Source organism: Bacillus sp. FJAT-27245 (assembly GCF_001273955.1).
Taxonomy (GTDB): Bacteria; Bacillota; Bacilli; order Bacillales; family Cytobacillaceae; genus Bacillus_D.
This window is the reverse complement of record NZ_LIGI01000001.1, coordinates 1,829,747-1,887,417: the sequence shown is the minus strand read 5'-3', so window position 1 is coordinate 1,887,417 and position 57,671 is coordinate 1,829,747. Positions and strand designations below refer to the sequence as shown.

At 39.1% G+C, this 57,671-nt stretch carries 52 protein-coding genes, 2 tRNA genes and 1 riboswitch (2 of these 55 running past the window's edge); of the genes, 13 read left to right on the top strand and 41 right to left on the bottom strand.

Annotation, left to right across the window (positions count from 1 at the left end; translation table 11 throughout):
• Window positions 1-91: the start of a conserved phage C-terminal domain-containing protein gene (locus ADU24_RS09040; RefSeq protein ID WP_053366318.1), read on the bottom strand. It extends 620 nt beyond the left edge of the window; the window shows 91 of its 711 coding nt (coding positions 1-91); the start codon lies at window positions 89-91; its stop codon lies beyond the left edge, outside the window.
• A gap of 456 nt (window positions 92-547) precedes the next feature.
• Window positions 548-654: riboswitch (SAM riboswitch) on the top strand.
• A 93-nt stretch (window positions 655-747) separates the two neighbouring features.
• Here ADU24_RS09040 and ADU24_RS09035 point away from each other — a divergent pair.
• The 4 genes from ADU24_RS09035 (at window position 748) to ADU24_RS09020 (ending at window position 4,484) form a co-directional block, all read left to right on the top strand.
• On the top strand, window positions 748-1,758 hold the full coding sequence (locus ADU24_RS09035; RefSeq protein WP_053366317.1) for a methionine ABC transporter ATP-binding protein: 1,011 nt from the start codon (window positions 748-750) through the stop codon (window positions 1,756-1,758).
• Window positions 1,751-2,413: a methionine ABC transporter permease gene (locus tag ADU24_RS09030; protein WP_053366316.1), complete on the top strand. Its 663-nt coding sequence runs from the start codon at window positions 1,751-1,753 to the stop codon at window positions 2,411-2,413. The genes ADU24_RS09035 and ADU24_RS09030 overlap by 8 nt, the downstream gene beginning before the upstream one ends.
• Window positions 2,414-2,476: 63 nt before the next feature.
• Complete coding sequence (locus ADU24_RS09025; RefSeq protein ID WP_053366315.1) at window positions 2,477-3,316, top strand: MetQ/NlpA family ABC transporter substrate-binding protein; 840 nt, start codon at window positions 2,477-2,479, stop codon at window positions 3,314-3,316.
• A 94-nt stretch (window positions 3,317-3,410) separates the two neighbouring features.
• Complete coding sequence (locus ADU24_RS09020) at window positions 3,411-4,484, top strand: iron-containing alcohol dehydrogenase family protein (RefSeq protein WP_053366314.1); 1,074 nt, start codon at window positions 3,411-3,413, stop codon at window positions 4,482-4,484.
• 139 nt (window positions 4,485-4,623) lie between these two features.
• Here the strand turns inward: ADU24_RS09020 and ADU24_RS09015 are convergent, their stop codons facing one another.
• From ADU24_RS09015 to cydD, 11 genes are all read right to left on the bottom strand, one after another.
• The gene (locus ADU24_RS09015) at window positions 4,624-5,385 is read right to left on the bottom strand and encodes a ParB N-terminal domain-containing protein (RefSeq protein ID WP_053366313.1); all 762 of its coding nucleotides are present in this window, start codon (window positions 5,383-5,385) and stop codon (window positions 4,624-4,626) included.
• 14 nt (window positions 5,386-5,399) lie between these two features.
• On the bottom strand, window positions 5,400-6,608 hold the full coding sequence (locus tag ADU24_RS09010) for a type III PLP-dependent enzyme (protein WP_053366312.1): 1,209 nt from the start codon (window positions 6,606-6,608) through the stop codon (window positions 5,400-5,402).
• Window positions 6,605-7,384, bottom strand: a complete 780-nt coding sequence (locus ADU24_RS09005; protein ID WP_053366311.1) for an HpcH/HpaI aldolase family protein — start codon at window positions 7,382-7,384, stop codon at window positions 6,605-6,607. The genes ADU24_RS09010 and ADU24_RS09005 overlap by 4 nt, the downstream gene beginning before the upstream one ends.
• Window positions 7,378-9,189 (bottom strand): IucA/IucC family protein, encoded by a 1,812-nt coding sequence (locus ADU24_RS09000; protein ID WP_053366310.1) that lies wholly within the window; start codon window positions 9,187-9,189, stop codon window positions 7,378-7,380. The genes ADU24_RS09005 and ADU24_RS09000 overlap by 7 nt, the downstream gene beginning before the upstream one ends.
• A 3-nt stretch (window positions 9,190-9,192) precedes the next feature.
• Complete coding sequence (locus ADU24_RS08995; protein WP_053366309.1) at window positions 9,193-10,950, bottom strand: IucA/IucC family protein; 1,758 nt, start codon at window positions 10,948-10,950, stop codon at window positions 9,193-9,195.
• Window positions 10,951-10,968: 18 nt separating this feature from the next.
• Window positions 10,969-12,204 carry an MFS transporter gene (locus ADU24_RS08990; protein WP_053366308.1) on the bottom strand — a complete coding sequence of 412 codons (1,236 nt, stop codon included), beginning with the start codon at window positions 12,202-12,204 and terminating at the stop codon, window positions 10,969-10,971.
• Window positions 12,201-14,057, bottom strand: coding sequence for an IucA/IucC family protein (locus ADU24_RS08985; RefSeq protein WP_053366307.1), 1,857 nt, complete (start codon window positions 14,055-14,057; stop codon window positions 12,201-12,203). Before ADU24_RS08985 ends, ADU24_RS08990 begins: the two co-directional genes overlap by 4 nt.
• Window positions 14,058-14,075: 18 nt before the next feature.
• Entirely contained in the window at window positions 14,076-15,074 is a 999-nt protein-coding gene (sbnB, locus tag ADU24_RS08980) for a 2,3-diaminopropionate biosynthesis protein SbnB (RefSeq protein ID WP_053368857.1), read from the bottom strand.
• A gap of 70 nt (window positions 15,075-15,144) precedes the next feature.
• A complete protein-coding gene (sbnA, locus tag ADU24_RS08975; protein WP_053366306.1) occupies window positions 15,145-16,140 on the bottom strand; it encodes a 2,3-diaminopropionate biosynthesis protein SbnA in 996 nt (331 codons plus the stop codon).
• Window positions 16,141-16,501: 361 nt separating this feature from the next.
• Entirely contained in the window at window positions 16,502-18,220 is a 1,719-nt protein-coding gene (gene cydC / locus ADU24_RS08970; protein ID WP_053366305.1) for a thiol reductant ABC exporter subunit CydC, read from the bottom strand.
• Entirely contained in the window at window positions 18,217-19,953 is a 1,737-nt protein-coding gene (gene cydD / locus ADU24_RS08965; protein ID WP_053366304.1) for a thiol reductant ABC exporter subunit CydD, read from the bottom strand. Before cydD ends, cydC begins: the two co-directional genes overlap by 4 nt.
• Window positions 19,954-20,615: 662 nt before the next feature.
• On the opposite strand from cydD, the gene ADU24_RS08960 reads away from it, so the two are divergent.
• Window positions 20,616-21,560: an LCP family protein gene (locus ADU24_RS08960; RefSeq protein ID WP_053366303.1), complete on the top strand. Its 945-nt coding sequence runs from the start codon at window positions 20,616-20,618 to the stop codon at window positions 21,558-21,560.
• A 313-nt stretch (window positions 21,561-21,873) separates the two neighbouring features.
• On the opposite strand, the gene ADU24_RS08955 is transcribed toward ADU24_RS08960, so the two are convergent.
• From ADU24_RS08955 to ADU24_RS08940, 4 genes are all read right to left on the bottom strand, one after another.
• Window positions 21,874-22,203: a hypothetical protein gene (locus ADU24_RS08955; RefSeq protein WP_053366302.1), complete on the bottom strand. Its 330-nt coding sequence runs from the start codon at window positions 22,201-22,203 to the stop codon at window positions 21,874-21,876.
• A 198-nt stretch (window positions 22,204-22,401) separates the two neighbouring features.
• Entirely contained in the window at window positions 22,402-22,899 is a 498-nt protein-coding gene (locus ADU24_RS08950) for a kinase (RefSeq protein WP_053366301.1), read from the bottom strand.
• A 188-nt stretch (window positions 22,900-23,087) separates the two neighbouring features.
• On the bottom strand, window positions 23,088-24,515 hold the full coding sequence (locus tag ADU24_RS08945; RefSeq protein ID WP_053366300.1) for a HEPN domain-containing protein: 1,428 nt from the start codon (window positions 24,513-24,515) through the stop codon (window positions 23,088-23,090).
• A gap of 210 nt (window positions 24,516-24,725) precedes the next feature.
• On the bottom strand, window positions 24,726-24,926 hold the full coding sequence (locus ADU24_RS08940; RefSeq protein WP_053366299.1) for a hypothetical protein: 201 nt from the start codon (window positions 24,924-24,926) through the stop codon (window positions 24,726-24,728).
• 145 nt (window positions 24,927-25,071) lie between these two features.
• Between ADU24_RS08940 and ADU24_RS08935 the strand changes: the two genes are divergently transcribed.
• Window positions 25,072-25,911 (top strand): tyrosine-type recombinase/integrase, encoded by an 840-nt coding sequence (locus tag ADU24_RS08935; RefSeq protein ID WP_053366298.1) that lies wholly within the window; start codon window positions 25,072-25,074, stop codon window positions 25,909-25,911.
• A 174-nt stretch (window positions 25,912-26,085) separates the two neighbouring features.
• On the opposite strand, the gene ADU24_RS08930 is transcribed toward ADU24_RS08935, so the two are convergent.
• From ADU24_RS08930 to ADU24_RS08900, 7 genes are all read right to left on the bottom strand, one after another.
• Complete coding sequence (locus tag ADU24_RS08930) at window positions 26,086-26,625, bottom strand: hypothetical protein (RefSeq protein WP_053366297.1); 540 nt, start codon at window positions 26,623-26,625, stop codon at window positions 26,086-26,088.
• Window positions 26,626-26,742: 117 nt separating this feature from the next.
• Window positions 26,743-27,117 (bottom strand): Imm8 family immunity protein, encoded by a 375-nt coding sequence (locus tag ADU24_RS08925; RefSeq protein WP_231689684.1) that lies wholly within the window; start codon window positions 27,115-27,117, stop codon window positions 26,743-26,745.
• A 163-nt stretch (window positions 27,118-27,280) separates the two neighbouring features.
• Entirely contained in the window at window positions 27,281-27,625 is a 345-nt protein-coding gene (locus ADU24_RS08920) for a cupin domain-containing protein (RefSeq protein ID WP_053366295.1), read from the bottom strand.
• Window positions 27,626-27,774: 149 nt separating this feature from the next.
• Window positions 27,775-28,233, bottom strand: coding sequence for a DUF4944 domain-containing protein (locus tag ADU24_RS08915; RefSeq protein ID WP_053366294.1), 459 nt, complete (start codon window positions 28,231-28,233; stop codon window positions 27,775-27,777).
• Window positions 28,234-28,369: 136 nt separating this feature from the next.
• Window positions 28,370-28,768 carry a hypothetical protein gene (locus ADU24_RS08910; protein ID WP_053366293.1) on the bottom strand — a complete coding sequence of 133 codons (399 nt, stop codon included), beginning with the start codon at window positions 28,766-28,768 and terminating at the stop codon, window positions 28,370-28,372.
• Between the two features lie 74 nt (window positions 28,769-28,842).
• Window positions 28,843-29,334, bottom strand: coding sequence for a DinB family protein (locus ADU24_RS08905; RefSeq protein ID WP_053366292.1), 492 nt, complete (start codon window positions 29,332-29,334; stop codon window positions 28,843-28,845).
• A 520-nt stretch (window positions 29,335-29,854) separates the two neighbouring features.
• Window positions 29,855-31,087 carry a putative glycoside hydrolase gene (locus ADU24_RS08900; RefSeq protein ID WP_082306859.1) on the bottom strand — a complete coding sequence of 411 codons (1,233 nt, stop codon included), beginning with the start codon at window positions 31,085-31,087 and terminating at the stop codon, window positions 29,855-29,857.
• A 152-nt stretch (window positions 31,088-31,239) separates the two neighbouring features.
• On the opposite strand from ADU24_RS08900, the gene ADU24_RS08895 reads away from it, so the two are divergent.
• Window positions 31,240-32,076, top strand: a complete 837-nt coding sequence (locus tag ADU24_RS08895; protein WP_442853739.1) for a polysaccharide deacetylase family protein — start codon at window positions 31,240-31,242, stop codon at window positions 32,074-32,076.
• 73 nt (window positions 32,077-32,149) lie between these two features.
• On the opposite strand, the gene ADU24_RS08890 is transcribed toward ADU24_RS08895, so the two are convergent.
• The 5 genes from ADU24_RS08890 to ADU24_RS08870 all read right to left on the bottom strand — a co-directional run bounded on the left by ADU24_RS08890 (window position 32,150) and on the right by ADU24_RS08870 (window position 38,507).
• Window positions 32,150-33,319, bottom strand: coding sequence for a saccharopine dehydrogenase C-terminal domain-containing protein (locus ADU24_RS08890; protein ID WP_053366291.1), 1,170 nt, complete (start codon window positions 33,317-33,319; stop codon window positions 32,150-32,152).
• Between the two features lie 618 nt (window positions 33,320-33,937).
• Entirely contained in the window at window positions 33,938-35,218 is a 1,281-nt protein-coding gene (ftsZ, locus tag ADU24_RS08885; protein WP_053366290.1) for a cell division protein FtsZ, read from the bottom strand.
• A 387-nt stretch (window positions 35,219-35,605) separates the two neighbouring features.
• Window positions 35,606-36,343, bottom strand: coding sequence for an esterase family protein (locus ADU24_RS08880; protein ID WP_053366289.1), 738 nt, complete (start codon window positions 36,341-36,343; stop codon window positions 35,606-35,608).
• Window positions 36,344-36,360: 17 nt separating this feature from the next.
• Complete coding sequence (locus ADU24_RS08875; RefSeq protein ID WP_053366288.1) at window positions 36,361-37,530, bottom strand: ATP-grasp domain-containing protein; 1,170 nt, start codon at window positions 37,528-37,530, stop codon at window positions 36,361-36,363.
• 146 nt (window positions 37,531-37,676) lie between these two features.
• A complete protein-coding gene (locus ADU24_RS08870) occupies window positions 37,677-38,507 on the bottom strand; it encodes an alpha/beta hydrolase (RefSeq protein ID WP_053366287.1) in 831 nt (276 codons plus the stop codon).
• Between the two features lie 281 nt (window positions 38,508-38,788).
• Between ADU24_RS08870 and ADU24_RS08865 the strand changes: the two genes are divergently transcribed.
• On the top strand, window positions 38,789-39,610 hold the full coding sequence (locus ADU24_RS08865) for a hypothetical protein (RefSeq protein WP_053366286.1): 822 nt from the start codon (window positions 38,789-38,791) through the stop codon (window positions 39,608-39,610).
• A gap of 121 nt (window positions 39,611-39,731) precedes the next feature.
• Here the strand turns inward: ADU24_RS08865 and ADU24_RS22985 are convergent.
• The 6 genes from ADU24_RS22985 to ADU24_RS08840 all read right to left on the bottom strand — a co-directional run bounded on the left by ADU24_RS22985 (window position 39,732) and on the right by ADU24_RS08840 (window position 46,503).
• Window positions 39,732-39,827 (bottom strand) — tRNA-Sec (locus tag ADU24_RS22985).
• Window positions 39,828-40,082: 255 nt separating this feature from the next.
• The gene (locus ADU24_RS08860; protein ID WP_053366285.1) at window positions 40,083-41,333 is read right to left on the bottom strand and encodes a hypothetical protein; all 1,251 of its coding nucleotides are present in this window, start codon (window positions 41,331-41,333) and stop codon (window positions 40,083-40,085) included.
• A 92-nt stretch (window positions 41,334-41,425) separates the two neighbouring features.
• Entirely contained in the window at window positions 41,426-42,325 is a 900-nt protein-coding gene (locus tag ADU24_RS08855) for a restriction endonuclease (RefSeq protein WP_053366284.1), read from the bottom strand.
• 658 nt (window positions 42,326-42,983) lie between these two features.
• Window positions 42,984-44,903, bottom strand: coding sequence for a DUF3732 domain-containing protein (locus ADU24_RS08850; RefSeq protein WP_053366283.1), 1,920 nt, complete (start codon window positions 44,901-44,903; stop codon window positions 42,984-42,986).
• On the bottom strand, window positions 44,900-45,370 hold the full coding sequence (locus tag ADU24_RS08845) for a three component ABC system middle component (RefSeq protein WP_053366282.1): 471 nt from the start codon (window positions 45,368-45,370) through the stop codon (window positions 44,900-44,902). The genes ADU24_RS08850 and ADU24_RS08845 overlap by 4 nt, the downstream gene beginning before the upstream one ends.
• Entirely contained in the window at window positions 45,367-46,503 is a 1,137-nt protein-coding gene (locus ADU24_RS08840; protein WP_053366281.1) for an ABC-three component system protein, read from the bottom strand. The genes ADU24_RS08845 and ADU24_RS08840 overlap by 4 nt, the downstream gene beginning before the upstream one ends.
• Before the next feature lie 393 nt (window positions 46,504-46,896).
• Here ADU24_RS08840 and ADU24_RS08835 point away from each other — a divergent pair, with 393 nt between their 5' ends.
• The gene (locus tag ADU24_RS08835) at window positions 46,897-47,100 is read left to right on the top strand and encodes a hypothetical protein (RefSeq protein ID WP_053366280.1); all 204 of its coding nucleotides are present in this window, start codon (window positions 46,897-46,899) and stop codon (window positions 47,098-47,100) included.
• 39 nt (window positions 47,101-47,139) lie between these two features.
• On the top strand, window positions 47,140-47,829 hold the full coding sequence (locus tag ADU24_RS08830) for a transposase (RefSeq protein ID WP_053366279.1): 690 nt from the start codon (window positions 47,140-47,142) through the stop codon (window positions 47,827-47,829).
• A 306-nt stretch (window positions 47,830-48,135) separates the two neighbouring features.
• Here ADU24_RS08830 and ADU24_RS08825 read toward each other — a convergent pair whose 3' ends face one another.
• Entirely contained in the window at window positions 48,136-51,708 is a 3,573-nt protein-coding gene (locus ADU24_RS08825; RefSeq protein ID WP_053366278.1) for an SIR2 family protein, read from the bottom strand.
• Between the two features lie 489 nt (window positions 51,709-52,197).
• A complete protein-coding gene (locus ADU24_RS08820) occupies window positions 52,198-52,473 on the bottom strand; it encodes a transposase (RefSeq protein ID WP_053366277.1) in 276 nt (91 codons plus the stop codon).
• A gap of 242 nt (window positions 52,474-52,715) precedes the next feature.
• On the opposite strand from ADU24_RS08820, the gene ADU24_RS23520 reads away from it, so the two are divergent.
• Entirely contained in the window at window positions 52,716-52,886 is a 171-nt protein-coding gene (locus tag ADU24_RS23520; protein ID WP_231689591.1) for a hypothetical protein, read from the top strand.
• Between the two features lie 291 nt (window positions 52,887-53,177).
• Here ADU24_RS23520 and ADU24_RS22975 read toward each other — a convergent pair.
• Window positions 53,178-53,274: transfer RNA gene (locus ADU24_RS22975), tRNA-Sec, on the bottom strand.
• 136 nt (window positions 53,275-53,410) lie between these two features.
• On the opposite strand from ADU24_RS22975, the gene ADU24_RS08815 reads away from it, so the two are divergent.
• Window positions 53,411-53,836, top strand: coding sequence for a DUF2621 domain-containing protein (locus ADU24_RS08815; RefSeq protein WP_053366276.1), 426 nt, complete (start codon window positions 53,411-53,413; stop codon window positions 53,834-53,836).
• A 77-nt stretch (window positions 53,837-53,913) separates the two neighbouring features.
• Here the strand turns inward: ADU24_RS08815 and ADU24_RS08810 are convergent, their stop codons facing one another.
• On the bottom strand, window positions 53,914-54,396 hold the full coding sequence (locus ADU24_RS08810; protein WP_053366275.1) for a CcdC family protein: 483 nt from the start codon (window positions 54,394-54,396) through the stop codon (window positions 53,914-53,916).
• Window positions 54,397-54,520: 124 nt separating this feature from the next.
• Window positions 54,521-55,231 (bottom strand): cytochrome c biogenesis CcdA family protein, encoded by a 711-nt coding sequence (locus ADU24_RS08805; protein ID WP_053366274.1) that lies wholly within the window; start codon window positions 55,229-55,231, stop codon window positions 54,521-54,523.
• 262 nt (window positions 55,232-55,493) lie between these two features.
• Between ADU24_RS08805 and ADU24_RS22530 the strand changes: the two genes are divergently transcribed.
• Complete coding sequence (locus ADU24_RS22530) at window positions 55,494-55,667, top strand: aspartyl-phosphate phosphatase Spo0E family protein (RefSeq protein ID WP_082306858.1); 174 nt, start codon at window positions 55,494-55,496, stop codon at window positions 55,665-55,667.
• 57 nt (window positions 55,668-55,724) lie between these two features.
• Here the strand turns inward: ADU24_RS22530 and ADU24_RS08800 are convergent, their stop codons facing one another.
• Window positions 55,725-57,536, bottom strand: a complete 1,812-nt coding sequence (locus ADU24_RS08800) for an ABC transporter ATP-binding protein (RefSeq protein WP_053366273.1) — start codon at window positions 57,534-57,536, stop codon at window positions 55,725-55,727.
• A protein-coding gene (locus ADU24_RS08795; protein WP_053366272.1) for an ABC transporter transmembrane domain-containing protein crosses the window boundary here: on the bottom strand, window positions 57,523-57,671 show its end. It continues 1,603 nt past the right edge of the window; only the last 149 of its 1,752 coding nucleotides appear in the window; its start codon lies off the right edge, out of view — the gene reads right to left on this strand; it ends in the stop codon at window positions 57,523-57,525. The genes ADU24_RS08800 and ADU24_RS08795 overlap by 14 nt, the downstream gene beginning before the upstream one ends.

The window sequence follows — 57,671 nt, the reverse complement described above, 5'->3', positions numbered from 1 at the left end:
GCCGGAGTACAATCGCTTCATTCAAACCTATCTTTGCTGCCAAACTTGGACTTACCATCATTGCACAATCATTTATCAATAAACTGCTCATCTCCATACCTCCATGTATCGTTTTGATTCCACTGAATCAATGAATTTTCAAAAACACGGTTCCACCCTCTATATACAGGCAAAATGGAATAAAGGACATACGATGTTGAAATTTTTAGCAAAAAAGAAGCAGGCAGTTTGTCAGCCGGATATGTAATATAATTCTTTGAACTTTTCTTTGAAGTACTCTATGGTAACAGCAGGCCAATCTGGCCAAACATAAAGTGCCAAACTGACACCCGGACTCTGTCAATTCTTCCCCACGCAATATGCCAAATTTTCCGGAAATCATATCTCAATGTAAGTTAGCTTCAAGCAATTCTTTTAAAAAAATATTTTTCGATAATTCCCTTAATTAGCAACATTGTAAGCGGTAACAAGAAAATTCTGTCGAAAATGGCTGTTGACAGCAATTTTTCCAGGGACTATGATAGGTATTGTTAATTTCATACATAAACACTTATCAAGAGCGACCGAGGGATCAGGCCCTATGACGTCCGGCAACCCCCAATTCTGGGTACGGTGCCACTTCCTGCAGAATGGATTCATTCTGGAAGATAAGTCGATAAACAATTTGTTTACGATGCCTCTTTCTGAATGAAAGAGGCTTTTTATTATGGCGAAAAAATGTTTTTGAACGAACCAGGGGGGATTTCCATGATCGCAATCGATAAAGTGGTCAAAGTGTACAAAACGAGAAAGGGAACCGTTACAGGCGTCGACAATGTTTCCCTTAAGATAAAAAAAGGCGAAATCTTCGGGATAGTCGGTTACAGCGGGGCGGGAAAAAGCTCGTTAATCCGCTGCCTGAACCTGCTTGAAAAACCGACCTCGGGAGAAATTACAATCGATGGGGTCAAGCTTACCTCCCTTCCGGATAAACAGCTGCGAGAAGCAAGGCAGAAGATCGGGATGATTTTTCAGCACTTTTATCTCGTTTCCTCAAAGACGGTTTTCGAGAATATTGCATTCGCGCTTAAAGCTGCCGGAAAGAACAAATCCGAGATTGAAAAACGCGTAACCGAGCTGCTCGAGCTTGTCGGGCTCACTGACAAGCGGGATGTATACCCTGCCCAGCTGAGCGGCGGGCAAAAGCAGCGGGTCGGGATTGCAAGAGCCCTTGCCAACGACCCGAATGTCCTTCTGTGCGATGAAGCGACGTCCGCGCTGGACCCTAGCACGACAAAATCCATCCTTTCTCTTTTGAAAAAAATCAACCGTGAGCTTGGACTCACCATCGTCCTGATCACCCACGAAATGGATGTCGTTAAAGAAATCTGTGACCGGATTGCGGTCATGCAGGACGGAAAAATCATCGAAGAAGGCCCGGTATACGAAGTGTTCGCGAATCCAAGGCAGCCGCTGACAAAGGCTTTCATCAACAGCGTCCTTCACTTTGAGCTGCCGGAACACCTATTAGCCAGGCGTGAAGGCACTGTTATTAAAATCACCTTTAAGGGCAATGCGGCCGAGGAAGCCATCGTATCGGATGTCCTCCAGCAATTCAAGGTGAAAGGCAATATCCTTCATGGAAAAATTGAGTATATTCAATCGATTCCACTAGGGATTTTCATTATGGAAATGACAGGCGAACAAACAGAAATCGATAAAGCTATCTCCTATCTCATCGACAGGACCAATAACGTGGAGGTGATTGTACATGCTTGAGACAATCCAACTAATGCTCCCTGATTTGAATAAGGCATTTTTCCAGACAATCCAAATGGTCCTCATCTCACTTGGCGTGGCCCTTGTCGCAGGCCTGCCACTTGGTGTACTGCTGTTTGTTTCGGACAGAGGATTATTTCTTGAAAACAGGCCCGTGAAATCGATTCTTGGCTTTCTGGTCAATATGGTCCGCTCCATTCCGTTCATCATTTTGCTAGTCGGCCTTTTGCCGCTGACAAAATTGATTACCGGCACGACCATTGGCCCGATCGCCGCCAGTGTCTCCCTTTCGGTTGCTGCCATTCCGTTTTTTGCGAGATTGGTAGAAACCTCCCTCAGGGAAATTGATAAGGGAATTATCGAGGCTGCTGTTGCGGTTGGCGCGACTCCGTGGATGATTATCAAGGATGTCCTCCTGCCAGAGGCTCGCCCCGGGATTATTCAGGGGGTCACACTTACAACCATTTCATTGATCGGCTTTTCGGCAATGGCCGGAATTGTCGGCGGCGGCGGTATCGGGGACCTTGCCATCCGCTTTGGCTATTACCGCTACGACAACACCGTCATGCTTGTGACGGTCGTAGTCCTCATTTGCCTAGTCCAAATTATCCAGCTATCCGGCGACGCAATCAGCCGGAAAGTCGACAAGCGTTAACCCGCTTTTGCAAAAGCACACCGCTTTTCAAAATACATAAAAACATCAAAGGAGAAATGAGAAATGAAAAAAGTTTTGCTTGCTCTTATTCTAGTTTTAAGCCTCGGTGTCCTGGCTGCTTGTGGCAGTTCTGACCAATCTTCCTCCAAAGGCGACGAAAAAGCGGAAAAGAAAGACATTAAAATCGGCGCCACCGCTGGCCCTTACAGCGATATGGTGACAAAAGCGATCAAGCCTGTCCTTGAGAAGAATGGCTACAAAGTTGAAGTGGTTGAATTCAGCGACTACGTCCAGCCAAACCTTGCCCTTGGCAATGGGGATATCGACGCTAACCTGTTCCAGCACAAAATTTACATGGAAAACTTCGCGAAGCAAAACAATCTGGACCTTTCTGAACTTGTCATCGTCCCGACCGCTCCAATGGGGATTTTCTCTACTAAATTTAAATCAGTTGATGAAGTCGCGGACGGCAGCACGGTTTCCCTGCCAAACGACCCGACAAACCTTGCACGCGCACTCGGAGTCCTTGAAGATGCCAATCTGATCACAATTGACTCTTCCATTGATCCGCTGAAAGCGTCTGAAAAGGATGTAAAGGATAACCCAAAGAAGCTTAAGTTTACTCCAATCGAGGCAGCTCAGCTTCCACGCTCTGTTGAAAGCGTAGACCTTGCCCTTGTGCCAGGCAACTTCGCACTTGCCGCAAAAATGAACCTGCTCGACGCGCTTCAGCTGGAGAATATGCCGGATGACTACCGCAACCGCGTTGTCGTCAATAAGAAGGACCTTGATTCCCAACTGGCAAAAGACCTTCAGGCTGCGGTTGAGTCAGAAGAATTCGAAAAGACCATCGACAGCGACTTCCAAGGTTTCGGCAAGCCAGAATGGATGAAAAACCGCTAAGAAACTAGTGGGAAGTTTTACAATAATCATTTTTAAAATAACAAGAAGCCAGCACCGTTAACGGGCTGGCTTCATTTATAAGGAGATGATCAGGATGAAGCTTGAAGTTCGCGGAGCGCCAAATTATTATGCGTGTAAGTCCGGGATTCTCGAAACCCTCCCAAATATTCTTGCCAACCATGGATTACGAAAGCCCCTTTTGCTGACAGGAAAAAACTCATGGAACGCGTCAAAAGCTTTTTTCCCAAAAGGAATCGTTACGCGGCATGAAACCTATTCCGGCGAATGTTCAAATGAAGAAATAGAACGGATTGGCACGCTTATAAAGAATGATGGCCATGACGCAATCATCGCAATTGGCGGCGGGAAAGTACTTGACCTGGCAAAAGCCGCCGGAGACCTTGTTTCGGTTCCATTTATTTTGGTTCCAACTCTCGCGGCAACGTGTGCAGCCTGGACACCGCTCAGCGTGATTTATGACAATGACGGCCGATTCCTATACTATTCGATTTTTAAAGGAAGCGCCCTGGCCGTACTTGTCGAGCCGGCTATCCTGGCAGCCTCCCCTCACGCTTATCTTCGTGCCGGAATCGGGGATACGCTCGCAAAATGGTATGAAGCCGATGCATTACTCAGGCAAGTTGAAAATTGGACCGTACCTATGCAAATTTCGAGAGAATCAGCCCTCTTATGCAAAACGAATTTACTTGCCTTCGGTCAGCAGGCACTTGAAGCCGCGGCAACAGCAACCATTACCCCGGAACTAATAAAGGTCTGTGAAACGGTTATAATGGCAGGCGGAATGGTTGGAGGATACGGCGATCGGTTCGGGAGGATTGCCGGAGCCCATTCAATTCATAACGCCCTCACCCATTTACCCGAAACCCATCAGCACCTTCATGGGGATAAAGTCGCTTACGGCATCCTCGTCCAGCTAATGCTCGAGTGCCGGAAAGAAGAAGTTCTGGACTTACTTCCCTTTTATAAAAAAACCGGACTGCCATTCAGCCTTAGGAGCCTTGGCATCCTTTCCACCGAAAGCGCCGCCAAAGTCATTGCGGCCAATGCCCTTGCCCCAAACGAATCGATTCATTTCTTGGACATTCCATTGTCATCAGACATCGTGGTGGAATCAATACTGGAGCTTGAGATGATGGTAGGAGAATAGACGTCGGGTACCCTTCTGATAAGGGGTACTCTTTTACTGAAAAATCAAATCCGGCCCTCTTAAAAAGGGCCGGAGAGGCGGAATCCCGCCCTTTAATTGAAAAATCGTGTAACAATGATTCTCTTTTCGTTTACGATTCTTACATCTCACATAAATACACTTTTTCTGCATAACATCTTAACGACTGTGCAGATCTAAAAAGCAGTTCATCCCACTCTTCTTCAAATCGGTTGCATTTTTTTAACAATGCAAGCGGCACCTTTAAGTTTAAAAGCCGGCCACTCACCAGAAATCTCGTTACCCCCGCGGGCAGTTTCTCCCCATTAACCACATATTGTGCGATTGAATCATAATCTAATTTTCCATATGTAATGAGCACATCTTCATTTTGTGGCATGAATTCTGATTCTTGCGAAACCCTGATAACCCTATGCTGTTTTGTATAGCTTGATACGATAGTGTGCCAGCATTCTAAAAAGTGAGATGCGATATCATTTTGATATAAATAATGTCGTTCACCATTGTTTGTTACCATTTCTACAAAGATACTTCCTTCTTTTCTCTCTTTTACCCAAGGGAGCTTTGGGTTTTGAAGCAATTCTTTATACCAGTTTCCTCTTTTGACAAGATGATTCCATGCTGTAAAGGTAAACTCATCTTTCCCTACTTCCTGAACAGGAACATTTGTGCATCCAAGTTTTTTTAAACTAGTGAAACGGTGAACACCGTCAAGTACCAAATAGCGGTTATTTGATAGCCGCGTTACAATGATCGGATGCCGTAAAAATTGATCATTTTCAATACTCGAAATTATTTTTCCAAGCCGTGATGGTTCATAATCTTCATGAAGATCGACTAAATCTATAGGTAATAGTTTCAGTGAAGAAACAATGGTATCCATTAGAAATCCCCCTTCTAAGCGTTGAGTATACTTTCTGTCTCTAAAAACGTATGCTGTGGATGAGGATGGCTTAAGAAGTCATGATGTGAGATGGACCAGCCATATGCACCTGCATAGAGAAATACAATTACATCTCCAATTCGGAGTTGATCGATTGATACATCTTTTGCAAAAACATCTTTTGGCGTACAGAGCTGGCCAACGATAGTAACTTCCTGATTAACAACTGCTGTTAGTTCAAACGGATAATGCCACTTTTCAAAAGGAATCAATCCAAATGGATGATTGTGCTGCCATGATACTGGAAGGCGAAAATGCTGGGTGCCACCGCAAACAACAACAAATGTTTTACCATGGTTTTCTTTTATGTCAATGACTTCAACAGCATAATAACCGCAGGATGATGTTAAAAAACGGCCACATTCAAAAATAAGGGCAACATTCGACATGTTTTCCTGATCTATTAATTGCTTTAGTTCACCTGTAAAGTGTTCCCAATTGAATTGCTGGTCAAGATCGGAAAAGTTCACCCCAATCCCCCCACCAACATTAATGTATACAAGGGTAAACTCATATTTTTCTGACCAGTGTCTTGCTTTTTGAAAATAGATTCTTATAAGCTCAATATGCCGCTTATTGTCTAAGTTGTTTGAAATTGAGTGGAAATGAAAGCCTTCAAGCTGAATTGATTCGTATGACAAAGCTAACTGAATTGCTTCCTCTATTTGTGCTTCATCAATTCCAAATTGTGTAGGTCTGCCTGCCATGTGAAGCGTTGCTGAAGGAAATGGTCCGCGTAAGTTAACGCGAAGTAAAATGGATACTTTCTTATTATGTTGTTCAGCAATCATTGTTAGACGCTTTAATTCATTGATACTTTCAACGTGAAAAAGCTGAACATTTTCCAAAATCGCACTTTTTAATTCATTATCCGTTTTTCCGGGTCCACCAAAAATAACAGGTACATTCGAGTTTATTGCACGCGCTTTTTTCACTTCACCGATTGAAGCGACTTCAAATCCTTTCACAAAAGGATAAATTGTTCTTAAAATTCGTTCTTCTGAATTAGCTTTCATCGCATAATACATATGGCAGTTTTCCGGAAGAGTACGAGTGACAGATTCAACATGTTCCTTTAGATGATCAAGATCATAAATATAACTGCATACCGGCTCATCCATTTCTTCTTTTAAGAGCTGAATCGCTTCAATTACCTTTTTCATATACGGCTCTCCTCATTTTCAGTTTTCGGGACAAGTAAACTCCTTACGGATCGGAAGAAAACACCACGATCGTCACCCATAATAAGAGCTGCTGCACGTTTCTCGAACCATGCTTGTACATCCTGGGAACTTCTTGGAATTGCACAAAAGGGTATAGAATGGTGCATTGTTTTTTGATAGATTGTTTCAATCCCGGCTTTTACTAATTCAGAGCTTGTTTGCCAAGGCATTCCATAGGATTGTGATAAATCAGCTGCGCCTTCAAGCACCATGTCAATACCTGTTACAGACAAAATATCATCCAGATTTTCAATTCCCTCGTAATCTTCAATCATAAGGATTACCATAATTTCTTGATTTGCCTGCCCGATATAGTTTGTTAAGTTATCTTTACCGAATGCTGCCGGTCTTCCGCCGTTTAAACTCCGCATTCCAAGTGGATAATACCGGCTTGCGCGGACAGCCTTTTCAGCATCTTTCTTTGTACGAATATGAGGAACAACGACCCCTTTTGCTCCTGCATCAAGCGCCCGTAAGATCGCCCCTTCACTATTTTCACTTACACGGACAAACGGCGTTAACCCAACAACTTCAGCTGCCCGTATCATGTTTTCAACAGTTTCCGGGTTAATGGCTGCATGCTCGGTATCAATAATGACAAAGTTAAACCCTGCATGGCCGATCATTTCAACAATGAGCGGGTTTGGAATTGAACAAAAGATCCCAAACACCCTCTCATCGCTTTGAATCATGGCTTTGACTTTATTCTTCAGCATGTTGTTACCTCCCGAATTGTATAAAGCGGGTTTTTCGCATGTTGGATTCTAAGTTCAGTTTCAGGAAAAATTCTTCGCTTTGTAAGTTGCTCCACTTGAATGGTTTCTGCAAACAAATCAAACATCGAAAAACGTTCTTTTAAATGCGGAAAAAGGGATTGATAAGATTCGATTACATCACGCGCATTTTTCCAAAACTCCGTTTCCTGTACACCATAGTAATCTTCAAAAAAGAAAGCTATTTCCGACAGATTAATGAAAAAGAATGCATCATGAACAAAGTCACGAACAAGCTGAATATCATCCGTTTCAATGAATGAATTGCGGTTAACTTTTTTATGGACTTTCGGCGTCGGAATCAAATCAGGACACAATGACGGATTGGTAAGGGCGGTTTTTTTAAAGCGTATCCCATCATGGAAGTCCTTTAAGGCAAGGCGTACCGGCCATCCATTCTCGTGAATTAGCACCATATTTTGTGCGTGGGATTCCATTGCGACACCATGTGCATATAAAAGGTGAATAAGCGGTGTAATGGACACTTGAAGAAGCTGTTTTATCCATCTTTCTATTCCGTATCGCTTTACCCACTCATTGATAAGCGGTGTTCCATCTTTTTTGAAATGATAAAGCGCATTAAACGGGATTGCCTCCTCCTCTTCCTTCAGATACGAATGAATGCTTTCACGCCAAATACTGCCTAAAACTCCATATGTAGCTTCCTTTTCAAAAGATGGGCGATTTGGTTTATCGTAGACGACTCCCATCACCTCACGTAAAAGAACAAGCTTAAGCTCTTCTTTTAAAAAGTGATCACTTTCTTTAATCGTATTGAGCCAATCTGATATTTTCGCAGCGTTCCTGACGGTGTGTGGAGCTAAAACACGGTTTGTGGATGTGTTGGTAATACTCAATGGCAGCTTTACATAACATTTTGTCCGCTTTGTTTGATTAGAAAGGGTGCGAATGGACTGTTGGGGAACGTACTGGTCAGATCCCTCCCCCAATAAAATGATAGAAACTTTTTCCATTTCTCTGAAAAACTGAGGAATGATGACATTCTCCCACTGCCACGGATGAACAGGGATAAATATAAAGTCCGATGCATGCCGGTTTTTTTCATTTATTTTTTTTACAAACCGTTCAAAGTTACGCAGGCCTAGCTCTTGCTGGATAAACTCCTTATAGCTTATAGATTGCGAGATTGATAGGGCTGATTCGTTTTTATGCACGGCTACCCAAAACAACGATAGGCTTGGCTTAAAATCCGGTCCAAAGTTCATATGATCTTCTATTGAAAAACCAATTCTTGATTTATAAGAAGGATGATAAGGATGGCCTTCCATTGCCTCATTTTCTACTTCGTCATAGGTTACGGCCTTCAGATCATTAGATCGCTTCCAAAGATACTGGGCAACTGCATCCTTTATATGTGTCTCATTTAATTCTGTTATAAACATGGCGAGTCGATTTCTATCTGCATCAATTAGTGGTGCAATTTCTTCAAAAAAATGCGCAAATGATTCTGCTTCCATCTTTTCGTTATTTTTTTGGCGTAATATCGGATCCTTTGTTAACCTAAATCGATTAAAGCTTACTTTTTGTTTGCCATGACATATATATGTAACAGAGTCTCCAAATTTATCTTTACCATGAATGGTCAACTTCTCCATTCCGTTTTGTAAGGTCGTTCTCGTTGGCGTTACAATTTTTTCAAAAATTAATGATTCTATTAACTGACGAAAAATCCGTCTTATAACATCGAGATATTCTGCTGACTCAATAATTTTTTCTAAGTCTTTCATTAATTACGCTCCCTCACATTCATAAATCGGGTTTGGTATTTCAACAAATAATGGGCTTTCACCACATTCCTGAAAACGGCTTATTAAATTTGCTTTTGCAGGCAGAGTTTTACTTTGCAGCAGCTTATGGGCGTATGTTCGTAATGCAGGTGAAGTAGCCGTTCCCTCTATTTCCAGTAAAACGGAATGGACCACCCGCCATAGCTTGCGCTCATCATAATGATGGACCTTCCCTAGGCTTGAGATAAGATGGCCGAGATGATTCACAACAACATAATAGTTAAATCGAAACCATGCTTCTTCTTCACTGTATAAAACAGGGCTATCTTCAGCCAATAGCCCGCGAAGCCAACTGGAGGCTTCGGCCCTGTTACGCGATATGCTGACTCCTTCAAGGTCGCGGACATAGCATGTTTTAGGCCAGCCTTTAACAAATTGGATCACCGAATTTTGAACATGTGCTTCCAGGCTTACTCCTGTTTCAGCAAACAGCTTTAGCATCGGCGTTAATGTTATGGATAGATACTGCTTCAGCCAATCTTCTTCATTGTACTGATGCATTTTTAACAATCTTGCTAGCTCGCTCTCTTTCCATCCCGAGAGCTCTTCCAGAAGTGAGGCTGTTACATGAAGTTCTTCATCTTCCTTCTTCTTGAGTACATCAATTCCTTCACGAAAAAGGACTGCAGTATTTTGAATGAGTCGTTCATTTACTTCTTCAGAACTCTCTGGAATCGATAATGCACGGTAGCCACGTTCAATTAATATCTGAAAGGAATCCGTTTCATAGTTCTGACGAATATGTGCAATAACTTTCCCAGCATCCATCGTACGTTTTATCTGTTCTGAAGAATTCGTACGAATAAAGTTCGTAATTCTGACATGTAACGGCAATTTATAAAATGTATTTTGCGTTTTATCCCATACTGTTCTTATTGAAGAAGTCGGATATGTAGGCGCACCAAGCTTACCAATGTTTACAACCGCCCCTTTTGCAATGGCTGCCTGCAGCTCCCTAAAGCCTAACAAATAACGTGCCTGCCATGGATGTAGGGGAAGAAGCTTATACTTGTTATATTGTTCGCCTAATTTCTGCTTTACTTCTAGCAGTTCATGATTAGAAAGCGCATCTTCGAAATGAAGAGTCTCCCCCATTACCACGTCCTCAAGCAGGCATGTTTTTGAAACAGCAAAGTAATAAAGAGGAAACGAAGCACCAAGCTCAGGTCCAAACTCCACTAAATCATCTTCTGAAAAGCCTTCGGAACTTTTAGGTGTCGGATGAAACGGGTGTCCCAATAATAGGGATTGCTCAGAGTTTAAATAGACAAATCGTTTCTCTTGAGCATTCGTAATCGCATGTTCGAGATACTTCGCTGTTTTTTCCATACTGTTTTCTATGTGCCTTCGAAGCGTCTCCACTTTTTTCATCCTAAGCTGTCGATCATTCTCAAAATGTGAAATCTCTTCTATTATGATATCAATTACTTCTTGTGCAGTTATTTCTATAAAACTGGATTCTTCGGTTGCGTATACCCAGAATACTTTTCCAAATGTATGATGGCCAATTGGTGACCAATATTTAAACGAACCGGTAATCTTTTTTCCGCTATGTTTTAGCGAAATCATAAATTGTTCATTAGATATTCTCGGATCAAAGATACGATTTTCTCTCAAATAAGCGTTTAACAATCGTTCAACCGCAGCCCGTTCAGCTAGCTTCCTGCTGTGTGATTTTTTTTCAAGAACCTTTTGTTTCAATGAAACACCGCTTCCTCTCTATCGTTTATTAACTTGAGATAGCAATCCGTGGGAGATTGCAAAACCTTGCAACAGACATAATGCACTTCCAATAAAAACCGTACCCATAATGATAAATGAGACTTTAGGATCGAACATCCCGGTAGTCAAAGCCCCCATTATAGAGCCAACAACTTGCCCGCATACTAATAGGCTATTGGTTGCCCCAATTCGAACACCATGATTAGCATCAGTAGACGATTGAACAATAACCAACATTACGGATTGAACAAGCGCACTGAAGGTTAAGCCTTGTAACACACGGAAAGCAAACAATGCTGGCATACTTACAGCAACCGCTTGTAAAATCACACTAATTCCACAAACAACGGTTGCAATCATATAATTTCGTTCCACTTTAAAACGATCATTTTGTTTTCCCCACCATGGTGAACTCAATAGTGTTGCTGACCATAATGCTGTTTGCAAAAAACCAATCCACGTTGCTGCATGATCCGGCTTTTTTGCAACACTTTCTACTAACGGCGCAAGTGGTGTCACAAGACCAAACACTGCTAAATTAGCGGCAAAGCCTGCTATAATAAACCCTCTTGTTCTCGGATGGGAGAACATCGAGGCAAATACATGAGGAACACTGCTGTCCACTTCATCGGAACGAATATCTTTATCTCTATACCTATTTCTCTCTATTAATAGAAACCAAGCAGCACACGCACCGATTCCTGTTAATGCTCCCATCACAAATAAAAGTGGACGAAATCCATATAAATCAACGAATACCCCGCCTAAAAGCGGACCAGCCAATGAACCGGCTGCCACGGCGCTTTGAAGGCTTCCGAGCGCTTTCCCGCGCTGTTCCTCAGGTGCCTCTGAACCCGCAAATGCACTAGAAGCTTCGACAACGCCCCCAAGCGCCCCTTGTAAAAGGCGTACCCATAAAAACTGCAGTGGGCTTGTGACAACAGCCATTAGGAAAAGACAAGCACTTAATCCAAAGAGGGCACGCACCACCATTAACTTACGGCCAAAGCGGTCGCCAACTTTCCCCCAAAATGGGGAAGCGATGGCAGATGTAACGGCAGGTGCAGCAAGGACAATTCCACTCCAAAGCTGCTTCGATTGCATTGTTTTAACTCCAAGCTCCCCCATATAAATTGGCAGGAAAGGGATTAGCAATGTAAGCCCTGCAATCGCTAAAAATTTCCCACTCCAAAGAATGGCGAAGTTCCGCTTCCATTGAACGGCGTGATTCATTTCATCATCTTCTCCGACTGATAAAAGGGGTTATTAATTTCCCCAATACTGGAAGGCATGCTTCCGCCTCCTGAACCATTCCTTCTTAATAAAGGATCAAGCAGTCGCTTCATGGGCCATGTTTCCTTTAAAAAAAGAATGTTATAGATCACGTTCCGTTGTTTCACATCAAAATCTTGATCATGGATTGCCCTCCAAATGCTTTCTTTGACCATTTTCCAAAGAACGGCTTCTTCGAGGTGATAAACCGCACACAAGCTATCGATAATCGCATAAAGATTCACTTCAACAGCCAGCGTCTGAAAATAAGATAAAAAATCTTCGGGAGTTCGATTGATTAACGTATTAGGTGTATCTTTTCGAATGATATAATCGGGGTCTTCCAGGTTTGCTCTTTCCATCCACTCCGGATAAATCCGTACTGTGTCATGATCGCGAAGCAAGAATCCTATTAAACTACCGTCCTTTATCACTGCCACAACGTTTTGCCCATGCAATTCCGGCATAATACCGTATAGTAAGAAACGGGATGCAAACCTGGTGAATTCACTGCATAAAACGTCAAAAAGATTTGTTACGTTTTCCTGTGTAACTTCTTTGTCCTGCATGCCCAACCACTGTGAAAAGAGATGCTCCTCTTTTCCAACTGCCAATGCTGCCATTGAGACAAGCGTATACTCACAACCACTTACAAATTCACTCGGATAGCTCCGAATTTGACATGTTAAATGGCCAGGCTTATCTGCAAACAAATCTTGATCCTCCCCCTGAAAAGCCCACCAGTTTCGTTCATCACATATAAAAAGGCGATTCTTCAAATATCGGTCCTTATCTTTGGCTTGCTCTAGAAGACTTTGTCCTTTCTCACCATTCAATAAGTAACGTGTCGGCATAAGCCTTAGTGCGCCTAACGAAGATATACCGATCGGAAGTTTTAAATGGTAAGCCCCGGCATATTCATTTACAGGTACTAACGATCGAAGTGATGATGTTGCTGTAAACGAACCTGTCTGGACATCAATGGGTATACATATTTTTTGATTTATTTCTTCTTGATAAAGTTCCGCAATAACATTTGTTTTTTGCCACGGGTGAACAGGCATGGCAAAATAGTCTTTTCTGGATATACCTTCCTTTTCGAACGCTTCTGTCAACCGATCCTTCTCGTGCTCGGTTAATAGATCATTAAACACGGCTTCATTTGCTGCCTTCCCTATGCGAATATAATCCCTGCGGACAGCCAACCAGCTAAGCTTGAATGGCTGCTGAAATTCGGGGCTATACAAACGATACTCTTCTTCTGTCCATCCCTCCTTTGCTTTTGAAGTAGGATGAAACGGACGATCCCGTAGGGCAGCAAGCTGCTCTGTAGCAATAAATGATTCTATTTGATTGTCCTGAAATAGTTTAGCCGCCTTATATGCCATCGCAGTTTGTATGAGTGCAAGTGTTAACTCGCTTAAAAAATGATTAAGGTTATCCTCTGAGTAGCCGTTCACTTTTCCAAATGCATCAATTAACAGCCTGGCTGTTTCGAGTGAGTTAAGTACATGTAATTTATTTCTTTCCTTTAGTAGAAGATAGACGTGTTCTCCACTTAAACGGTAGGATTGCAACACTGAAAAACGGACTGGAAACACGATTGATTCATTCTCCGAAAGCGGAACTTCAAAAAGTGACTCTCCCTCTTCCAAGCTCAGGAAATCTACCGGGCCCTGAACGATTCTCCCGTTTTCACTTATTGAAAATAGATTTTCCAGAAGAAAAGCATCCAGTAAGTCTTTTATAATATGCTTTTCTGCTTCTTGATAAGAATTCTTTGTATGTATTGATAGATTTTCAACGGACAGCAACAGTCCAATCACTCCTTTTTAATAAAGATTTAACGCTGTTCCAACCTGTTTCTCTACCGCTCGTTTATAGACTGCATAAGCACTAGCTACATCTTCAATTGCCATTCCCATTGGGTTTAAAATAATGATTTCATCATCAAGTTCACGTCCAATTTTTTCACCCAACACGATTTCACCTAATTCAGCATAAAGGCGTTCTTTTGAAAATTTCCCTTCCTCAACTAATTGATTGATGACTTTCTTTTCACGATTGGCTTGTTCCCAATCATCCACAATCACTTTATCGGCTTGTAAAAAGACATCCTTTTTCACGTCCATAATGGATATGTTGCAAACAAATGCTCCTTTTTGAAGCCAGCTATACTCAATATACGGTTGATCTGTCACAGTACACGGTACAATTACTTCACCTTGCTTTACCGCACTTTCAGCTGTTTCATGGATAACGAAACGAACGGATGAATAGTTTTCTTTCCACTCAAGTGCAAAACTAGTTGCCGCTTGGCGGTTAACATCAAATAAATGAACTTCCTCTATTTGGGTAAACTGTTCTAGCAATGATTGTACTTGCTTATTAGCAATCAGTCCGCAGCCCACGATCGTGACCGATTTAAATGCTTTTTTAGCTAGATGCTTTGTCGCAACAACCGTTACTGCTGCGGTCCGCATGCTGCTAATTAAGCTTGCTTCAAGGACTGCAATTGGAAAATTTGTATTAGGATCATTTAGTATAATCAGTCCACTAGCCCGCTCTATTCCTCTTACAGTTGGATTGTCATGTTTACTTCCAATCCACTTTATCCCAGACACGGGGTCATCTCCCCCAACATAAGCAGGCATGGCGATAATGCGGTCGGCAATATGCCCCTCTTTTCCAGATGCTCGCAAATAGGGTTTTAACGGCTGAACAAAATCTTTTTTCCCGTGAAGACAAAGAGCATCTGTTAGTGCCTCCACATAAAGGTCTGAATGATCTCCCCCGACCTTAGCAATATCGTTTTTACTTAAATAAAGCATTGTTGGTGCCGCATTTTGTTCTATTGTCTTCGTTAAGATTTCTGTCTGAGTTTTCATTATGTTTCCCCTTTCATTTCTCTGTTGGAGATGTTAATTTCTCAAGCCATTCATCGTCATAAACCAAATCAAGGTATCGATCACCACGGTCAGGAAATAGAGTAACGACTCGTGAGCCATTCGGAAGTGAAGGCAGTATTTTATGTAATGCAGCTATAATCGAACCTGATGAGCCCCCCGCAAAAATTCCTTCTGTCTCAAGAAGCCTTCTACAACCAAGTGCTGATTCATAATCAGTTACATGAACGACTTCATCAATTTCTGCCTTATTTAGTATTTCAGGTACTCTGCTGGCTCCTATTCCAGGTAATTCCCGATCGGCTGGAGGTGAATTAAAAATCACTGAACCAGTTGCATCTACAGCTATTACTTTTATTTTCGGAAAACGCTCTCGTAATTTTCTGCTAATCCCCATAATGCTTCCCGATGTGCTGACAGGTGCGAGAAAATAATCAATGTTGTCGGGGAGCTGCTCTGCCAATTCAGTGCCAGCTCCATAATAATGTGACTTCCAATTATTTTCATTCGCATACTGATTGATCCATAAAGCATTTTGATTTTTGCCTGTAAGCTCGTTTACCCGCTTAATACGTGTCTTCAGGTAGCCGCCATGCTCATCTGGCTCCGTTACCATGTCAATGTTTGCTCCTAAACACTTCAAAATTTTCAGGTTTGTCGGTGAAATTTTTGGATCAACTACGCACGTTAACTTCAAGTTGAATAATGTAGCCATCATCGCTAGCGCAATGCCTAAATTTCCTGAGGTACTTTCAATTAAGTGAGTATCCGGGGTAATCGTTCCTTCTTTTAGGCCGTGCTCAATAATAAATCTTGCCGGCCGGTCTTTCATACTTCCGCCTGGATTCATATATTCAAGCTTTGCAAATATATCCACATCCCTGCCAGGAAATAACCTTTTCAATGACACAACCGGAGTATTTCCGATGCAATCAGCAATCGACTGTTTAATTGCGTGATCCATTAACTTATTACTTTGTAGCGTACTCATACCTATCCTCCCTTGTTGCCTATTTCGTGATAATGATAATCACTATCAACTAAAATGTTAATTGATAATGATTGTCATTGTCAATTAAACGAAAGCCCTACATTTTAAATATTAAAATAAGCAAAAGTATTCTCTATTCTTACAAATTAAGTTACCAATACACAAAAGTATGGGATGTAACTACTAAACTAAATCGGCTCTTTCGCACTATAGTAATCCACCTTTTTACTTATATGTAATCAGAAGTAATTTTGAAGGCCTGGTATAGGCCACTTTTAAATCCCTTGGCATGGTTGGTGTTTTCATTCCATAAAAAAAGCTATTCCATAAAAGGCTCACCGCCCAATGGAATAGCTTCTCTTTAAAGCAAATTCTTTTCAATTTCTTTCATTTCATAGAAATACCCTTTGTTCCGCATTAACTCTTCGAATGTTCCGGACTCAATGATTCTCCCTTGTTCCATGACGATAATCTTGTCCATTTTTTCGAGTCCGTTGAGGCGGTGGCTGACGAGAATCAGCGTGTCATCCTTTGCTTGCTCGAACAGTTGGCTATATATGAATTGCTCGGTTATTGCATCGATCGAAGATGTTGGTTCATCCAGGAACCAGTTGCACTTTCCTTTCAGCATGGCGCGAGCGATTGCGAGCCTCTGTTTTTCACCGCCAGAAAGATTTTCTCCTTTTTCAAAAACCGGGTCTTCCAGCAAAAAATGGCCAAGCTTTACTTTTTGCAACGCGGCTTCCATTGCATCATCAGTCAGTTCATCACTGGCTAGCTGCAAATTGCTTCGAATCGTTCCATAGAAGAAATGATTCTCCTGCAACACAACATTGGCCTCTCTCCAGAGGTTTTCCTGGCTAATATGAGAAATCGATTGATTGTCGATACGAATATCTCCTTGATCAACAGGATAAATTTTCAAAAGAAGTTGAAGCAAGGTTGATTTTCCGGATCCACTTGGGCCGACAATGGCTATTTTCGAACCCGCTGGCAATTGGATTGTAACGTCATCTAGAGCCTTTCTCCATTCATTTGGAAAAGTAAAGCTTACATGGTCCGCTTCGATGGAAAAAGCCTCGTTCGGAGGAAGCGCCCCCGCAAAGACCTGTTCTTTTTCGCCAACTTTCTCCCCTCGAACAACAGAGTTCAACCGCTCCGCTGCCCGCCTGCTATCATTCAAATAGATTGGGAAAACAGCCATTGTACCTGCATCCTCGAAAACAGTAATGGCAATCAGGACAAGCATGGCTAGAAAGAGTCCATCCATTTTGCCAGCCGAAACTAGGTAAGCCCCGACTCCTAAAACAGTCCAAGTAATGAAAAGTGAAATAAACGTATTCATTGAGTGGCTGTAGGCAATATTGTTTTCCTCGGTTTCCTGCTCTCCGATATATCTTTGGGACGTTTCAATGAGTTGCTGCTCTTTTTCCTCGAGCTTCTGGTATATTTTCAAATCATGAAAACCGTGTAAAAGCTCAGCCGCTTCTGTTGACAGTTCTCCTCTCTCTTCACGTACCCGGCTAGTAACTTTGCGCAGTTTCACGGCAAACAAAGCAGGTACAATAAAGGTCGTCAACAAAAATCCGATTACCAGAATGACGGTTGTATAGATGGAAAAGTAAATGGTAAATAAAATGGTGCTTAAAAAGACCATCATCAGTACAATCGGTGGATAGAAAACACGCAAAAAGTAATTCTGCATTGTTTCAACATCGCCAACAATGCGCGATAGCAAGTCACCACTTCTGTATTTCCCGAAAATCCCCGGTGCCAATGGCTCCAGCTTTTCAAAAAAAGATACCCTTATGTTACTTAAAATCGTAAATGTAGCCCGATGAGAATAGTAACGTTCTACATAACGGGTCATTGCTCTAATGAAGCCAAGCAGCTTCACCGTTGATGCGAGAATGACCAAGGCATACAGTGGCGGTGCGAGTGCGGCTTTTGAAATCAGATAGCCACTCGCGGCAAACAGGCCAACTGCTGCAATACCGGCAATAAAGCCAGCAATAATCGAATAGAGGATATCCCTTTTTTCCTTCAGCATTAATTTTGTGACATGTACCAAATCCTTCATTGAGCCATCCCTCCCTGCTGAATGGCAACCATTTCACGATAGGCCGACACTTCTTTGATTAATTGTTCATGTGTTCCTGCCCCAAGCACTCTCCCACTGTCCATAAAAAGAATCAAATCCGCATTTTTTATCGTATGGAGCCGGTGGGCAACCGTAATGACAGTTGCATGCTGCGACAATTTTTCAATAGATGCCTGTAAAATCCGTTCCGTATAAAGGTCAAGCCCTGTTGTCGGTTCGTCAAAAAGGATGACGGATGGCTTTTTCAGAAAAGCCCTTGCCAATGCGAGCCGCTGTTTCTCGCCACCCGACAGCCCTCTTCCTGCTTCTCCGACACGGGTATCATATCCGTCTTCAAGTGACTCTATCAAACTAGCAATCCCCGCCTGTTCAGCAGCTTGTCTAATATCGCTTTCGGCAGCGGTGGAATTTCCGCCAATCGAAATATTTTCCGCAATTGTCCCGGAAAAAATATACGGGTGCTGCGAAATATAGGACAGTTCATTAAACCATTGGTCCTCTTTATAATTTTCCAAAGGGTTTCCATTCACGATGACGTTCCCGGATGCGGGAGCAATCAGGCCGGCAATAATATGCAACAATGTCGTTTTTCCGGAACCACTCGGCCCCACTATGGCTATTCGGCTATGTGGCGGTAGCTCTGCATTTATATTGTTCAATGCAAATTCTCCCTCGCCATAGCTGAAGTTAACGTCTTTTAAAACGATCTCGGGCGGGGTCTCCCCCTTCCCTATAGTTAATGCTCCCCACTTCAGGGGAGGCTGGTCTGTTTCTTGTAATTCCTCTTTTATCTTTTTCAATGCCCCCATACTGCTGCGGCCATTGTGAAAAGCAGACCCCAGTTCTTTAAGCGTTGCGTAATATTCCGGTGCGAGGAGCAAAACAACGAAAGCAGTAAAGAATGTAATTCCATCAAACACAATCAGCTGCAGTGCAATTTCAAGCGCAATGAGTCCAATACTCAACATCGAAATCAGTTCAAGCATAAAGGAATTCGTAAAGGCAACCTTTAATATTTCCATCGTCGCTTCCCTGAAATTCAGGCTACTTTCCTGAATTACGTCCTTTTGCTGCCTGGCGCGCCCAAATAATTTAAGGGTTACAAGTCCTTGTAATGTATCGAGAAATTTCCCCGAAAATGCCCCGAGCTTTTCCAGCTGTTCTTCGGACTTCTTCTTCGTTTGAATCCCAATAATAATCATAAAAATTGGAATAAAAGGCGTGGTAATCAGCATAATAAGCCCTGAATTTGTATGCTGCGTGAAAATCACGATAAGGATCAGGAGCGGGATGATCGTTGACTGAATGACTTGTGGCATATACTGGCTATAGTAGCTATCCACTTCGTCAACAGCATCCATGATCATACTAACCTTTTTTCCTGATTGTCCACGTAATGAGGATTGAATGGGGTTTCGGATGTAGTTGCTTAAAAGGGATTTGCGATAATCACTTTTCACCTTGGAACCCATGCGTATTCCCACACGCCGACTAAAATAGCTGAATAAGACCCTTCCAAATAGGATGAACAATAACCACCCCAACATCGGAAAGATTTCACGAAAGGCCTGCCCTTTTAAAAATACGCCATCAATTATTGAGACAATCAGATATGCCTGCCCTAAAATCATGGCACCTGTGAGCATGGATAATAAAAAGAGGTATATGAAGCTTTTTTTGCGTGTCGAAGCCAAACTTTTAACGTTATTCATTCCATTCCTCCTCTAGTGAAGTAAAGGTTTAGGGGCATAATAAAAACCCCCAAAATGTTCTATTTTGAAGGCTTGGGACACGTCCAGTATCGGTTTCCGGACTCACACGGCCTCGGTTTAAGCATCCTCTAAACCGTCCAGCAATTTTCCTGCATATTTTTCAGAATCTTAAAGTATGTACTTTTTTCACAAACAATGAATTGAAAGCTAATTAAGCAATTTGCACTTTATTCTAGTATACCATTTAAAACAATTAAAACGAATAAAAGCGATTAATCTGGGTATAAGGCAAAAAGATAGAACCCTCCTGCGGCCCCGTTTCCATAAAATAGATTAATTCTTGAGTGTCTTGATTTCTATTGATTTGATTTGATTTAAAATTGAAAAATTAGGCACTGAGCATGGTAGCAATCTGTTGCAAAAAAACAGGATCCCCCTACTATCCTTTTTTCCTTTCATTACCGAAGAAAACAGTAATGTTACCGAAATTTTAAACAAATGTAATCCAATCTATCACGAAATGAAATGTTATTGTGAGATAATATATAACTCAAGTTATCAAGAAGGCAACCAGTTCAGTTTTTGATTTCGACAATTAAAATTGAAGATCGCTTATTATTTTATTTTGTTAGTTGATTATTAGTAGCCTAGGTGGTGCAAGTATGGCAGAAACAAGAAAGAGAAAAAAGATAAGATGGATGAGAGTAACTTCCGCCCTTCTTCTATTAAGTATCTTCATGGTTGGTCTTTTAACTGTATTTCAATTTATTGAAGGAACAATACAAAAGGTTAATCAACCATTCAAAAAAGTTGAAGCTAAGCATGTATTCCAAGGGGAGAAAAGTAAACAAGACGAAGTGAATGTTCTTTTACTGGGAAGTGATTCCAGGGGAGAAAAACAAGCTAGAACGGATACGATTATGATTGCTCACTATAATCCCAATACCCATCAGGCGAAACTTATTTCGCTTATGCGCGATATGTATGTAACCATACCCGAACATGGAGAACATAAATTAAATGCTGCCTATGCATTCGGAGGACCTGAATTATTAAGAAAGACCATTCAATCTAATTTTGATCTGGATATTCATCATTATGCGATTGTCGACTTTAAAGGATTCGAAAAAGCAGTCGACCTCCTCATCCCCGATGGCATTGAAGTAGACATTCCCTATGAGATGTCTGATGGGATCGGAATGACTTTAGAGGAAGGGACTCAGCAGCTTCATGGTAAAGAACTGTTAGGATATGTTCGGTTCCGCCAAGATCGCTTAAGTGACTTCGGCCGGGTGCAAAGACAGCAAGAAGTCGTATCCAAATTAAAGGATGAAGCCGTAAGTTTACATAGTGTTTCAAAGCTTCCCGATCTATTAGGAGTTTTACATACATACATCGATACAGACATTGACACTGCTACTCTCTTGGCGATTGGAAAAGACATTCTGACCAATAAAAGTGAAAAAGTACAAACCCTTCGAATCCCGGAAGATGGAAGTTTTACAAATGAACGCCATGAAGGAATCGGTGAAGTACTAGATGTGGATTTGGAACAAAATAAGGAAGCGCTTGATCGGTTTTTGGGAAAAGAAGATAGTAATCTTTGATTTGCATTCCAAAACCCCAACCGTATACTTTTTGATGGGCACTTACTTTCCGCGTGGATTCCAATGTACACGCGGTTGTTGAGTGCCCTCTTTTCCATTCAGCAGATTTATAAATCAGCCACGACCTTTAACACTGCCTCATACAAGTTCTTTTTTACAATTTAATAACCGCACAGATGACTGTAACGGGTTCGGTTCTGAAATACAAAATTCGAATTAGCAGTGATTTTCGTAGTTGAATTAGCACAAAAAAGCTCGGAGCCAGCTTTAAGCTTTTATATTAGCACATTGTTTAAGATAAGCACCCGTTAGCTCAATAAGAAACTTCGGCATTTATCTTATTTTTAAGAAAAAATAATGTCCAAAATACAACCAGGTATAGAAAACCTATTATTGAATAAATAGACCAAATTGCACCATGTTGTAACTGAGCAACTAAGTGTTCAAATTCATTCATACCCTCCGCTCTTCCAACACTGTTTAACATGCTAATAATAGGAACAGTAATGGCTACAACAATTACAATAATCGACAGACCTAACATTCTTTTTCGAATAACATTCAAAATTCCAGTTCCTAATGTTAGAAATAAAAATAAATAATAAATTACCCAGACCCAACTAGGAAGAGTCTCCCAATACATTTTCTCCACCTCTTTTGATTTTTCTTCCTCAACTGTTTTTTACCACAGAATTTCCATTGGATATTGAAATCCTTGTTGTAGACAAACTATTAGCTGGTTTTGTTCAATAAGAAATTCAAAAAAAGGGCGGTAATCCTTACTAGATCATCACACCCGTTTGTTGAACAAGAATATTAGTATTTTAAAAAATTTGAGTAATTACTTTTGCAGTTGATTTAAAATCAGTTCCAATACTTTATTCTGTGACATATCATTAGTCAATATTGTTTCTCCATTCACGCCAAGATAATCGTTTGGGTTCCACCAGGCACGTAAAGAATCTTCCCCGAAATCCTCCTTTTTCGGACTTGAGTTGTGACGAATGACTGTTTCCTCAAAGGATAAGTCAAAATAATAAATATATGCCCTTTGGTTATAGAACTGGATTAAGTTATTTAGCATTTCCCCATAACGACACTTATATAAAATTCCCTCGACAATAACAAATTCACATTTCCCTTTACCGTATTCTGTAATTTGGCGAATTAAGTCAATTGAAAGGTTTCCGTCTCTATCGTGAACCTTCAGCATTTCACGGCGTACGACATCCTGAGAAACCAAGAGCGTTCCGTGACCTAAATAATTTTGAAGGTTTTTTGCAGTCGTCGTTTTTCCACTCCCTGAATTGCCTCGTAAGATAATTAACTTCGATTCCATAAATCCCCCTATTCATTATCTTATTTCTTACTGGTAATACTTTAATATAAAATCTGTTTTTCCTTATTAAACATTACTGCCCCGTTTGCTTAATAAGGATTTCAACAAATGGCGGTTAATCCTTCCTGAACAACGCACCCGTTAGTTTTGCCCTATCCACCGTCTCCTCACAACCGATGAATTAACGGTTAAAGAGTTTCTTCTGAATCTTGATGATTTTCATTTGAATTATCTCCCGTACTTTTTTTTACCTCTATTCTGAAAAGTTCAACAGGTGGGATAAGCCCCAATCCTTCTTTAACACTAATTAGTTCTTGATTATCACTCATTCGCTGTTTAATAAGGTCATTATTTATTCCTAACTCCCTTAATAAAAGCACTCGTAATACAAGTTTCAAATACTTTGTGATGAAATACATCGTTTCCACTTTAAAGATTTTGTCTTTTAAACTTTCATCGAAATGGGTATAATAATTTCGAGTATTCACCATTTTATTTATATAAGATTTTCTATTTTTGGATGAAATTTCAAAAATATCGTTAACTTCTAAAAGAATTTCGTTCAATCGCTGTCTTAATCTAGGTTCGTTTGAAATTATTCCAGAGATAAGTTTTCTATCATCCTCATCCTGCAATTGGGAAGTAATTCTTTCAATCATTTCTTCAAATTCTTCCTCAGACCACATCTTATTGTTTCTCATTCTTCGCGAAAAGGCTTCTAATGCTTGTACTACTTTAAGATATGACATTGGTACATGAAAGCCTTTTTCATGTGCTTCAACAAAGTAATGAATAATTGGTTCTAACAATTCTTTTTTTGCACTCCATGTTTGTATACAAGTTTCAAATGAATCTTCAATGAAAGAGAATTTAATAATAATTTCATGGTCTTTTACTGTTTCTGAATTATCCTTTTGTGATTTCAATAATAGGATGATGTCTTTGCCCTGAATATCTTTAGCAAAAAAGTTTCCACAATTAACGTTTTTCCCTATACACAGGGTTAAAAAGTTAGAAAAATCATCCACTACGTTAATACCTTCCTTATAATGCGTTTTTTCTTTAAATATAAACCTCACGAATTCTGTTTGGATAACTTCAAATTTACTATAGAGGTCACCCGAACTGTTCACCTTATAGGTGAATTCAATATTAAAGTTGCTGTTTTCAACTTTAATCACATCAGGCATCTTGTAATGCATAAATACCTCATATGAAGCGGGACTGGCATTAATCTCAAAGGGCCTTTTATTTAACCATAAATTTAAAGATTCATACGTAGCTTTTATTTCTGATAGTGCTATATCTTTATCCTCATTATATAGTCCACCAATAACGGCTAGGCTACTTGACCAAACGGATACAGGAAAGCCTGGGAATCCCCACCGTTCGTTTGTTTTTATTGAGTTTACAAGTGTAACTTCCTTTCCATTTGACAAAACACCATGGATTATTGGTAGCTCATTAACTCCTATTCCTGATAAGCCCCCAAAATTATGAGCCATCTTTAATTTACAAACATTATCATCATCTATCGTTAAAGTTCCTGTTAACCTTTCGGTTGGATTCGATGGCAAATACCACCATCCTATATTTTCTCTGTCGAGCTTATTCAAAAAACATCACCTCTTCATAATTTTCCACATATAACCATTTCAACATTTTTAAATTTTTGTTTTCATAATTAATTCAACTATTCTGCCCCGTTTCTTCAATAAGGAATTCAACAAAAAAGGCGGTTAATCCTGCTGGATCAACGCACCCGTTACTTCAACAAGGAAAGGTGAAACCCTTGTACGGCATTCGCTCGGTGTTTATTGAATAAGTCACTCCTGTTTCTTGATGAAAATTGATATTAAACCTATTAAAAATACAATAGCTATTAGTACATAGACAAAGTTAGAAATAGAGTCGTAACCATAACTTTGTGCGGTATGATATATAGCTTTAGTAACTTCCGATAGAACCATAATTACAGATAAAGTTAATAAGGATAATCCAACTAAAAGAACACCTATTTTTCTCAAAACAAATCGCCTCCTAAAATACATAAACCATAATATTCTAATTCTTCTTATTGAACATACCTGCCCCTTTAGTGCAATAAGTCTATATTTCGATAAACCAGGCAATAATTCCTTTTAAAAGAGAAGATAAATAGGAGGAATTAGGTTGTTAATATCAAAGATGTGGGAAACATACGCAGCCGACAAACGGATCGAGGGCTTTTCCCCTTATACAATCAAAGCCTATGGCATTCAGGCAAGGTTGCTTGCTCTGTATTTCAAGGATGCAGAAATATGCACCATTAGCACAGAAAATTTAAAGGAATACCTTAATCAATCAGCGGCGGCCTTAAAGCCATCCAGTATGGCACACAGGATACGGTTTATGAAATCATTGTTTCGCTGGTGCCACGAAGAAGGCCATATACCTCATAACCCCGCAGCTAAGATAAAGGAACCCAAGGTCGGAAAACGCATCCCGAAGTTCCTGACCGAAAGAGAAATCGAACTTCTGCGTGAAGCGTGTGTTAGCCCGATGGAAAAAGCCTTGTTTGAATTTATGTTCTCAACAGGATGTAGGATCGGGGAAATTGTTTCGCTTGAACGTAATTGCATTAATTGGTCCAATCGTTCTGCAATTGTCAGGGGAAAAGGAGACAAGGAACGTGAGGTTTATTTTAATATACGAGCCGAAATCTGGCTTAAACGGTACATTGAAGGTCGCCAGGATACGGATCCTGCCATATTTGTGACTGAGCGGCTGCCACATAGGATGAGTATTGCCCAAATGAGATATGTCATCAAACGAATCTCAGCTCGTGCGGCCATAAATAAGGAAATTTATCCTCATCAACTCAGACACAGCTATGCAACCCATTTGTTGAATAACGGAGCCCCCGTTGAAGTCATACAAAGTCTTTTGGGACACGAGAAGAGTGAAACCACACGAATTTACGCTCAGCTGAGCGGAAGGCTAAGGCAGGAATTTTACCAAAAATATTTCTAAGCATAGAAGCAACGCTCTCGGCGTTGCTTTTGTTCTCTCGCACCAGTATGTTTAAGTACATTTATTCACAAAGTTAGCTTTATTACAGGAATGTTGTCCCTTTAGTTCGTATATGAAGTTCCGTCCAGGTAGTAACATACTCTCTCGCCCGTTATCAAAATATCGAGCTGGAATTTATAACACATTACTAAAACACTTTGATTTAAGTAACATTGGATTAATGCATTTTATTTCTTCAGTAAACAATTTGGTTGTTTGTTTTATCTCTTTAACTAATTCCTCTTTTGAAACTGAAACTTCTTTTATAGAGCCGAACTTAGCTCCTTTTAGTAAGGTACTATCTGTACTTACAAGGCTCTTCAGTGAGTCTATTTCATATTCCAGCTCACTTATTTTGACTAAATCGCCTTCCATCTTAACAAACTCTAACCAACTCCAACTGTCTTCAATATATTTCAAAGCAACATAATCATATTCTGACAAAAACTTAACCACTTCATTTAATAATTCAAAATGAGAAAGAAGTAGTTCAGAATAGGACTTTTTTGCAGACAATGGAATATCGCCTGAAGGATAGGGAATAAAGTCTTGTTCACCAATAGTTATAGTAAAAAGACCGTAAATCTGATGATATTCTTCATCAAATTTGGACAGTTCTATCCCTTTGAGTTCTTCCTTATAATCTTCAAATATCTCGTATTTAACCTTTAGCAATACATTCCCTCCAATTGGTTAAGGTTTAAATTTAACCTTATTGAACAATACTGCCCCGTTTGCTTAATAAGGATTGCCATCCATATGTGAAGGGAAGGAACGCTAAACTCCCAGAAATTATTCATTTAAATTTAGCCTTTTCAAGGTTTCATCAAGAGTTTCGTACTGAATATTATCATATTCCCAACTCAAATGACGATTAATAGCTCCAGCAACTTCCTCCCAGGTAGTACGTATACAATCTTTAAGAATTAATTCAATTTCTTTCCTAACCAAGTCCAAGTTAAGTTCATCAACAAAAATCGTTGCCCTTCCGTAGAATATTCTTTTATCCTTTATGATTTGTGTTAGATCATTAAATGTAATCACTCGAAAATGAAAACAATCAGCACCCAGATCATTTTCTTCTGAAATATAAGCGGTCGCCTTATACCCAAGGCCATTATGATAAGTTTGAGTATCTAATATTTCAATATCTTTTAGAACAGGCACTATCAAATGATACACTCCTTTATTAGTAACTGAGTAATTCCTTCTTTAACTAAACTGCACCGTTTGTTCAATAAGAACTTCAACAAAAAAGGGCGGTAATCCTTCCTTGATCATCGCACCCGTTAGTTCAACAAGATGGATAATAAAACCTTCTTGTTAATCTCTATTTTAATGGGTTTTCCAATTCCTCAGATTGAAGAACTAACGCAGTTAATCCCTTTTCACTTCCGCTAATATGTCCTTCACCTTTATACCAAAATACTCCTTGACCACTTTTTACCGTTATTCTTTTTTTGTCTTCTCCTTCAACCCATCCCTCGCCTTCTACCACTAAGAAAAGCTGGGGTACGGGTGCTTTATGGTATCCAACAACTCCGCCTTGCTCTATGTTAATAAAACCTATATTAGTAGGTGTTTCTGTTTTCATTAACTTTGAATAGAAAGCAGATACAGAGTTATAATTACCAATTTCTTGAGCTATCTCTTTTCCAAACTTAAAAAATTCCATATATGTACCTCCGAAATCTTTGTTTTCTTTATTTTMCCTTTTGTCTTTACTTTTCGGAACTCTTATTCAACTAACCTGCCACTTTAGTTCAATAAGAAAGTGCGTAAATCCTGCTAGACCAACGCACTTGTAATGGTTTTATCCGCCAATCATTCTCCAATTTTTTTTAACTCAATTTTTGTGTTTTTAACTTCTCCATTCTTGCTCCAATTAAGCAAGACTACCAATTCCTTATCCTCCAAATCACCAGCACTACCCCACGCAAGAAATCCCATATTATCAGAATGTGTTATTATTTGATGCCGTTTATCATTTCTTTCCTTTTCATCACCTGTATAATACCTACCGTCAACCTGAAATTGAACAAATCTTAAAAGTGTTTTGTTAACGTCTTTTTTATCCCCTTCCCAGTATAGCGTTCCAAAAATTTGATTTTCCCGGTGAGAAGCATTTTTATCTTTGGCAATTACCGCTTTCCAATTACCATCATCACTTATTCCTTCCCACCTAGGATAATTCCACTGTCTATATTCATAAATTTTCAAACCAGCCACAGCTAAAAAAAGTAACGTGATAAAGGTAAATAATAAAAGTCTTTTTCCAGCCAAATTTTAACCCCCCTTTAAAAAGTTTTTAACATATAATAGGATTGATTGACTTATCCGTTTCACTTTCTTTTCACACTAACCCTTATGTTAAATAAAGATTTTAATATGATAAAAGCCTTAGCTCGAGCCTTATTGATTATGAAGAAACTTTAACTGTATTTTTCTTTATTAAAGAAACAATTAAAATTAGACCGATTAAGGAAATCGCTATGTGAGGAGTCGCAAAAATCCAGTGTGCTACAAAATTACTTGGTGGAGTTCCATCAGAAATACTGCTGCCGTGAAAGGTAAGCCACAAGAAAATTGCTGGTAGTTGAATTAAGATCAGAAAAAATACCAAAGCCCCTGTCAGCAGGTCGGTAACTTTCGTCTTAAATATCCCTAGGAAAGTAACCACTCCTCCAATAATTACCACCAATAGTCCCCAACTAACAACTTCAGATTCAGTAGGACCAAATAAGCGTAGGAGATACAGAAGCCCTGTTAGAACTGCCAATACTCCAACCAACATTTCAAGCTTTGCTGTGTTTTTCAATCTTTCCTCTCCTTCCTAATCTTCTTATCAAACAATTCTGCCCAGATAGCTTAATAAGCTGATGCACCCCGCCTTCAATTGTTGTTGAATAGATTTAATCCAATTAAATTTGCAGAGACTGGCTCTTTTCCAAGTTCTCTTGCCCAAACTGAAAGTTGACCTATATGATGTACTTCGTGAATAGAAAGGTGCAAAAGAACTTCAATATAATGATGGGAAACTTTTTCTCCTATTTTATTGACTGCACTTAATACATCACTATCTCTAATTGAAGTATAATTTTTCAAAAAATTTGAAGTACACTCTTTTGTTTGATTGGAAAGATTTATAATAGCATTTAAGGAATTATAATCGGTAAAGTGGTACATAATGGGCTTTTCGTGAGATAAACCTCTAATCCACCTCTGTTCTACATCAACAATATGAAATAATGTGTGCAAGAATCCTTTGTATCCACCATTTCTTTCCTTTACTAATTCTTCTTCCGATATTTCTTTGCACCAATTAAACCACTTTTCTCGAATCATCCAGTTATATTCAAAAAGCATAAATACAGAAGACTTCATAAATACCTCCTTAGTCAAAAGAAGCAAGCAAAAGATTAATGTATTCTCGTTCTTATTTCACTAACCTGCACCTTATGTTGAATAAGCTCTTCTGTAATTTTAACATTAATAACCAAAAACCTGCTTGCTATTTTTAACAAACCAATTCACATGCAATTAGCATACGAATTCGCACGCTGACAAAAGTTACAGTCACTCTGCTAAAAGGGGTGCGAATTCGAGTGCTTAAACGCCATAAACGTACAGAAATCCATGATATCGATAAAAAAAATGCAGTCCAATTCATTTGCGAATTGGACTGCTAATTAGTGTGCAAATTAAGTTTTTGTACTCAAAAACCGAACCCGTTAAGATGACTGTGGGGTTTTTTAATTTAGCGGGACTTTGTGGGAATCAATCCCTAACCTTGCATGTAGGCGTCATGTAGCCTCTTATGCCGGACGCGGCTGAGCACTAGGGGAAAGATAAGCTCCACAGGAACACTAGTTGCAAAATTGTTCCCAAGACAGCTTCCGCTTTTTTACGGGGTTAGTGGTGTATAATCCACCTCTTTTGTATACCGGTTGGATGCATTCCATAGCAGGAATTCGTTTATTCCGTTTTCATTCAAGGCGCGGATTTGCGCTTCCACTTCCGCTTTCCCGTAGTTTTTATAGTTCCCTGCCCCAAGATAGCTTGCGGTAAAATCCTGGATCCAAGGCCTTGAAATCGGGCGGTTTTCCAATGCATCCAATACCTTGTTTTCATGCTTGGCGTACTCATTGATGATTTCGTATGGTTGCAGGTCAGGCTTTTCAATGCCGAAATAGCTAGTCCAGTGGCTCGGGKAAATCATGCTCGAGATGGCATCGACATTGGCGGAGATCTTGGAAAAGTTCTGCCCGATTCCCGGAGCTTCCGGAAGTGTCGCCGAGTAACCAAAAATATCAACCGAGACATCTACATTGTAAGGCTCAAGTTCTTTTTTCGCATAGGCGACAAAATCGGTTACCGCATCCACTCTCTTTTGGACATTATCTTTTTCCACCTGGCTGTAATCTCCCTGGGAATACTTTAGCGAGCTATCCCTTGTTTCAAAACCTTCCGGGAAACGGACATAATCGAACTGGATGTCTTTGAATCCCATTTTGGCTGCTTCTTTAGCAATTTCCACATTATATTCCCATACTTCTTTCATAAACGGATTGACAAAGCTTTCGCCTCTACTGTTCTTCCACACTTTTCCATTTTCAGTAAAACTAAGGTCCGGCCTCTTTGTTGCAAGGTGGTTGTCCTTAAAAACCACCACACGGGCGATCGGGTAAATCTGTTTTTCCTCCAACGTTTTTAATAGTTTGCCAGGATCTTTTATGTATGGGCCGCCAATCTCCTCAAATGGTGAGCCTTTTTCGGGCTTATATTGCAATTTGCCAAAATCATCCTTGATATCGATGACCATGCTGTTCAATTCACTCTTTTCGACGAGTTCCAGAAGATCATTGAACCTTGAAACACTCACAGTAGGTCCTGTCACATAGATTCCTTTTACACCATCTTTCGGGTACTCAAAAGAAAATGGGGATTTAAAACCTTCAGACTCGGGCTTTTCAGGTGCTTTCCCTTCAGGCTTGGGCTCTTCTGCCAATTCGTTTTCGGATTTTTTGGGTACGCTTGTCTCAGCCGGCGGTGGCTGCTGGCCAGCACTTTTTCCCTGATTGCTGCATCCTATTAGTAGGAAAGAAACCAATAAGATCATAAAAGTTTTGTAGTTCATTTCAATGATGTCTCCTCTTGTAAGTCTTTTATCTATATAAAGCCGAAACTCGATCCTTTGTTCGAATTTCGTCGTGTAATTGCAGAAACTTGGGTTTTCCTCTTCTCCAGTGGGTATGAAGATATTAGAATAAGCATATTGGAGGAATCAGCTTGAAATCATTTATACCTATTTTATTTGCCGCTGCCATGCTAGCTGCATGCACCGGAACAAAGCAAAACAATGAATCCCAAGTCACAGAATCTATACCCTCAGCGGAAGTGACGAAAACGGAAAATGCAGAAAAACCCCCTAAAACAGAAGAGTCTGTTGAAGAAAATACGGAGGAAGCCATCGTAGAAACCCAGCCAATCTATAAGCTGAACGAGGCCAATTGGGTAATCGAAAGGCTGGACGGTTCAGACGAAAAAAATGTCCTGCTTACAATCGATGATGCACCAGATAAACATTCGCTTGAAATGGCAGAAATTCTTAACAAACTTGGGGTAAAAGCAATTTTTTTCGTAAATGGCCATTTTCTTGACACTCCCGTGGAAGAGGAAAGATTGAAAAAGATCCATGAAATGGGCTTTGCCATTGGCAATCATACGTATTCGCATCAAAACTTAACGAAAATTTCAGAAGAGGAACAGAAGCAGGAAATCGTTAGACTGAATGACCGGGTTAAAGAAATCATCGGTGTTTCTCCTGCCTTTTTCAGGGCGCCTTTCGGCATGAATACGGATTATTCCAAAGAGGTAGCCGAGCAGGAAGGCATGCTGCTGATGAACTGGACGTACGGCTATGACTGGGAGAAGCAATACCAGAACCCCGATTCCCTGGCTGAAATCATGGTCGCAAGCCCCTACCTCACCAATGGGGCGAACCTTCTGATGCATGACCGCGGGTGGACAAAGGACGCGCTTGAGGATATCGTCAAAGGGCTTCAGGCCAAAGGATATTCCATTGCCGATCCCGATTTAATAGAGGTCCCTAAAAAAGAAAATTAATAGAATAGCAATTGAGGAACCTAAAAAAAGAAAAGCCCCACCCACTATAGTAGCAGGAAGGTTCGCGAAATGATTAATTTTTGATTTGGGTTTCCTGGTTCTTTATTTCCGTAATAATAATATCCCTTTTTGCCATTTCTTCTATATATTCTTTTCCGGGAACGATTTGCTCCGGTGGGTGGACGCCTTTTTTGATTATCGTTCCATTGCCTATCATTTGGGCTACGACTGAAATGGTATTTGCGGTTGCGCGTGCCATCGCTGTTACATTATTTGTACGGTCTTTGAATGTCGTCATTTCATATTCATATGTCGTTTTCACACCACTTTTCGCTCCTGAAACGATGACACGAAGCAATATTACATCATCTTTGTCCTTTAAGTCCACAATCGGGGCAAGAACCTTTAACAAGACGTCTCTGGGCTTCACTTGCTGCCCTTTAATATCCACCTCATAATCTTTGCGGGTAAGGTTAAGATCAACAAGCAATTTGAATTTTTCCGCATGGCCCGGGAAGCGGATCGTTTTATACTCCAACTCATCCAAATATGGATATGAATAAGGTAATGTGGAGGTTCCACCCGAAGTATGAAATGCTTCCAGAGGACCAAATTTCTCAAAATAGATTTTTTCCACCTCTGAAAGCGATGGGACCTCCAGCTTTACTCCATTTCGAATGATCATTGAAGGATCCGTATAATGATCCAACAATCCTTCCATTGAAAAAACATGATTATATTCAAGCGGGGGTTCGGGTCTTGCAGGAATCCCCCCAACATACATCTTAATGGACTCTACAGTATCGAGCTTGCTTGCACCGTAGCCCGCCAAAATATTGATCATTCCCGGGGCAACACCCAAATCAGGGATTATCGTCGAATGGGCTGCCATCGCTTCTTCTTTCAGCTCTAATACGCGATCCGTGATACCACCGATATGTCCACCAAGGTCAACAGAACTTACCCCTGTGGCAATAGCCGCTTTCGCAACCGTTTCATTAAAAGCATAAAATAGTGCATTCACAACGACATCATATTGGCGTATGAAATTAGCCAATTCCTCGTAGTTCCCGGCATCAACGGAAAACGCTCCTAATTTCGGTGATTGAATTTGATTGCATACTTGTTGTGCACGCCCTAAATCAATATCTGCCAATCCAACTGCCTCTACTCCAGCACTCTGCACCAAATCACGTGCTGCTTCTTTCCCCATTAATCCAGACCCTAATACAGCTACTTTCATTTAAACACCTTCTTTTCCAAAAATTCGTATGGATTCCCCCGTTACGAATGCCCAGAGACCTGGTTTAATAGTTTGCTTAATTATAAATATTAAAAATTCCTAATAGTATGTGTATTTCTTCCGAATATTGTAATTAACGCCCAACCCCTAAAAAAATATAGTCATGCACCCTGTACGATGAAAAACGGTTCCGACAAAGTTTCCGGTTACATTTTGATATCTCTAAACCCCATAAGTGGCAATTCGATTCAACAGGTCTGGTATACGTTGCAACAATTTTCTGTTAGAACATACGAAGTAACGGATTTGTTCTGACCCCTTCATCTGATGTCGTTTATGTTCAGCCAAAACAAAAACCTCCTTCGCTTTTGCTGGGTTTTGCCCAAACATGCGCAAAGGAGGTTACAAGGTCATTTTTTGTCCCCTACCACGGGTCTATGGGGAAAATAAAACGTTATGTATTAAATCCCAATAAATCACTAACCATTATAGTTCAACGGTTTTGGCGGAGCCTTTTAGAAACCGAGCCTACCTGACCTGGAACACAGGAATTAACGTTTATTTTCATCAATATTAAAAGGCCAAATCGCAAATGATTTGGCCTTTTTGTTCGTTAGTTTACCATCTTCTGTTTCGCTTCCGGAAGAACGCTGGAACTTCAAGCGAGTCGTCTTGCTGCTGGGGTTCCTGTTCGTAATTCGCGGGCTCTTCGTAGACTGGCGGCTGGCTGTAGTTTTCGTATTCGGTGTAGTTTTCGGATTGGCTATAACTTTCATCTTGGCTGTAGTTTCTGGATTGTCTGTAGTTATAGTCTTGTCCATAATAACCCGTTTCTACAGGGGTTACAGGTTCTCGATTTCTCAACTGATCCTGGTATTGCTCACGGGAATTCGCAATCATGCCTACAGGACGGCGCGATGTGTTCGATGGCGTAGCTTTCTCCTCATCATGGTCGAAGCCGGTCGCAATCACGGTCACCATGATTTCTTTTTCCAGGTTTTCATTGATGACCGATCCAAAAATCATGTTAAGCTGGTCATCTGTTGCAGCAGCCACAATATCGGCCGCTTCCTGGACTTCAAACAAACTGAGATTCATGCCGCCCGTGATGTTCATCAGTACACCTTTCGCGCCATTGATGCTTGTTTCAAGCAGCGGCGAGGAGATAGCCTTTTTGGCAGCCTCGGCAGCACGGTTTTCGCCTGAAGCTACTCCGATGCCCATAAGCGCCGTTCCATTGTGGGACATAATCGTTTTCACGTCAGCAAAATCCAGGTTAATCATGCCTGGCACGGCAATCAAGTCGGAAATGCCCTGGACACCCTGCCTGAGGACATTGTCCGCCTCTCGGAAGGCTTGAACCATCGGCGTTCTTTTGTCAACGATTTCCAGCAATCGCTCATTTGGAATAATGATTAAGGTATTTACGGCTTTCTTCATCGCTTCTATTCCGGCTGCCGCATTTTGTGCCCGCTTGCGGCCTTCGAAAGTGAATGGACGAGTCACCACTCCAATTGTAAGTGCGCCAAGTTCCCGTGCGATATGGGCTATCTCCGGCGCGGCACCGGTCCCGGTTCCGCCTCCCATACCGGCCGTTACGAACACCATGTCCGCGCCTTGCAGGGCATCCTTGATCTGCTGCCTGCTTTCCTCGACAGCTTTTCTTCCGATTTCAGGATTGGCACCCGCCCCCAGGCCCCTGGTCAGCGAACCGCCTATTTGCATCGTGACCTCCGCTTTTGACATTTTGAGAGCCTGCGCATCTGTATTCACGGCAATGAACTCCACTCCCTGCACGCCGTCCTCAATCATCCGGTTCACGGCATTATTTCCGCCGCCGCCAACCCCAATTACTTTTATAGTGGCTAATTGATCAATATTGGTGTCAAATTCTAACATATATAGTCCCCCTAATTAGCTGATTAAATTGCCCCCTATTTTTCTCTGTACCTATATAATTCGACACCGGCTTGGAAATTCTGTCTTTTTCTTCGATTTGTTAAAAGACTGTAATTTTACAGGAATAAAGTGTCATTCGTCGGGGAGGGTAGTGTACAGAGGACTTGGCAAAAAATAAAAGAATATCTTAATAGATAGATGGGAGCAGATTACTCCCAATCAACATGCTATTAAACAAAAGCGAAATCCTGGGTCACTTAACAACTAAATATAAAGAAAATCGCACGAGTAAGGGTCCACCGTGCGACTGCCCTGTTCTACTAAAAGCTTTCAACTATCAATCTCTTAAAAAAACCAACAACGTTGCGTTGGTTTTTTGACATGGTATTAAAATAATTCTCCTAAATAATACGGCATTTGGCGTCTCCACCAGATCCAATCATGCGAAACATCTTCGCCCCATTCATCCAACCTTGCTGGAATTTGTTTTTCTTCAAAGGCTTTTTTTAATGTATAGTATGAAGGCAGCCCATCCTGTTCCCAATCCCCCAGCCCTGTACAAATAATGATAGTTGCTGACCGATAGCGATCAATAAACCAGCCGTCATTTTGATTCCATATGTAATCACTCGGTGAATTTTGGTATACAAGCGGATCATTTCCGTAATCCCCAAAAAAGTAACGAGCGTCATAAATACCGCTTAGTGCAATGGTTGTTTGGAAAACATCCGGATGCCTCAAGAAAAAATTCAAGGCATGATATGCCCCCATGCTGCATCCCGTTGTCATCATAGGATCAAACCAACCTGTTTTATGCTTAATAAATGGAATAGCTTCTGATATCACATAACGGTCATATGCCGCGTGAGCCAATGCGCGGTCATGCGCTGGTTTTGAGTCGTGCAGCCAACTTTCACTATCGACACTGGTCAATGTAAAAAATTGAACTTTTCCGGATTCAATAAAGTCATGGCACGCATCAATCATTCCAAAATCATGATATTCAGTGTACGTCCCTCCAGATGAAGGAAAAACGACAATTGGCATTCCACTATGTCCATATCTGTTCAACAGCATTTCACGCCCTAATTCGCCACTCCAATGGCTTAAATGTTCTATATGCATGGATGAATCTCCTATCACTAATTTTTTCGTTCATGTACAAAGCGGATAATGTCATCTACATCTTCCTGAGAATCTGCAATAATTGCATAAAATTGATTTCCCTGGAGTTTCGCAAACGCCTCTGGCATCCGCTGAGCAAGCTTTACGCGATCACCAAATCGTTCATAAATATCATTCGACCCATGTTTGTACTCATACGCATCTCGCTGTGTTACACCAACACAATAACGGTTTTCAGTTTCGGATTCCTTAAATTCTCCTCCTGTCACTAAAGAAGCATACTGAGCAAATAAATCAATGGAGTACGCGAAATTATACATATCTACCGTGTAGCCGCCAGCCAAGCGATTATTGTATTCAAGTGCAACATAATCCCCGTTATCCAATTGAAAAAACTCAATATGGAAAAAGCGTTCTTTCATACCAAATGCCTTTACGATTGCCTTTCCATATGTTTCGAGCTTTGGATCAATATCTTTTTGAATCACATAAGCCATATCAAGTTGACCATTAACCAATTCCAGAGTGGGCACATTGTATGTAAAGCTTGTTTGGAAAACAATGTCCCCTTTCTGATCCACTAACCCATCGAAGGTGCAAAGCACTCCTCCTTCCACAAATGGTTCCACGAAGTACACTTGTGCTTCACCCCATTCATCTTCAAAACGGCGTAAAGCTTCTTTCGAATCCAGTTTAAAGGTAGAAGCGGAACCCACTCCATTATCGGGTTTTGCGATGACTGGCAGCCCTAATTCCTCAATGGCCCTGGCTAACTCCTGCTTATTTTTAGCGGTTCTTCCTTCTACAACGGGTACACCGGCTTGTTTAAAAAGCTTCTTCATTTCAGATTTATACTTAACTTTCTTCAAGTCATTAAGTTTATTGCCGTACACGTTAAATTGCTCACGCAGCTGTGCATCAAGTTCCAGCCAGTGCTCATTATTGGACTCAATGCGGTCGATGGGACCATGCTTAAAAAATAAAAATGCAACAGCACGTTTCACTTCATCCACATCTTCAAGGTTATTCACACGATAATATTCAGTCAGGGAGTTCTGTAATTTGGAACCTAATTGGTTATATGGCTCTTCGCCAATTCCCAGGACATTGACACCTGATTCTTTTAAACGATGGGCAAATGGCTGAAAATTAACCGGATAATATGGCGAAATCAAAATATAATTCATAAAAAAGGCTCCTTTCCCGGACTCATAGAATCATAGTTTTTACAAATGATACAATCATTTACTTTTTAAATCAATTTAAATGAGTAAATATTCAAAAAAAAGAGCGGGAAAGTCCTCCCACTCTTAAATACACTTATTCAGTTCGTTCATGACCATTTCTCACTTAAAAAACGTAAACATTCTGGTAAGTGTTTTGCCCAAGCTTTTTCATTATGTTCCTCATCCGCAAAAATATTAAAACGGATGCTATCAATTGGAATTGAGCCTTTTATTAGTTGTTTATAATACTTAAGCGACCCATCGATATATGCCTGCTTCATATTGCCATACATGAATTTCCGGTCGGTATCATCACCTTCCTGTGTCCCAACCTGAATATACACGCGTTGTTCAGGATCCAACACACGCCCAGCAATATAGCTGTCAAAGGCCTTACTCGTAATCCAATTGGCTAAAGAAAAAATACCTAATCCACCAATTTCGTCTTTATATTCAATCCCCATAAAAGCCGAGATGTTTCCTCCAAGTGAACTGCCAATCATGGCTGTATGAACCTTATCTGATTTCGTCCGATAATGCTTATCTATAAACGGTTTCACGACTGTCATGACAAACTCGGCAAATTCTGCGCCTTTTCCGCCTAGATCAAAATCTTCAGGAAGCGGGCTTTCAGTTATTTTCCAAGGCGAATATTCATTAATTCGCTCTTGTCCGCCATGATCAATCCCAACAACAATCATTTTCGGCAAATCGGGATTTTGTTTAATTGCCGGAATCACTTTCCATGAAATACCGCTAAAAGATTCACTACTGTAGAAAACGTTTTGTCCATCATGCATATATACGACTGGATAACTTTCAGACTTATCTTTATCATAGTTTTTCGGCAATAAAACACGCACTCGGCGTTCTTCGTTTTTATAAGGCATATATAATTCATGTGTTTCTAGTTTTAAATAAAAATAGGATTCGTTCATTTTACCGTCCTCACTCCCTTGGTATTACCTTAAATATACTAATCTTTCTATCATTAAACCCCTATTACTTTTGTTAATTTCAATATTTCCTGTGCTTTTAATCTCACCATAGAACCAAAAGGCTATAGTGAAAACAGGCGAGAAGTCCATTCGATTTCAAAAAACAGGTCTGCCACTATTTCCCTTTCCGGGTTAATACGGCTTTTTAGGTAGAACCTCTAGGATAGGAGTTGTATAATCTCATGGTAGTGTTAAACAAAAAACGGTAGAGGTGAAAGGCATTGAACTTTTATACAGAAAATGAGCATCCAGAAAAAGTCGATGGCCAAGAATATAGTGAGCAAAAATGGCCCGAGGAGCCCCAGACAAAATGGGAGACGGACCAAAGGGTTAATATACGGGAAACCAGGGAAGGCAAGGCCAGCAGCACAAGGATGGAGAGGCGAAACAAACATGCTGGTTCAGAGGCCAAAGGGGGAGTCACTCCGCCAAGCAGGACGAACTCCAAGCGCATTTCAAAATTTAGACCTTCCCTTAAGAATGTAAAAGTGAAACTGCCCAAGGTAAACGTAAATCTTGCAGTAAAAATCGCAGCCCTCGCAGCGGTACTTTTCAACGTTAAATACGTTATGGATCTGATGCAGGTCCCGGTCGGCACCTTTACATTCAATGATTTGGTGATTAAGCTGGCAATATCAGTTGGCATCAACTTTGCAGCAGTCTGGATTCTGTTTGCCAAACAGTCCCGGACTAAGTATATTCTTTCACTGTTTGCAGTGTTAGCATCATTTCTGTCTTACTTTTATGGCCATTATACCAATCAAACTTTATTAGAGAGAAGCCACCTGATCCCTTCGGTGCTTGTAATCCTATCCGTTCTGATGGTGGTCAATTCCAGGTCCAATTATTACCTAAAAAGTATCCTTCTGTTAATCATTGCCACAGCGGGAATCTATGTCAGCAGCAATCAATATGCACTTGAATGGATGCTGATAGGCAGTGCTGGACTTGTGATGTTTTTCAGAGTTTCCAAAAACAGAAAGAATGACAAATCCGATAAAAAGGAAAGCCGGATAAGAAGGAACCAACGGCAGTCAGCTTAGTTTGCCTAGAAAACCACATTACGCAAAATAAGGCCACCCAGAGATAGGTGGCCAATTTTATTAGTAAAATTATATTATCTCGGCTAAAAGTTAGGATGTCCAAGTTGCTTCAAATGTATATTGGCGGAACTGGTGGGAATTGAACCCACCTGACCTGGCACGCAGGTCACAAGCGGTTTTGAAGACCGTGGAGGACACCAGTACCCCATTCAGCCCCGTATATCAAAGGGGTCACAACGGTCTATTCACAATTTACCCAACGGTTTAGTCTATAGCTATCTAATTAAATTATAACATTAATTTGGACTAAAAAAGACACTCACATAGGCATTGAGTGTCATAATTTAAAGGATTAAATGAAATTTGATTCCCTATTCTTATAAACTTATTTACCTCAGCAAAAAAGTTTCAGTTGTCAGAAACATAGCTGCAAAATTATATCTTTTGTGAAAAAGTTCCTCGCTTAATGAATTTAATTGCTATCCCAAATCCTTTTTATTGGATTTAAATAATTTAAACCATCAAGGTTTTCATTTACTTCAGTTTTATTTAATATGATTTTTCCTAGTAAACCTCGTTTAAAAATAGTTAAATAGGTTTTGTTTATATTATTTTTCCCGATTACTGTAACACTTAAGGCTTCTCTTTTATCTTTAGTTTCAGCTACTGAAACTCCCTTAGCGACAGCACTTATATCCTGAGTTAGCCATATCTCACTTACATGAATTATTGCATCTATATTGTCTTTTTTCACAATTTCACCCAATTGAGACATAAGAATAAATTTTGAAGTTTGGTTTTCGACCTCTGCATCAATAACTTTCCATCCACGGGAAGGAGAATGCAACATAAAAATTTGCCTATGATATTTATCCTTTACTAAAACTTTTTTAGCAATTTCATTCACTTTTTTTGCGTATCCCAATATCTCTATCTCATTAAAAGGTAATTCATGAATTTTATATTTTTTTAATGTTTTCTTTGCTGTTTTCTCATTTAGTTTAACTTCCTTAAAACCAACTGTCACCGTGGCAAAATCAGAAAGAGTTATCGTCTCCGACCTAATTCCTTGTTGGGTGGTCATGCAAACGTATCTTCCCGTTTCAATCTCTTCTTTTGTTAATTTATGTAGAGTGTCTCTCATAGAACAGGTACTAATTTTACAATTAGCCATTTCATGTGCTTCATTAATTAATTGACTAAAGAAATTAAATCCATAAGCTAATGCATCTAGCAATTCCCAATTAGGAAGATTTGCTTCAGTCCATCTTCTCTCAATGACCGCATAACAGTTCTTAATTACGTGTTCAGGATACTTTTTACTTAATGATTTTACACATTGTGAAGCAATTAGTTCTATAGGAATAAAAGGAGGTAATTCCATTTTTAATTCTGCAATATCTAAATAGTTTTTGACTGTAACTTTTGCTATACTTTTAGTTTCTAAATCCTTCTGATGCACAATTTTCACACGTGCTTTATTTAACCATTTTAATAACTCATCATCACCCATTTTGGTTTGCCAATTAGAATACCAATCATCAAAATTTGGTATTGCCTTTTTTTCATTTTGTAAGGCAAAAGTTAGATTCCTTAAAGCTTGAATTGCTGCGTTTAGGTTAGTTCTAAAACCTTCAGGGTCGAAATAATTATCTAGACATTGATGCCATAAACGATGAATTTCTTTTAATCTATTATGTGTATTTGGAATTGGGCAGGTCATTTTTTCTTCTCCTCCATTAATATTCACTTGCTAATAATAAAAAAACACTCCTATTATATAAGTTTCAGCTGTACAAAATGGACAAAATATATTTAGTTCATACAAGCCAATGGGGAATATGGTTCTCCAAGTTGAACTACTCTTTCTATTTTATACCTCAACCCATCCCAAAGATTAATCCTTCCCTCAAGTATCAACATTAAATCATGACCATCCATAAAAATAATTTTAGTACCCTTTCCACTAAACTCTTTAATAACTTCCTGCCTAAATCCATTTATCGAGACAAACAATCCTCTAGTACTATCAATTTTTGTTTCTATTTTATATTTAAAGCCTGCAATATCTATTACATTCGGGATTTCTTTTCTCCATTTTGCTTCTACTAAATAATCAAATCCATCAAAACTATAAAATCCATCAATTTGTTGAGTATTTTCAGTTGTTCTAAACGATTTTCTATACTCAATATTATTAATCTCAAATAAATTTTTCAGTAAGTCTTCTAAAACAAAACCAGCTTTTTGCCGATTATTTTCAGTTATATTGCTAATAAAATTTGTTCTTAGTTCCTCGAGCTGTTTTGATCTTTCCTTGACAATAGCTTGTTTTTGCTCAGCTATTATTTTTTTTACATTTTCTTTTACCTTTTGTTCCTTAACGAAAACGTCATTTTCTATTGCAAGCCTTTTTAATTTTCTTAAAGCGTCTAGACCTGCATTTCTATCTTTTACTTCCTTATCTGGTAAGTCTTTTAGATTACATAGATTCGTTAATATTTTCCTTTGAATTAAAACTCCCTCTTCAGTAGAAGATAATTCTTCTAATACTCTTCTTGCCCAAACAAATTTTGGTAAATCTCTATATTTATTAATTAATAAAATCGGAACACCTGAAGACCGCATAAAAGATGCCATTGGGTCTTTAAAATGAAAACATTTTCCAAAACATTGAATTGTTTGTTCCATAATTTCATATGGAAGATGTTTCATATCCCCACCTCATATTTCCACAAAATTTAATTTGCAACTATTTCCCTTTAAGATACTTTCACTTGAGTATTATACCAAATCCTATTTGGTTTTCCATTTATTGTCCAATTTACTTTTAGTATTTATTCGCTTTTTGAATCAATGTTTTCATGCCCTATATAAATAAAGACACCCTTTTTTGAGTGCCTACAATATTTGCTCATATTCCTTTACAATCTTATAAAACGAATTACCCATTAACCCCAGAAGATTCATTGATTTGAAGCTCTCTTACTCATCAACAAACCCCACTTTTTAATGGGGTTTGTTTTACGTTAAAATGCTTGAGTTATAGTAGTCCACTAAGGATAATCTACTTGACTTGTTTAAAATATATACATATGAGGATATTGGATTAGCCTAATATAAATCGACAAAACATTTAACGCTAAGTTAGTAAAATACTCGGGGGTGCTACCACAAACATTTCACTAAATTTGTGGCAAAAACCTCCATAAATTTAGTGAAACGTCGTCGATGCACCACTCCTTAACCCCCTTACAAGTATAATCACGTATAATCACCATATCTAAAAGCTTTGATACTAGTGATAAAAATATATAAGAAGACTAATTGTTATTATAAGAAGTCGAGTTATTTTCTTTTTCTTTAAAAATCTTTAAATAAATTTCTCATTCCACCATCTACTTCTCACATAATCGTTAAAGTTATAATTACCTAAATCCAGATTATCCACATGGTCTGTAACTATAACTTGGGGATAAAAACCCACTTCTTTAAAGATTTTATCCAGTTCCTCAAGTATAGTAATATATATTTTTTGAACGGCTTCAATATCTTTTGTATTTGTTTGGTCAAAGATATCAGGGAAATATACTTGGCTCGGTTGATCTATAAATAATAAGGATGGCACAGGACAATAACGTTGGGAACTAAAATACGTTATTAAACTTAAAAATAATCCAACATGACACGCTAGCCAATTTGCCCCACTTCCCATTTCACTTAAATAAATTTTTTCATTGTTTTTCTTATCATGGTGATAAAGGTCAAAGGTTTCCAATTTAAATTTTAGATTTGCAGGCAAAAATTCCTCTTCAAAATCTAATTTATCTATTATTCTGTTCATATTGCCATTTATAGTGTAAAAAGCATTTTTATAATAACTTTCAATGTCATAACCGCTAATTTGGTTTTTAATATATTCAATTTCAGACAGTATTTCATCTATGGAATTACTCACTAAATATCTAATTTGTTTTTCAACAAACATACACTCTATATCAATCCTCGCTTTCGCATATTGTTGCTGAGCATCCAAATGTTTTTTCTCTTTAATCTCGTTAGAGAGATGCTCTATTTCATTTAATTCTTTCTCCTTTTCCTTAATGGAATTTTTCAGAATTTTAATGTCCTTTTTTAAGACATTCATTTCCTCTTCAAAGCGAGTAGTATAGTAATTTAATCCACTAAGTTCATTTTCAAGCCACTCTTTAGCCATATTAACTTCGTTTGCCTTTTCTGTAAGTTCATAATGTTTATTACCACAAATTGGGCATACATAGTTTTCTACACCTTGCCGAGATAATTCTTTTTTTTCATTTAACATTTCAAGATTTTGTTTATAATGATTTCCAAGCTTTTCTCCCTCAATGATATCTCGAACCTTCATTTCTAGTTCGTGTTTATTACTTCTTAAAATTTCGAGTTCATGTTTCTTATGGTAATAATTATTTTCTAATTCATCACTTGTATAGGCGTCATCTGAAGGATCTGGAAGTTGTTTTCTTAATTCCAATAAATATTGCAACCCTTTATCTTGGTGATGGAATTTCTCTCCAATTAAGAAATAATACTTTTCAAAACTAGCAATTAAATTTTGCTTTAAACTTTCAGTTGTTTTTTCTAAGGCTTCCTGACTTTTAGACAAACGTTTCTTTTCTTTTCTTAATTCATCAAGCCTATAAATTAGTGAATAATAATTCTGGTCTACCCATCCAGCAAATACAGGAAATAATTTAATAACTCTTTCTCGTTTCTTTGAGTTTTCGAATCGGTAAAAGAGAGCAAATTTATTTGCAATCAGATTTTGATGTTGAAATAAAAAAGAAACCATATCTCTAATACTTGGTCTACCCTGATTAGTTTCTTCTGCACTTTCCGTTGAATTAGTAACCGTTATTCCAAAAGCTTTACTTATTTCCATTTTTGCATTACTTATTTTTAATCTAAACTCATCTGTAAACAACCCCAGATCAATATCTTTAACATCTGTAGAATTACTCATGAACCTCATATAAATAAATTTCCTACCATCTTGATTGAAATTTTTTCTCCCGAGCAAGATTAAACTATCGTTTATTTCGATTAAGATGGCATATATATATGCAAATTCGGTTATAACTCCCTTGGGAATAGTAGGTTGTGTACTCCCAAGACAATAATCTATAATTTCTATCAAAGAACTTTTACCACTTTTTGACTGTCCAGTGATAATATTTAGTCCTCTTTTTAGAGTTATGTACCTTTTTTCATTATGCTTATTCAAAAGAATAATTGATTTTATATAAGATTTCATACAATAGTTACTCCTAACTTAATAAAAACATCTTTGAAATCGTACTTTGAAAGGATAATCCCTAAATAATGTGCTGCTCTAAAGTATTCACGTATTTGAATATTTTTCATTTGTTTATAATCTACTACATTTATCGCAGTTATTTTTTTATCGACAAAAAATTTCTCTTCATTATGTCCGACTATCAATGATTGGTTTGTATATTCCCAAAAAAATTCAATTCTTTCCTGCATACCAACTAATGAAACTCGATTTTCTTTTTTATCGAAAAAGACAGAATATATATCACTTTTTTTGTTCGCCTTAACTAGTATAGTTCTAGTATCTTGATAAAAAACAAATGGTAAAACAAGATACATAACGCTAATATGGGCATTTTTTGAGTTACATCCACTCAAGAAATGATGTAGTATATGACTACAAAAAAAAGGATTTAAAGATAGATTCTCAATGTGTTTTATGCTCATGGCTTCTCATCCTTCATTAACCAGGTAATCTTCTTTTCATTAACTATTTCATGTATAGTTCCATGTTGAAAAAATAATCGATTAGGATTTACACTACCAAATGGTATTGCACTTAACTCTAAACTCTCATCATAAAAATCTTGGGACTTTGCAATACATTTTCTTTCATCTGTAATATCAAAATTTCTCTTACTTTTACGTTTATTTCGTATGAGTTTTTTTTCTAACTCCCTTTTATATAAATTAAAGTCTCTTAAATAAATGGGATGACTATGAAAATAACGTATTGCGGTTTGTTTTGTTCTCCAATAATTAATTATCGCTTCTCTTACTTCCTCATCCCCATACTCGATTTTTAAAATTTCCTCAGTAAAGCATTCCTTATAATAAGGTGCAATATTTTTAGGTTCTTTATCTGCATAGATGTCAGGTAAGGGTCTAGAATCATTAGAAAACCTTTTAACAACTTCAACAACATATGTTTTAAACTCTTCATGTATTATATACCAAGTGTGAGGACTATTAATTGGTTGGGTAAGTATATAGCCCATAAGTTCATTAATAAAATTTGGTATTTTTTCTTTTTCGATACCTAAAAAGAATCTGTCTTTTTGTAACTGATTATATTTTTCTTCTATCTTCAATTGACCTGTATAAATGATAAGTTTTTCTAAGATACTTAAAAGAACATCTTTTTCATGTCTAAAAATCTCATTATAGATTGTTCTGAAACTTTCTTCCTTCTTTTTAATAGTTGAGCCTATTTCTTGAATTATTTTGTATTTTTCATCTTTTGATAAAATATTCCATTGAGAAAAATTTGATTCTTGATCTACTTCAGATGTTGTGATTAATATTAGTTGTTTAAATCCTTCCATTTTTCGGTTATTTTCAACCCAGTTTTTTAAGGACTTCCAAAAATCAGTATTCCTCTCACCAAGTTTATGGGGCTTATAATGATGCTTAACTTCAATATTGATCGAATTTTCATCTGAAATTTTTGAAATATCACCATACATTTCAACAGCAATGGATTCTCCATCGCCTAATTTCAGACAATGCTCTAAGACAATTAAATAATGGAAAGTATCCCCTAATTTGGTTAAGGTATCATCATTCTTTTGTCTATCCAAATTTCCCCCTCCTCATAAATTACTTAGTATCACATTATTTGTACTTTTTATCTAAGTATTTTTGCCATTTGCATTTATTGTAATAATTTGTATATTAAAATTCTAGCACTCATAAAAAGTACTATCAACACTAAGATTAGTTATCTTATAAAATTCAAATTATATATTTTACCGTTACCTTCGGAATATCTTAGATATCCTTAATTTATTTATCTACATTAAAGTAAGAAAAACACTTACTTACTTGATTCTTGCAAAAACCATGTCATAAAAAATGTCGCTTTTTAACTTGTTTTGACATGTCCTAAAAAATAAGAATGACATCCCTTTATTCGTGGAATTGGAAGGTTACCACACACAACCAAAATCCAGAAAAAGGAGATGTCTAAGGTTATGGTATCCTTCTATTCAGCTATCGTCAATTTCGTTGTTTCACTCGGCCTTTGCCTGTCAAAACCCCAATTCAATCACCTTGTTTCCATCATGCATGGAATTATCTTGGCGGAGGGACGAAAGACGATCACACAAATCCGGGAACATACCGGAAAGAACCGTGACCTTAGTTCGATGACGCGATTCCTGAAGGAATCCCCTTGATGTGCGAACCGGATTCAGAGGAGAAGGCTGGAACATCTCATGGCTGCCATTCGACGTGCACGTAAAAAGGCTGGTGATACGAGGCCAATCATCTTTCTCATCTTTGATGATACTGGATGCCGAAAGGACATCTCGACCAGGAAGATGGAAGGGCTTGATTTCCACTTTTCCCACACGGAAGGCAAGAGTGTGTGGTCCCATTGCCTTGTCACTTCTCATATCGTTGCCGAGGGCTATTCGGCGGCCTGGGATTTCCGTCCATATTTCTGGAAGGGACAATGTGAAAAACAGGGTCTCCCTTTCAAAAGTAAGGCTGACCTGGCCAGGGAAATGATCGAGGCCTTTCCTGCCACCGAAGAAGAACAGGTATATGTCTTGATGGACAGCTGGTACACAAGTAAAAATCTCATTGATTCCTGCCTCGCCAAATGCTTTCATGTGATTGGGGCGGTCAAATCCAACCGGAAGATCTGCCCAGCGGGCTTCAGGGTTTCCCTATCCGAATTCGCGAGCCGGCATATTGAAAACTCCGACCTTCATTCCGTGACCAAGAAGGATAAGGGGAGATTTCGCATTTTTGCTTATGAAGGGCCGGTGTCGGATATCGAAAATGCCAGCCCTTATGCATTAAGTAAAAACAAGCATATTTATCCTTATAAATTCGAAGCGATTAATTGGATTTTCAGCAATACTAAAAGGCGATCAAATGGTTTACAACGATATTGTTAAAATGACAGGAGTCCTCAGCAGTACAATTTACTCTAAAGCAGAAGAGGGTGATTTTAGTTAATTCAAAGCAACCGAGCATTGTCAAAAGGTATTTATTAAACAAAAATAGAGCTTGCTTCGGTACAAGCTCTTTTATATTTAGAAAGGTCTCTACGAAAAGAAAGAGCGCAAATCATTACTAGAAATGCGCTCGATTATGAAAGAAAAAATATTATAAATGTCAGTTTTCCTTCCATAAAAAATTTAAATAATTTTATTTTAAGATGATACAGTTCCCTAAAAATATTCTATAACTTGGATAAATATTTAGTATTTTATATACCTTTTTTTATGATTTTTACCAGCATTATAAAGTATTTGACGTAGATTAGAATTTAATGGCTCTTCATCCGTTTCTAATAATGGTAACAACTTTTTTTCAACAAATTGCTCAGTAGAGATGTTTCCTAGAATATCAATAAAATTATTTACTTTCTCGTTTTTAATAATTGTTAATAGGAAATCTATTGCATTCTCTGATAATTTATCAGTTGTGACGCTAGAAATCCTACTTATAACAAATTTGGCTAGAAAGTCCCTATATTTACAGTCCTCCATATTAAATAACCCTAATAACTCTTCTTTTACCTCTATATCGGTATACTCAATAATAAAGTTACCAGTAATCAGTAAATTATAATAATCAATTATTTCGCTTGGTAATTTATCTAATATCAACTGAATTGTAGTAAAAGATACCTTGAATTTATCTGGAGTATCTTCTTTCAAGTTGTCTGTAAGGTTAGCTCTAAAACTCTTCAATATGCTGAAAATATCTTCAATTTCACAAACTTGAAAAAACTCTATAAGTAAATTTTCCTTTCCTTTCCAATTAAGTTCAGTAAATCTACTGAGAATATTCTCTGTCTGACTCTTATGGATTATTGTCTCCCTATACTGTTTCCAAAAAAGATCTTCTTCTTCTTCTCTAATACTGTATAGTATAGCCAATTTTTTTACCCCAGATAGAAAAATATGCTTCTGTTTAAAATAACTTCTTATTTCAGGGAAAGAGGATAGATTCTTTATTAATTCCAGTGCCCACTTTCCCTCTTCCCCTTCATGATCTACGAAATTTATTATATTTTCTATAAATCTATCACGATAAATTATTTCCTTATTAAATTTTATATCAGAATACTTTAATAACATATGAATTGGGAAAATAGCCTCTATTTTCCCTTCTTCAATAAGTGAAATCAATACTTTTAAGGAATCTTCCGAATGTACTTCTCTTAATACTTCACATAGGGTTGTTAATTGAACAATACTTAATTTTTCTACCGGACCAAAAATATTTTTTATATCTTCAAATTTATAGCTTCTTAATATTATTATTAACCCTTGAAGTAGCCCAAGGGCTTCTTCTTCATCTTCAAAGTTTGTTAAATAGCTGAGCATTTTTTTTACTTCATCTTTACTAAGTTTATCTTTTAATAGTCTCCCTAATGTTTGTCCAAAATTAAAGTCTTCTCGATATTGAAATAATGCATCGTAAAACATACTTTTATGTTCATAACCAGTTAATCTATCTAATAGTTCTGCGGCTGATGCTCCCAGTAAATCACCTGAGTAAAATAACTTTTCCAGTAAAGGTTTATGTTCATCACTTACTGGTAAGTTAGTTAAAGCAAATGACATTTTTGAATAATAATCAAAATTAATACTTTTATTATTATTTAATATATATGCTAATATCTTTTGAATAATTTCACTTTGATTATACTCAATATACTTTACTGCTTTAATTGACAAATTAATATCTTTTTCAAATAGTTGGTTAATAAATTGATTACTCTCAACCTCTTCCAAAAAGCCTACTGTTAAAAATAAAGTTTGATCCCACCTTGTATTATTTAAAAGTTCCTCTATTTTATTTGGACAATTCTTATAAAGTTTAGACAACTTTCTCGCTGCGAAAAACTCTGTTATCGATTGATGAAAGAAAGACAAATTTGAACCTGCTGTAGTAATAAATAATCCTTTTTCGATTAACCAGTTAATAAATTGATTAGACTCAAAAGATACATTGTTCATCTCTTGCTCAATTAAAACCTTTACAATATCAATGTGTATTTTTTCCTGTCCTTTATTAATTGCGTAGTAACCAAGTTCCGACAGCATATTTGCCAAATCTACCTTTAATTCAAAATCAGCTACATATTCTTTGTTTAGATTATTTAGAAATGAATTTAATATTGTATAAGGTGTTGAATTAGTATTAATTTGGATTTTATTTTTCTTCCATAGATTAAAATATAAAGGTTTTTGCAAAAGTCTTATAACGTCATTAGAATATACTTGGCTGTTTTGTAAATTACTTTTTACAAAATTGTAATCTATTTTTTCTAAATTATACTTAGCGTAGTTAAACTTATCCAAACCTTCATCGGTTCTTGATGATATTATTATTATATTATTACTAAATTCTTTTTCTAGATTTAAGATATCTTTTTCATATAACTTCTTCTCAAAAAAATTCTTTGGCATTTCATTAAATGAGTCAAGAAAAAAAATGATGCTAAACTTTTTTTTGATAAAATCTAAATTTAGCCCAAATGGTAACATTGATTCAATTAATTCAATAATGTTTCCAGAATACCCCTTTAAATCAATATATATTGGTAATGTTAATTTTCTATTAGTGTTTATATTGTTTATATCGTTTAGTATAAGATCCCGCAGTGTTTCTAACTCTTTGACAGCATTATATTTCAAATGAAATGTTTTTCCACTACCAGGATCACCAAAAATTATTGAATTGTGTTTAATTTCCACTAACTCTTCTACCTTGACATATGGTTTTAATTTTTTACTTTTACTTATCATTCGCATCGGTAGTAAATCATTCTCATTAATATTTAATTGTAACCTTTGACTTTCAATAAATCTTATTACCGATATGGCTTCGGTATCGTTTAAAAACCCTTTGTTAATAGAGTTATCTTCCTCCATGTCCTCATTTTCTTTACAATCTTTTTCTCTATCGTTCAGTAATCTTATAAGAGTTAATAAGTTAGAATGATCTCTATTTCCATCCTCGTTTTTATTAGTCTCATAACTTATAATTCTTATTCCATAATTCTCTCTCCAGTAGTCAATTTCTTCTGGATTGACATCAGGTAATATCGCATAATGTTCCGATGGACTTTCTTTATAAATATTTTTTATTCTATCTTTAATATAAAGAAAATCTGGGTCTCTTAAACCAAACCCTATAAAAATAACTGGCCTTGTAGTAAGAAGAATCTCTAAAGTTTTTAGACTTGGATTATTCTCCTCATACAATTTCCGATAATGTTCTCTACTAAGCACAACGCTTTGTATATCATTTATATCGCCATGAATCTTATAAACATAGTCACTATACCTAGATTGGGTCAAAGAAGCGAGTTCAGGAAGATGCCTATTTGTAACAACATCAAAGTGGATTCCGTTTTTAAATTCTTTTAGAGAATCTTCTAATAACTGATCATAGTTAGTTGTAATAAAACATCTTGGACCTAATGAGGTAATTTCTTTATGTATATTATGTGGTTTAGCGACACCAACTCTACAAGCTTTTTTTAAAAACTTTTTAAACAAAATATTATTCATACCACTTATTCCTAGGCTCGCAGCTAGTAACAAGTCATCATTAGCTTTTTCTCTAACTACCTCACTTGAAGGTAACCCTTCCTCTTGGAGAAAATCTGCTAGTTCTAAAATTAGCCCTTTCCAGGTTGGTAATCCCGACCACAAAGAAATACCAGAGCCAATATATAATGTTGTATCTTCTTGCTTTAATACCTTTCGCAGCTTATTAAATAAAGGACTAACCTTGTTTTCTTTTAACAACATTTCATCACCATCTTAATAAATAGGAATATTTTTTATTTCACATATATCCTGTACACAGATACACTTAGCCATATTATACCATATTAAAAAAATCATTAACTACTTAGGTACGAAAAAAGGCTTAAAACCCAAAGTTGGTTTCAGCCTTTAATATAGATATGTTGATCTTCGCCCCAGGATGCTCGCTTTCCTTGGGGCGGTCGGTGAGCCTCCTCGGCGCAAACGCCTGTTGGGTCTCACCTGTCCCGCTTCTCCCACAAGAGTCTCGCACCTTCCGCTTCGATCAACTATGTTTGAATCGGTATTTATAAACACATATTCAGTGAATATTTTATAAAGAAAATTTGCCTTCACTCACAAAAATACGGGTTTCAAGCAGATTCCTCCCTTGCTTTCGTATCGTGGAAATTATCCACGGATCATGGCAAATCGAATAGCACCTTGTTCCGTTCGAATCGATCCCGAAACCTTCGTCTTTACTTTCATCATTCAGAAATCCTGTTCTCCCTGATTGTTGTGGAACGGGAGGTGTTCATCCTTTAGAAATTCGAGGATATCGACTTTGTATTGGCAGAACCTTTCTGCCAGGTTCGTTGCTTTTGGCTTCTTAATTTTGCCCGGTTCCCCTGGTTTCTTTTCGGGAGGGATAATTCGCCATTCTACCACCCGTTGTTCGAAAATCTCATCATACTTTACTTCAATGGCTTGAATGGCTTCCGGGAGGATTGGAATACCAGAATGGAAGGCTTGTATTTTTACGGACAAGGCTTCCGTAAGAGAGCCTTGATCTCACTAGCCCACTTGTGTTTGTCATAATCAATAATACCTTGGCATTCCCAAAGCAGGTTGGCTCCGCAAAGGGCATGGCTAACCTTGTAATCTTCGTGAAAATAGGAAGCCCAGAAATCATACAACATTGTTCCTTTATGGGAAGGAAACCAAACCGTTCAAACGCCTTTTTGCCTCTTTTTTCATCAACGTGATATAGTATGTAATAAGTATTGGAAATGGAATTCATCCATATTCTGCCATCTCCGGTACGTATACCGGTCACGTTCGCATGGACGACAGGGCTCTCCATCAGCTCATACTTGATGGTTTCCTCATTAGGTTCCAGCCTGTCGTACAGCTTTTCGAGGGAAGATAAGTGGGTTTTCTCACATGGCGATGGCCTGTAAGGTCTTCAAAAAATTGGGCTGTATTCTCAATCGGGATATGCTAAAATGTATCTAAATAAGCAGTCCAAGCCTTTCAGCCTTCGCTATATTAAACAGGGGATTTTACATTTTTATTCGTGCACTCCTCTCATTGGTCAAAAATCTGTGAATCCTAAAAGGGTCTGTACGGTTTTAATAAACGGTCACCAACGGTCTCGGGCATCGGTCTCCCTCGGTCTTCCGAAATAAAACGAAAAAACCGCACGAGTGAAAAAATCACTGTGCGGTTAAATATGTAATAGTATCAAGGTTTGGCGGGACTGTGTGGGAATCGAACCCACCTGACCTGGCACGCAGGTCACAAGCGGTTTTGAAGACCGTGGAGGACACCAGTACCCCATTCAGCCCCGTGTGTAAGACAGTACTCATTATATCAAGTATTCCCTATTGCGGCTATAGTTTTGCTGCAAATGTCTAAGTCTTGTCATAATTTGCTGTTTAACCCTATAATAGAGGTAGATTATTACGTTCTGTAGGTGAATGGTATGCAAAATATTTGGGCCCAGTGGTTTATCTTTTTCTGGGGATTTATACTGATTGGGTTGTTTGCGATTGGCGGGTATTTCATGTTCCGCAAGTTTTTGAAAAAGCTGCCCAAGGAAGATGGAAAGTCCATCATGGATTGGGAAGAACACTATGTGAATGAGTCGCGCCATTTGTGGCCCGAGGAGCAGAAGCATTTCCTCGAGGAGTTGGTGATGCCTGTTCCAGAGCTGTTCCGCGATGTTGCGAGGCATAAGATTGCCGGCAAGATTGGCGAGCTGGCGTTGACTGAAAAGGTAAACCGGATTGACCAGGACCTGGTAATCAGGGGCTATATCATGGCGACGCCGAAGCGTGACCATAAGTTCCTAAGAAAGCACCTAAAGGAAAAAAAGATTGATATGACGCCGTATGAGCATTTGTTCTAAAGAGCCGCCAGCTATGAGCGGCTTTTTCTATTGCTCTATTTCACTATCTACAAACCCCAAAAACCAGCCGGCTCACTTTAAGCCGGCTGGTTGCTATTCATTAGTTTGATTTGCAATTTTTTAAAATCCCTGTACATTGCAATCCGCCACGGGACAATCATCGAGAATGCGAGAAGGAAGAACATTCCTGATACTTCCCCGTAATCGATCGTCGTACTCAGAATTGCCTTCATGATGATCCTGACTACCAATAGGCCTACGAGGATAAAGAAAAACGCTTTGGATCGTTTTAAATAGATTTCGTTCCCTTTGATTTCGAACGCTGAGGTTTTGATCAAAAGAATCGAAAACAGCATTCCGACGATGACCGCTTCGACGATTTCCAGGGAAGTCAGCCTGAATTGCGGTACGATATACATTAGCGCCCCGCTGCTCATGAATACCGGGGGCAGGATAATTTTCTTGATGGAAGCGGGCTTTTTGGCAGCCTTCATCCGGACGAACATCGCGATTGTCGCCATGCCAACCGCGCCGATTGAAGAAGCGAGAACTAGATTCATCACGTCTCATCCCATTCTTGTAAGATTAACACTATTATTATACTACAAAAGTCAAGGGATTACACACCCACTTCAAGGGAGCTATGCTGTTAATTACGACAGCTCTTTTTTTAAAAAAACCGCCCTAAAACCCGGTAAATCCGCCAAACATTTCAGTAAGCACAATAATGATTTGAGTCAGCCAGTCGAAGAATAGCATGATTCCCATCACGATCATTACATAGCCGCCGACCTTCATGATTTTCAAAGAATTGCGCTTGATCCATGCCATCCGCCCGACGAAGAAGGACAGGATGAAGAACGGAATCGCAAATCCGAGGACATACGCTATCATGAGAAGCATACTTGAGCTTGGGTTCGTTGCGGCCATTGAAAGGACTGCGCCGAGGATTGGGCCTGTACATGGCGTCCAGCCGGCGGCGAATGCCATCCCGATCAGAACAGATCCTGCAAAGCCTGATGGCCGGTTCTTAAATTGGAACTTCCTGTCCTTCATTAAAAATTCGGGCTGGAAAACCCCAACGATCATTAACCCGAAGAGAATCATGAAAATCGCGCCGATCCGGCGGATGAGCTCCTGGTTCTGGAATAAAAACTCCCCGATAAATGAGGTTGTAAAGCCGAGCATGATAAAGATGGACGAAAATCCGATCAGGAAGAAGAGTGTATGGAGGATGCTGCGCCTTTGCATCATTCCGTTCTCATCCTTCAGCTCGCTCACGGACATCCCGGTTATGTACGAAAGGAATGCCGGGTATAAAGGCAGGCAGCACGGCGAAATGAAGCTCAGGAAGCCCGCACCGAGCGCAAGGAATAAGTTAACATCAGTAGCCATCGATCCAACTCCTAAACATGTTTGTTGCTTTCATTCTAACAAACCGCACGGTAAAAAGGATAGAATTCTGATTGAACGTTTTGTGTCATGTTTTCAATTTATTAATTATTTCCATCGTAGAAAAGTAATGGATATTTTTTTACAAAAATCTTTTGAATTAATTACCATAATGGGTTATACTTAGTCGAGAATAATAATTTGTTAGATTTTGTCTGATTCAGACACCCAGATAACCGGAGAAGCTCCAGAAAGGATTGCAGCCGTGTTGAAAGAGGACTTGCTCTCTCTCATTGAGCAAAAGAGGGCGGAATTAATTCAGGTCGCTTGCACCAACGGCTTGAGTTCCTCCATTGCTATACGCCACAGCCAAGAATTAGACCAACTTTTGAATCAGTATAACAATGACTATCTTAAAAAAGTTCCGGCCCATTCATAGAAACAGCCTGGCAAATTTGCCAGGCTGTTTCATTTTACCACAATATTATTTTTGTCCCTACGAACCTTGCCTGACAGCGTCCTCCATCCGGTCGACCAATCCGTTTTGCAGGAGGTACATTTTGTGGTACAAGCCCTTTTGTACCAACAGTTCCTGGTGGGTGCCGCGCTCAACAATTTCTCCCTGGTGCAGGACGAGGATGAGGTCGGCGTCCTGGATGGTTGAAAGCCGGTGCGCGATTGCAATTGTCGTCCGCCCTTCCCGCATCTTTTCAAGCGCGGTCTGGATAGCTTCTTCCGTTTCTGTATCGATGTTCGCCGTCGCTTCGTCGAGGACGAGGATTTTCGGGTCGGTCGCAATCGTCCTCGCAAACGCGATCAATTGCCTTTGCCCGCTCGAGAAAGCGGATCCCCGCTCGACGACTTTATGGTCATATTTATCATCAAGCTTTTCGATGAACGTATGCGCCTGGACGAACCTCGCCGCCTCGATTACCTTTTCATCAGGCATATCCTGGTTGTGGAGCCGGATGTTGTCTTTTACCGTCCCGTAAAACAGGAATGGATCCTGAAGGACCAGCCCCATTTTCTTTCGCAATTCATCCTTTGAATAGTTTCGGGTGGACTTGCCGTCAATGAGGATGTCTCCCCTATCATATTCGTAAAACCTCATCAGGAGGTTGATGATTGAGCTTTTTCCGCTTCCCGTATGTCCGACAAGCGCGACCGTTTCACCGGGATTGGCTGTGAACGAGATGTTTTTCAGCACATCTGTCTTCCCGTCATAGGAGAAGCTCAGGTTGCGGATTTCAATTTTCCCATCTTCAATTTCAAGCCCCTGTTTGCTATCCTGTGCCGGTGCGTGGTCGGTTTCATCGAGAAGCCTAAAGACGCGTGAACCGGCGACGATTGCCTGCTGGTACAGGGATAGCCTCATCATCATCTGATTGACTGGCTCAAAAAAGCGGTCCAGGTAATTGATGAATGCATACAGCACCCCGATCTCCACGGCAGTGTCCATCGATGTGATGCCGAAGTAGCTTAGGACCATAATGAGCGCCATGATGTAGATCATGTCAATGGCAGGCCTTAACAGGAGACCGTCCAGCTTGATGTTTTTCATTCCCGCCTGGTAATGCTTTTCGTTTATGTCGCCGAATGCCTTCCGAAGCCGTTTTTCCTGCCTGAATACCTGGATGATCTGCATTCCCCCGAGTGATTCAGCTAGCTTTGCGTTCAGCTGGCTTAGGCGTTCGCGCATGTCCATGTAAAATTTCGAGCTTAGTTTCCTGTACAGTGTGATAACCCCGAGGATAACCGGAAGCAGGATTGTACAGAAAAGTGCGAGCTTCACATTCAGGAGGAACATCGCCACGAATATCCCAAACAGGAAAACCCCGCTCTGGATAAAAGTAGCAAGAACGGTGACAAACATGTCCTTGATTGCCTCTGTATCATTCGTGACCCTTGAAACGATGCTCCCGGCAGGCGTTTTGTCAAAGTATCTCATCCCGAGCGCCTGGACTTTTGAAAAAACTTCAATCCGGAGCTGCTGGATGATTTTCAACGCAATTTCCTGGAACTTCACGAGCTGGAAGAACAGCAGGAACACTTTCACGATCTGGATGCCCATATAGATTGATCCGAGGATAACCATCGGCTTTACAGCCAAATTTCCCGGCGTCAAATAGTCATCGATGAAAATTTTCACAAGATATGGCCCGGCAATGTCCCCTATCGTTGTCAGCAAAAGGAGCGAAAAGGCCAGGATAATCAGTTTCTTATGCGGTTTAGTATAGGTCAGGAGCCTAAAGAGGATTTTCCTTTGCTCCTTTTCCGTCAGATGTGTTTCCACCTTAATGCCCCCCATGCTCAACGAGCTCTTCAAGCTGCTGGCGCAAATACATTTCCCTGTACCAGCCGCCTTCTTCCATGAGCTCTTCATGTGTGCCGCGCTCCGCAATCCTGCCGTCCTCAATGACAAGGATGAGATTGGCGTGCTGGA

Excerpts from the sequence above, each read along its gene's own strand:
- ADU24_RS09035 (WP_053366317.1), top strand. The coding sequence starts at position 748 with ATGATCGCAATCGATAAAGTGGTCAAAGTGTACAAAACGAGAAAGGGA.
- ADU24_RS09030 (WP_053366316.1), top strand. The coding sequence starts at position 1,751 with ATGCTTGAGACAATCCAACTAATGCTCCCTGATTTGAATAAGGCATTT.
- ADU24_RS09025 (WP_053366315.1), top strand. The coding sequence starts at position 2,477 with ATGAAAAAAGTTTTGCTTGCTCTTATTCTAGTTTTAAGCCTCGGTGTC.
- ADU24_RS09020 (WP_053366314.1), top strand. The coding sequence starts at position 3,411 with ATGAAGCTTGAAGTTCGCGGAGCGCCAAATTATTATGCGTGTAAGTCC.
- ADU24_RS09015 (WP_053366313.1), bottom strand. The coding sequence starts at position 5,385 with ATGGATACCATTGTTTCTTCACTGAAACTATTACCTATAGATTTAGTC.
- ADU24_RS09010 (WP_053366312.1), bottom strand. The coding sequence starts at position 6,608 with ATGAAAAAGGTAATTGAAGCGATTCAGCTCTTAAAAGAAGAAATGGAT.
- ADU24_RS09005 (WP_053366311.1), bottom strand. The coding sequence starts at position 7,384 with ATGCTGAAGAATAAAGTCAAAGCCATGATTCAAAGCGATGAGAGGGTG.
- ADU24_RS09000 (WP_053366310.1), bottom strand. The coding sequence starts at position 9,189 with ATGAAAGACTTAGAAAAAATTATTGAGTCAGCAGAATATCTCGATGTT.
- ADU24_RS08990 (WP_053366308.1), bottom strand. The coding sequence starts at position 12,204 with ATGAATCACGCCGTTCAATGGAAGCGGAACTTCGCCATTCTTTGGAGT.
- sbnB (WP_053368857.1), bottom strand. The coding sequence starts at position 15,074 with ATGCTTTATTTAAGTAAAAACGATATTGCTAAGGTCGGGGGAGATCAT.
- sbnA (WP_053366306.1), bottom strand. The coding sequence starts at position 16,140 with ATGAGTACGCTACAAAGTAATAAGTTAATGGATCACGCAATTAAACAG.
- cydC (WP_053366305.1), bottom strand. The coding sequence starts at position 18,220 with ATGAAGGATTTGGTACATGTCACAAAATTAATGCTGAAGGAAAAAAGG.
- cydD (WP_053366304.1), bottom strand. The coding sequence starts at position 19,953 with ATGAATAACGTTAAAAGTTTGGCTTCGACACGCAAAAAAAGCTTCATA.
- ADU24_RS08960 (WP_053366303.1), top strand. The coding sequence starts at position 20,616 with ATGGCAGAAACAAGAAAGAGAAAAAAGATAAGATGGATGAGAGTAACT.
- ADU24_RS08955 (WP_053366302.1), bottom strand. The coding sequence starts at position 22,203 with ATGTATTGGGAGACTCTTCCTAGTTGGGTCTGGGTAATTTATTATTTA.
- ADU24_RS08950 (WP_053366301.1), bottom strand. The coding sequence starts at position 22,899 with ATGGAATCGAAGTTAATTATCTTACGAGGCAATTCAGGGAGTGGAAAA.
- ADU24_RS08920 (WP_053366295.1), bottom strand. The coding sequence starts at position 27,625 with ATGGAATTTTTTAAGTTTGGAAAAGAGATAGCTCAAGAAATTGGTAAT.
- ADU24_RS08905 (WP_053366292.1), bottom strand. The coding sequence starts at position 29,334 with ATGAAGTCTTCTGTATTTATGCTTTTTGAATATAACTGGATGATTCGA.
- ADU24_RS08890 (WP_053366291.1), bottom strand. The coding sequence starts at position 33,319 with ATGAAAGTAGCTGTATTAGGGTCTGGATTAATGGGGAAAGAAGCAGCA.
- ftsZ (WP_053366290.1), bottom strand. The coding sequence starts at position 35,218 with ATGTTAGAATTTGACACCAATATTGATCAATTAGCCACTATAAAAGTA.
- ADU24_RS08880 (WP_053366289.1), bottom strand. The coding sequence starts at position 36,343 with ATGCATATAGAACATTTAAGCCATTGGAGTGGCGAATTAGGGCGTGAA.
- ADU24_RS08875 (WP_053366288.1), bottom strand. The coding sequence starts at position 37,530 with ATGAATTATATTTTGATTTCGCCATATTATCCGGTTAATTTTCAGCCA.
- ADU24_RS08870 (WP_053366287.1), bottom strand. The coding sequence starts at position 38,507 with ATGAACGAATCCTATTTTTATTTAAAACTAGAAACACATGAATTATAT.
- ADU24_RS08860 (WP_053366285.1), bottom strand. The coding sequence starts at position 41,333 with ATGACCTGCCCAATTCCAAATACACATAATAGATTAAAAGAAATTCAT.
- ADU24_RS08855 (WP_053366284.1), bottom strand. The coding sequence starts at position 42,325 with ATGAAACATCTTCCATATGAAATTATGGAACAAACAATTCAATGTTTT.
- ADU24_RS08850 (WP_053366283.1), bottom strand. The coding sequence starts at position 44,903 with ATGAAATCTTATATAAAATCAATTATTCTTTTGAATAAGCATAATGAA.
- ADU24_RS08845 (WP_053366282.1), bottom strand. The coding sequence starts at position 45,370 with ATGAGCATAAAACACATTGAGAATCTATCTTTAAATCCTTTTTTTTGT.
- ADU24_RS08835 (WP_053366280.1), top strand. The coding sequence starts at position 46,897 with ATGGTATCCTTCTATTCAGCTATCGTCAATTTCGTTGTTTCACTCGGC.
- ADU24_RS08830 (WP_053366279.1), top strand. The coding sequence starts at position 47,140 with ATGGCTGCCATTCGACGTGCACGTAAAAAGGCTGGTGATACGAGGCCA.
- ADU24_RS08825 (WP_053366278.1), bottom strand. The coding sequence starts at position 51,708 with ATGTTGTTAAAAGAAAACAAGGTTAGTCCTTTATTTAATAAGCTGCGA.
- ADU24_RS23520 (WP_231689591.1), top strand. The coding sequence starts at position 52,716 with ATGGAATTCATCCATATTCTGCCATCTCCGGTACGTATACCGGTCACG.
- ADU24_RS08815 (WP_053366276.1), top strand. The coding sequence starts at position 53,411 with ATGCAAAATATTTGGGCCCAGTGGTTTATCTTTTTCTGGGGATTTATA.
- ADU24_RS08810 (WP_053366275.1), bottom strand. The coding sequence starts at position 54,396 with ATGAATCTAGTTCTCGCTTCTTCAATCGGCGCGGTTGGCATGGCGACA.
- ADU24_RS08805 (WP_053366274.1), bottom strand. The coding sequence starts at position 55,231 with ATGGCTACTGATGTTAACTTATTCCTTGCGCTCGGTGCGGGCTTCCTG.
- ADU24_RS08800 (WP_053366273.1), bottom strand. The coding sequence starts at position 57,536 with ATGGGGGGCATTAAGGTGGAAACACATCTGACGGAAAAGGAGCAAAGG.